This window comes from Loktanella salsilacus (genome assembly GCF_900114485.1).
Lineage (GTDB): Bacteria > Pseudomonadota > Alphaproteobacteria > Rhodobacterales > Rhodobacteraceae > Loktanella > Loktanella salsilacus.
Map to the genome: position 1 here is coordinate 115343 of NZ_FOTF01000009.1, position 57671 is coordinate 173013.

Genomic DNA, 57671 nt, shown 5'->3' on the forward strand with positions numbered 1-57671 from the left:
GGCCTGCATCAGATGACGCGCCTCTAGCCCCAGATCGCGGTCTAACATCCGCGCCGCAATGCGAAAAATGCCGAGCGAGTCGATGCCCAGATCAAACAGGCTGTCATCAATGCTAAGCTCGTCCAGCCCCAGTACGTCCTGCCAGATCGCGACAAGATCACGCTCTAGTTCTGTTTCGGGTGCTCGGACACGGCGGCCCGCGTCGGTTGGTGCCGCGGCAACCAGCGCAGGCAAGGCGCGGCGGTCCAGCTTGCCGTTACCAGTTTCGGGCAGCGCGTCGATGGCCTGCAGGCGCTGCGGCACCATATAGGCGGGCAGTTTCGCGGACAGGGCTTTGGTGATCTCAGCCGGCTGCGGGGCATCCGTATCGGCGACATAGAAACCAGCCAGCAACGAACCTGTCGGCCCTTCGCGCAAATCCACGGCGGCGGAGCGGATGCCGTCCACGCTGCGCATGGCCGCTTCAATCTCGCTCAGCTCTATACGGAAGCCGCGCAGCTTGATCTGACCGTCGCGCCGTCCCAGCAGGCGGATCGTGCCGTCCGGCAACCGCTGTGCCAGATCGCCGGTACGGTAAAGCCGTGTCGGCCCCGCGCCGGGGACATCGACGATACGGTAGGCGGCGTCCGTCAGATCAGGCCGGTGAAGATAACCAATGGCAAGGCCGGCTCCGCCGATGTTCAACTCTCCCGTCACGCCGGGCGGCACCAGGTTTCCGGCGTCGTCCATGACGTGCAACACTGTGTTCGCGATAGGATCGCCAATGGTGACATGGCCGTCCGTGACACGACCGCAAGACGACCAGATCGTTGTCTCTGTCGGGCCGTACATATTCCAGACCTCGCCGCCAAAGGACACCAGCCGTTCGGCAAGATCACGCGGAAGCGGCTCGCCTCCGGTTAGGATTTTAAGCGTCGGCATTGGTTTCAGCCCCGCCTCTAGCAGCATTTGCCACAAGGTCGGCGTGGCTTGCAGCACGGTGATGTCGCCCTGCGCCAAACGGTCGACCAGCGGGAATGCTTCGCGCACGTCCGAGTCCGTCGCGATCACTGTCTTTGCACCGACGGTCAGCGGCAGGAACAGCTCTAGCCCTGCAATGTCAAAGCTAACCGTGGTGACGGACAGGATCGCATCGCTTGCCGACAGTCCGGGGCGGTCGGCCATCGCGGTCAGGAAATTCAGCAGCGCGCCGTGCGACACCTCTACGCCCTTGGGAGTCCCGGTCGAGCCGGAGGTGAAGATCACATAGGCCGCGTCTTCGGCAGAGCCGCCGCGGTGCAGCTCGTCCAGTGTGGCATCAGGATAGCTGGCGCTGGCGCGGATCGCGGCAAGGTCCAATCCGCTGATCGCGTCAGTCACATCGCCGTCGTAGATCAACCCGGCGACACTTGCTGCCGTCAGCGTCGCGCGGTGGCGCGCGACGGGGTGATGCGGGTCAAGCGGCACGTAGGCATGTCCGGCCTTCAGCACAGCCAAAAGCGCCACCAGCATATCGGCAGAGCGTTCCACCATCACAGCAACCCTCTGGCCGTGCTGCGGAATCTGGCGGCGGATTTCAGCGGCCAAGCGGTCGCTTTGCCGGGCCAGCGTGGCATAGCTGCGCGGCCCGCCTGCGTCCTCAACAGCGATGGCATCGGGGGTTGCGGCGGTTTGCGCCGCGATCATCTGTTCCAAGCGCGCGTGCTTTGGCGGGACCTGGCCAGTATCGTTACCCATGGCGGCCAGTTCGGCGGCCTGCGCCGCACTTATCAGCGGCACCGCTTGCAAAGGGGTCTGCATATCGCGGGCTGCGGCTGCGAGTACGGATTGATAATGCTCGCACCAGCGGGCTACGGTATCCGCGTTCAACACGTCTGTTGCATAGGTCAGATCGATACGCAGGCCTTGGCGGCTTTCGGTGACGTTAAAGATCAGATCAAAGTTGGTATAGGCGCGCGGGTTCGACGAAAGTGTCGCCGCGATCCCGTCAAAGCCGAAATCAGCGGGCTGTTGGTCAAGGTTGAACTGAACTTCTGTCAGGGGCTAACGTGATACATCGCCGCGATCTGCCAACCCATGCACGATGGTGCCATAAGTCGTGTCGCCGTGGTCGAAACAGTCCAGCACGCGGGTGGATACGGCCTTCAGGTGGTCGGCCAATGTTGTGTCCGCGTCCGTCGCGACCTGCAGCCGCACCGGCAAAAGGTTGACGCAATGACCCACCAGACGGTCATCAGGCAAGAGCGTTTGCCCGGCAGTTGGCACCGCCAGCGTGATATCGTCCGACCCGCTGAGCCGGGACAGCAGCGCCGCCAGTGATCCGGCCAGCGCGCCGAACAGCGTCACCCCCTCGCGCCCGGCAGCACGCTTGAGCGTTTTGGCAAGATCCGCGTCAATCAGATGCACATGCGTCGCCCCGGCGAAACTGCGCTGACCATCGCGGCGGGTATCTAGCGGCAGCTCTGGCAGGTCGGGGGCCTTTGGAAAGGTCGCTTTCCAAAATGTATCGGTTGCAGCGCTGGGGGTGCGGTCACCATGACTACAAGCATAGGCCGCAAAGCTGGCAGGCGGCGGCAGATCGGCCTGCCCGCCCTGCACAGCGGCGTTATACAGCGCCGCCAGCTCTTCGATCACCAGATAGCTGGACCAACCATCACAGACGATGTGGTGCATCGTGAATAACAGAACATGATCGTCCGGTGCCAGCCGCGCAAGCGCCGCGCGAATAAGCGGGCCGTCCGTCAGATCAAACGGCATTGCAGCATCGGCCGCGATCAGGTTGTCCAGACCGTCTTGGTTCACGTCAATAGGGTCTAGCGTCAGGGACAGCGCTGGCATGACCCGCGCCGCCTGACCAGAGGCGTCAAAGGACAGGCGCAGCGCGTCGTGCCGTGCGATCACTTTATTCAGCGCGGTCTGTAGCGCCTTTGCATCCAGATCGCCCTGCAACCGCAGACTGGCGCTTTCGATGAACACGCCAGAGGCGGCCTTGCCCATTTGCGCGGACATCCAGACCTCTGTCTGCGGCGCGGTTAGTGGGATGGTGTCGGTGCCAGTTTTCGTTGTGGGCTTTGTACCCTTTGGGTCATCGTCCGTGCTGTCACCGGTCAAAATGCCCACGGACTGCAGTTGATCCAAAGCGTCCGCAAAAACCATTGCCACGTGTTTAAAATCATTTTGGGTATGGGCGGTCGTGAAAAACCAAGGATAGCCGTCGTGCACGTGCACCCCGCCCAGACGCATCATGGGGTGGAGCAGCGCGGCGCGCGGATCAAGAGATGACAGGTTGACGATCATCCAGCTGGAAAAGCCGATAATCGCAGGCGGCAGACCGCGCGCCTGCAATGCGGCATTCATCTGGTCGCGTAGCGCTTCAGTCTGCGGGGCGATGCGGTCATACAGCGCCGCACCCGGCCCTGCGACATGGTCAAGCACGGCAGAGACCGCCGCCAGCACCAAAGGATGCCGCACAAAGGTGCCAGCAAAAAAGGTCGGCGGCACCTCTGGTGCGCTATCATCGCCAAAGGACCAGAAGCCGCCATCAAGGGCGTCAAGGAACCGCTTCGATCCCGCCAGCACACCAACCGGCATGCCGCCGCCAACAACCTTGCCATAGGTCGCCATATCCGGGGTGATGTTCCACAACTGCTGCATCCCGCCCGGGGCCACGCGGAAACCGGTGACAATCTCGTCCATGATCATCGCGGCGCCGCAAGCGGCGGTAATACGGCGGATTTCCTCGCAAAACGCGCGGGGGCGGTGGTCCGGCCTGCGGCTTTGCACGGGTTCGACCAGTACCGCGGCGATGTCGTCCGCGTTATCTTGAATCCAGTTCAGCGTGTCCTGCGTGCCATAGGTTAGCACGACCATATTCGCGACCGAAGAGGACGGTACGCCCGACACAGCAGGCAGCGCCGTTGGGTCGCCCGACGCGCGGCCTTTGACCAGCACCTCGTCGAATTGGCCGTGGTAGTCACCTTTGAAGGTCACAATTGTCTCTCGCCCGGTGACCGCGCGGGCAAGGCGCATAGCGGCCATCACCGCCTCTGATCCGGTGTTGCAGAACGTAGCGCGGTCGTGACCGGTAATGGCAAGGAATTTTGCTGCAACTTCGTGGGCTAGCGGCGTTTGCGGGCCGATGGGAAATCCTTTGGCCATCTGGGCGCTGACAGCGTCGGTCACAAAGTCTGGCGAATGGCCAAATGCAGTCTGACCAAAGCCGTTGACCAGATCGATAAACTGGTTGCCATCCGTATCGGTCAGGTAAGCGCCTTTTGCCGTCTCGGCGATCACAGGAAACACCAGTTCTTTCCATTCGGGGCGAAAGCCAGCGGCGGTGCGGGGATCGGCAAGTTTACGGCGGTAATCCTGCGTCCGGGATTTTGATGTAGGAAACTTGGCGCTGTAGTCATCGCAAAGCGCGGCAATAAAAGCCGTCTGCGCCGGAGTAAAATCAGCAAGCTGGGCCGCACGGCGGTTCAAATCGTGGCGCGTATCAGGTGCATCTGCAGATGCGGCGACGGGCGGGCGGCCTTTTGGCGCAGCGGCAGGTGCCAGTGGCGCTGTTGTCATCGCGGCCGCTGCGGGGGATGCGCTGGCGAACGTGCGAAGCTGGGTGTCAAAAAGCGATAGCATCGCTTGCGTCTGCGCCTGCATCAACCCGGCCACATCGCCCGATACAGGCACGGCTGGCGGGACAGGTTGCGCCGTTGCAGCAGTGGATACCGGGGCCGGGGTTGGTGCTGTCGCGGCCGCGGGCGGCGGTGCCACTTCGGCCGGAAGAACATCGTCCAGATGTGCCACCAAAACCGCGACACTTGGGAAGGCCCCCATCAACTGGCGAAAGGTCAGTGTGACATCAAAGGTGCGGGCCAGCCGCTGGGTGACTTGCCCCAGCAGCAGCGAGTCGAAGCCAAGCTCTAGAAAGGTGCAATCGGCGTCGGCGGCGGTAAAGCTGTCGCCGGACAAATCCGACAGAATGGACAGGACTTGTTCAGTCAACGTGTCCGTGCGGGAAACGGTGGTCATGATCGGTTCCTCAGGCTTTGTATTCGAAATTTGCGGTGACATGATGGGCGCGGCGTACGCGGCCTGCTGGCGGGCCTGCGGCACAGGTGGGTCGATCCAGTGGCGCGATTTCTCAAACTGGTAACCGGGCAGGCTCGTCCGCCGTCCCGGCACTGTGCGGTTGGCCGCCCAGTCGACAGCGCCCCCAGCGGACCAAAGCGCACCGACAGCGCCCGCCATTTGCGCAGCGTCGCCCGCCGGATCGTCGTGATCGGGCAGCGACTGAATGATGGCAGCGCGGGCATCTTTTGCCACCGCCTGTGCCGCAAATGCGCTTAAGGTGCGGCCGGGGCCGACCTCTATCAATGCGGGCGGCTGGCTGCCGGCGCAAAGCGTGCGGATGCCAGCGTCGAAATCGACGGCAGCGCGGCAGTGCTGTGCCCAATACGCGGGATCTGTGGCTTGATCGTCGGTGATCCAGGTCCCCGTCACGCAAGAGACATAAGGGATGCGCGGCGGCGCAAAGCTGTGGCGCGCGGCCTCAGCCTGAAGCGCGGTGGCGACAGGATCCATCATGGCAGAGTGGAAGGCATGCGAGGTATGCAGCTCTCGGCAAGGGATATCCTGCGCGCTAAGCTGCGCCGCAAGGTCCGCAATCGCGTCCAATGGACCAGCAAGGACTGTCATCTGGGGCGCGTTGCGGGCGGCAATGTCGATGGTGTCCGGTAGCAGGCCAATCAGCGCATCAGTGCCCGCGCGCACGGACAACATGGCGCCCGGCGGCTGGTCCTGCATCAGTCGGCCCCGCGCGGCGATCAAGGACAGACCAGTGTCGAACGTCATAACACCGGCATGGGTCGCGGCGGCAAATTCGCCAACCGAATGGCCGATCATCGCACTTGGCCTAACGCCGCGGTCCAGCCACAACTGCGCGGTGGCGTATTCGATCAGATAAAGCGCGGGCTGCGTGATGGCGGTGTCGCGCAGAACACGGGCGGCGGCCTTGGGGTCGTCACTGCGATAGATCAGCTCTGCCAGATCAAGGCCAAGCGCGGGGCGCAGGGCCTCGCTGCCAGCGTCGATGATTTTGGCGAAGGCGGGTTCAGTGGCGTAAAGCCCCTGCCCCATGCCCGGATATTGCGCGCCCTGCCCGGGAAACATGAATGCGACGGGCGGCGCGTCCTTGGCCGCTTTCACTGCGCGCATTGGCGCGCGCAGGGCTGCTGCGGCCTCGCAGGCCGTGGCGGCAACAACATGGGTGCGCAGATCAAAGGCGCGGCGGCCCTCTTGCAAGGTCAAAGCAACGTCTGCCAAAGGCGGCGCATCCGGTGCATCAAGGGCATCCGCCAGCGCAAGGGCTTGGGCCGCCAGCGCCGTATCCGTGCGGGCGGATAAGGGCAGAATGTGAAGCCCGCCATCGGGGCTTGGCACTGGCACAGGCGCTTCCTCTAGCACCAAATGCGCATTGGTGCCGCCGACCCCCATAGAGGAAATGCCAGCGCGCAGCGGTCCGGCCTCTACCCAAGGGGTCGCGATTTGCGGAATGCGGAACGGGCTAGTCGCAAGATCAATCCGAGGGTTCGGCGAGGTATAGTTTGCAAGCGGCGGGATGACCCTGTCATGCAGCATCAGCGTCGTCTTGATCAGCCCCAACACCCCTGCAGCGGCATCGCAATGGCCGATATTCGCTTTGCTGGACCCCAGCGCGATACGGCCCTGATCGACGCCTGCAAAGGCCTGCTTGAGCCCTTCAAATTCAATCGGATCGCCTAGGGGCGTGCCGGTGCCGTGGCATTCAACATAACCGATGGACCCAGGGTCCACGTCGGCAATGCCCTGCGCCATCGCAATGACCATGGCCTGACCCGTCACGCTGGGCGCGGTAAAGGCGATCTTGTCATTGCCGTCATTGTTCAGCGCACTGCCGCGAATGACCGCATAGATCCGGTCGCCATCCGCCAGCGCGTCCTCATACCGGCGCAGGACCACAACGCCCGCGCCGTGGCCAAAGACCGTGCCCGTCGCAGACGCATCAAAGGGGCGGCAGTGACCGTCATGGGACACCATCCCGCCCTCTTGATAAAAATAGCCGCGTTCTTGTGGAAATGTAATCGACACGCCGCCCGCGATCGCCATGTCGCAGTGAAACGCATCAAGGCTTTGGCAGGCCTGCGTCACCGCCACGAGCGATGTCGAACAGGCCGTCGAGACGGTTAATGCAGGCCCGGTCAGACCCATGCGGAACGCGACACGGGTCGCCAAGGTGTCACCCATCGCCCCCATGAACTGCTGGTAATCGCCCAGCTGATAGGTGGATACGAAATCCTCTATCGTGGCGCGATCAGTCAGCACGTTGTTCAGAAAATAGGTCGGCATCGAAGCGCCGCCAAAGACGCCCACAGGCCCCGGTACACGGTCCGGGTCATAGCCCGCATCCTCCATCCCCTGCCAACAGGTTTCCAAAAAGACCCGGAATTGCGGGTCAAGCAGGGCGGCCTCGCGCGGAAGCATGTTGAAGAATGGCGCGTCAAACATCGCCGCATCGTCAAGCGACGGGCGCACCGGCACATAGTTTCCACGCGCCCGTTCTGCGTCGGAAAAGTTGTCGGCCAAGGCGTCAGTGTCGTGGCGGCGGATTAGGTCACGGCCATCGCAAATGGCCTTCCAGTAGGCGTCAATCGACTCTACCCCCGGCACACGCGCCGCCATACCGACAATCGCGATCGTTCCGGGCTCTGCCTGGGCAGGAATTGAATCTTTCATCATTGGTTCCTTTGCCTGTTACGGGCGCGGGCCATTTCGGCGCGCCGCGCGGCGAGCGGATCAACAGCATAGGCCAAAGTCTCGGCTGGGGACGGTGACGGCCCCTCTAGCAGGCGGACAAGCGCGCGAACCCGAGGGGCCTGAAACATCAGGGCGATATCGAACGACCGACCAATGCGGTCCTGCAAAAGCGCATGCGCCTCGATCAGTTGCAGTGACGTGCCTCCGTGATCAAAGAAGGTCAGGTCGTCGTCGTTGATCGTTGTGTCCAGAACACCGGCCCACACGCTGCGGATTGTACCGGCCAACGTGATTGGGACAGGATGGCCGAGTGGGGCCGGTGTCTGAACCTCTGATAGACCCTGCGCAAGTTGCTTGCGGTCCACCTTGCCCGACCGTGACAGCGGGAAGGCGGATTGCAGGATCAAACGGGATGGAATGGAGGCTGCAGGCAGGATTTCACGCAGACGGTGCAAGATTTCTTGCACCGCGACGTGCTGGCCTTTGGCCGGAATAGCGAAAGCGACAACTTTTTTGCCGCCCCCCAAGCGCGGGATTGCGACTGCGGCCGCATCATCAACCGCAGGGTCCTTGCGCAGGGCATGTTCTATTGTATCAAGCTCTATCCGTTGGCCGTTGATCTTGATCTGCCGGTCGGCGCGGCCATGGAATTCAAACACACCGTCACTGCGCTCGCGCACCAGATCGCCAGTCAGATAAACCCGTACGCCGTCCGCGTGATCCAAATTCACAAAAGCCGCGTCGGTCAGATCAGGCCGGCCAAGATAACCCAAGGCTACGCCCTGCCCGCCCACTGCCAACTGCCCCATCTCGCCTCGCGGTACGGGGCGCAGGTTGTCGTCCAGCACAAAGCGTATGTCGTGGTTCAGGCCGCGCCCGATTGGGATTGGACCGCCGTCCCATTCGTCCGGGATGGTGTGAAAGCAGGTAAAGACAGCGGCCTCTGTTGGGCCATATCCGTTGATGATGCGCACATGCGGCTGGGCGCGGCGCACCGTGGCCACATGCGCAGCCGAAAGCACGTCACCGCAGGGAATAACGGATTGCAGCGGGGCCAGCAGCGCGGCGTCCTGTTCTGCAATAATGTGAAACAACCCTGCCGTGATATAGGCCGTCGTGACACCGTTGCGGGCGATGATGCTGCCAATCCGGTCAAGCGAAGGAGCCGCCTCTGGGACGACAACCAGCACGCCGCCATTGAGCAGCGCACTGTAAATCTCGCCCAAGATCACGTCGAACCCGACGGAAGCCAGGTTCAGAACGACTTGTTCATGTCCAAGCGGCACATAATCCTGCCCCCGAACCAAGCGGCAAATGCCGCGATGCGGGACCATCACGCCCTTGGGATCCCCGGTCGAGCCGGAGGTATAGATAACATAGGCGCGGTCTTCTGCGCCGATCCGAGAATGCGGATCGTCCTGAAAGACGCGCAACGCAGGGGCATCTGGTGCCGGTTCCAATGGCAGGGTGATCGCCTGACCTGTCAGCGCTGCTGCCTTTTCCTGAAATGCGGCCTGGCAGACAATCGCCTTCGGCTGGACGGCAGATACGACCGTCTTGCGGTATTGATCTGGCGTTGCCGGATCAAGTGGTACAAACGCGGCACCCAAGGCCATAATAGCCAGCTGCGCCGCGACCGTTTCAATGCTGCGCCCCGCCAGAATACCCACAAGGTCGCCCTTACGGACGCCCGCGGACTGAAGCGTTTGCGCGATCGTGCCAGCCAGACGGGATAATCCGTCATAAGTCAGCTGGCGATCGTCTTGGATAATGGCGATCCTTTGACCTCGATTAGAAACCTGAGTAAAAAACAGGTCGCATATCGAGGCCAAAAGATCCGGGCTCTGTGTAATATCATTTACGTTCTTAAATTGCGCTCGAGTTGGCAAAGCTTCCCCCTTCGAACGGTTGAGCCGCTCGTCAAATCCATTAGTAAAAATTCCTTGTCGCCCAAAAAATATGGGCTGCACCTAACGATGCGGCGATCCAGATAAATCCCGAATCTAATACCATCAATAATCGGCAAGCAGAGTTCAGCCTATTTTCGTTAACCATTCCTTAACATTAGTTAATTTCTTACCAAATAATAAGTTTTAAAATTATTACGACATTAAAAAAAACTTATACCCATAGGTTGTAGGGAAAAATATGACCTTAAACTTGGCATACCGACCAGGTAAGACAGGAACAGTGACGCAAAAATGGTCACAAAACCGCCGAAAAAATCAAAATTTGCGGAAACCCGCTTATTTCTGCCATTCGATTCGGATCACCTGCCCTACCCCATTGACACGGTGTGTAAGTTTCAATTGCCATAACACCCAGAATCTGCGATGAGATTGTACATTAGTCTATTTTCGACTGCTGATTTTTTAAGCACCGATCCTTCAGATAGCCCTTAAATCACGGGCATATATTTTATTTTTTAATTCATAGAGGGAGCAGGATCATTCAGATCTATCCTCTGACACCAGTATTTTTTCTGCTGCTGGCTATTTTCGCCTTAGGCGGCATTCATCGTATCATGATCCTTGTGGCCGTGATGATGCCCTTTGGCATGTTGGCTATCGTAGGACTGCCAAAGTTGGGCGGCTTATCGCTGCTGGCGGTCAATGTCGCCTCTGCCGCGGCCGTGGGCGCGGGTATTTTGCTGCTGCTTGGACGGCTGATGCGCGGCGACCCGATCAGGCTAGAGCCGTCGGCCATCGCCATCCTTATTTTTGCCGCCTATACGATCTTTTCCGCAACGGTTCTTGTCCGCCTTTTCAGCGGCGAAATCATGGTGTTTTCCTTGTCGCGATCAGCGGGCGGCGTGCGCGTCAGCACGGCTTTCCTTTGGGGCAAGGTTTGGCTGTCTCCGGGCAGCTCTAACATCTCTCAGACCTTCTATATCGTCTTGGCTTCGGGTCTGTTTATCGTCGCGGTCAATCAGCTTAGCCGGCGCGGCGCAGCGTTTGGCGATCAGTGCATGGCTTGGGCGGCGGGCGTCAATCTGGGGCTGGGTGTGCTTGATATGGCCGCTTTGGACCCGGTGCTGGCCTTGATCCGAACCGCCAGCTATTCCTTGATGAACGAAGCCACCGTTGCAGGCATTCCCCGCGTCATTGGCGGGTTTTCCGAATCCGCAAGTTTCGGGGCCTTTAGCGCCGTGCTTTTCGCCTATTTCGCAACCCTCGCCTTGCGGACGGGCCGCAGGCGCGATGCGGTGCTGGCGCTTGGCAACGGGGTGTTTGCCTGCCTTGCGCTATCGGCGACCGGACTGCTGGCAGTGGCCGTCGTGACCTGCATTTTAATGTTACAGGTTCAGGTGCGGGTGCCAGAGCAAACATCGCGCGGGATGCTTTTGGGGTTTGCGGTCGTGTTGGCCGCAGGCGGGCTGGGGTTGGCTGCGGCGCTCACCATGACCGACGCACCTGCGATGGTCGCCTCTGTGATCAACGATCTGATCATCAACAAATCGCAAAGCTCTTCGGGCTTGGAACGTTCTGCCTGGATGATGGGCGGATTAGAGGCGCTGCAGCAAAGTATGGGGCTGGGCGTTGGGGCAGGTTCGCTGCGGTCAAACGGGCTGTTGTTTGTCCTACTGGGCAGCGTCGGAATTCCGGGCACGGCTGCTTTCTGCGCATTCCTTATCCTGGCCTTTGGCGGGCGAGCGATCGCTGGGCAAGAGGATACGCTGGCCGCCACCCGGCTAGGTGCGGTGGCCGCGCTGGTGTCTTTGATGTTGTCCGCCACGGTGCCCGACCCGGGCGTGCCGCTTATCTTTCTGGCGGCGCTTGCGGTTGCAACGCGGCGCAATCCGGCGACCGTCGATGCAGCCCCAATGCCCCGTATGCCCCATTTGCAAACAAGGAGCCTTGTCCAATGAGCATGTCAGCCCCGCACCATCCGCGCGCGGATACCTTGCGGATCACCCTTGCGATTGCGACCCTTGGCCGCCGCACGGATCTGGGTCAGGCCCTGAACGATCTGACGCGGCAAACCCGCCGGCCGGACCGGGTCATCGTCTCGGCGACGGGTCAGGGGGATATTGACGACACTGCAGTGCGCCAATGCTGCGTACCTGTGTCGGTCATGTTTGGAGCCAAGGGTCTAACGCGGCAGCGTAACCTTGTGCTGGATCACCTAGAAGACGCGGATGTCGTCCTGTTTCTTGACGATGATTTCGTCATGGCAAACGACTTTGTGCAAAAGCTAGAGGATCTGTTCATCCGCGTACCCAGCATTGTGGTCGCTACCGGACAGGTGCAGGCCGATGGGATCGGGACGGCAGGGCTGACGCACGACGCGGCCCATGCCATTTTGGAAGGGATGCAGTCGCCTGCCCCGGATGGGTTGGTAGAGGTGAACAACGGCTACGGCTGCAACATGGCGTTTCGCACCGCACCAATCCGCGACAATGCCCTGCGCTTTGACGAAAACTTACCGCTTTATGGCTGGCTAGAAGATGTCGATTTCTCGCGCAGGGTTGCGGCATTCGGGCGTTGCGTGAAATCGACGTCATTGCGCGGCGTTCACCTTGGCACCAAGGCTGGGCGCACCAGCGGGATCAAGCTGGGTTATTCGCAAGTGGCGAACCCGTTTTACCTTATGCGCGGCGCGATCATGCAGCCGGGTCATGCGCTGCGGTTGATCGGCGGCAACATGCTGGCCAACGCGGCCAAATCGCTACGGCCTGAGCCGTGGGTCGACCGGCGCGGGCGGCTGCGCGGCAACTTTGCTGCCGTGGCGGACCTGCTGCGCGGCACCGCCCACCCCCTGCGTGTGTTAGATATGAAAGGCCGCACCGATGACCCGACCTGACCGTATTGTGATCGTGAATGACTATTCCTCGCACCAAGGCGGCGCGGGCTATCTGGCCGGCGCGCTGGCTGGTGGCTTGGCTGCACGCGGCGAACGGGTGACTGCGATCGTGGGTGACGATGGCGGCGACAGCGCGCCAACCGGGGCCGAAAGGATCGCCTTTGGCGGGGCAAGGCTGCTAGAGCAATCCGCTGCAACGGCAGCAACGCGCGGGATTTATAGTCGCGACAGTGCGCAGCAGATGCGGTCGTGGATGGCGCAGAATGACACGCCGCGCACCCTGTATCACCTGCACAATTGGTCCAATATACTGTCGCCTTCGATCTTTGATGCCTTGGCTCCTGTCGCGCATCGCACCGTCATCCATGCCCATGATTACTTTCTGGCCTGCCCGAATGGGGCTTATCTGGACTATGGCCGCGCTGCAGTGTGCAACAGAACGCCGCTTTCGCTGTCCTGCATAACGACCCGTTGCGACAAGCGGGCCCATGTACACAAATTATGGCGCGCAGCCCGGCAGGCGGTGTTGGCTACTCGACTTGCGCCGCATCTGAAGGCCGCGACCTTTGTGGCAATCCATCCGGATATGCACCCTGCCTTGCGCAGGGCCATTGAGCCGGAAAACTTAGTCACGATCCGCAACCCCGTGTCGCCCTTTGGCCACGCCGTTCCCGCGCCAGAACAACAGCGCGGCATCGTGCACATCGGGCAGGTGCAGCGACTGAAAGGGGTCTATGAGCTTGCGCAAGCGGGCCACACCCTAGGTCTGCGCGTCGATTTTTACGGCACCGGAGAGGACTTGGCTGACCTGCAGTCGCGCTTTCCTTGCCACCGTTATCACGGTTGGACAGATCGCACCGCCCTTGCGCAGCATTTGCAGCAGGCCCGCGTTGTCGTCGTCGGCTCGCAAAGCCCAGAGCCGTTTTGCCTGGCAGCCTTTGAGGCGGCTGCCACTGGCGTGCCGCTTGTGGTGTCGGATGCGATTTTGGCAGCCCGAGAGTTGACGCAGGCTGGGGTGGCCCTGCCGTTTGCGTCGGGAAATGCGGATGATCTGACGCGCGTGCTTGGGCGGGTGATGCGCGACGATGATCAGGTGGCAGCATTGGGCCGTGCGGCGCGCACGGTCGGCGCTGCGCTGGGTCACGGCATGGATGGCTGGATCGACAGCCATCTTGCCCTGTATCGCCACGTGCTGCGCCCTGCCGCGCGGGAAACCGTTCCCATCGAAAATCTGGCCCCGGCCTAAGGCCACGTAATCCACAAAGGGTGACGATCATGATTTCCAGGCGACATCTGATCCGGGCGACGGGCATCGCTGGGCTGACCTTTGGGGGGGCCAGCGCCGCGCGGGGCAAAGTGCCTGATGTGCTGCGCGATCTTTCGGATTTAGCGCAACAGCCGCCCACGCCTCATCCGGTACATGTGCCCGGTCAGGGCTGGTTCGAGGCGGCGACCGATGATCGCCCCATCGATGGCATCCTGCGCGTTGCAGGCCCGGACGGCGTGCAGTGGCGACGCATCGGCGCACATGGAACGCTGCAGCCCGCATGGTTTGCGCAGGCGCAGGATGGCCCCGATGACGCGCTGCGCCTTGGCCGCGCCATTGCGCATGCCGAAGCCCATGGCCCGCTAGCCATCGACCTAGGCGCAGCGCGCTATGATTGCCGGTCGCGGCTGGTGATTGATCCCACGGCCATCATCTTGCGCGGCAACGGTGCGGTGCTGGATTTTGCCGAAATGCCAGAACCTCCGCGCCGCGACAGCCTTGCCACGCTGCAATATGTCAAAGCCGCGCCGGGTTGGCGCTGGCAGGACGATGCACTGCACAGCGACCCCGCAGGCAGCGATGCGCTGACCCTGCCCCTGTCATTGCCGCAAAGCGGGCGCGTCCGTGTTGCGGTGACGTTAGGGGCTTTGTCCGGCTGGCAGGATTACCCCGCAGTTTTCGTCACACTCAATACCGCTGATGGCACGCAGCTTGGCGGCACGACCCTGCTGGCCCCCGGGCAGTCGATGTTCGAGGTCGAGGACCACCCCGCAGCGGCGACTTTGACACTCCGCGCCGATGGCGCAGCGCGGATCGACGCGCTGACGGTCACACCGCAAGCCACGCGAGAGGCGATCCTGATCCGCGCGACCAAGACAAGCCGGCAATACGGTCACAAATGGCTAGAGGGCATAGAAATCGCTGGCCCCGGCGGCGGCACCGCCTTGCATGGCCTGCGGTTTCAGACCGAGGCAGACGCAATGTCGTCACGCCTGCAATTGCGCGATGTGACCGTGCGCGGCTTTCATACCGGGATGATCCTGTCCCACCGCGCCTATCTGATCCGCGCCGCGGGCCTACGGATCGCTTGCGGTGTTGGCCTGCACTTTTTAGGCGGCAGCCGCGATGCAGGAGAGATGATCACCCTGACGGACAGCGTTATTGATGGCGGCCGGATCGCCATCTTGAACAACGGCGCAGAGTTCGTGCTGTCTGGCACCTCGATCGACTTTGTCGATCAGGTTGTCGTCGGGTCTGGCCGGGTGCTGCTGCAGGGTTGCCACCTAGAGATGAACCGCCCCAAGGCCGCCGACGCGCCGCTGTTCGACGTCGGCCACGGGCATATCGATATCGCAGGCGGTACCTTTATGGTGACGGGTGCAGATTTCGACGCGGGCAACCAATGCGATTACATTTTCGCCCTTCAGTCCCGCGCTGCGACCGCCGCAATGAAAGAGGTCACCGTCTACAATCTGCGCAGCCAAAGCGGCGCGCTGGCAGGGGGGCCGGGACGGCTGGATGTGTCCTTTGTACGCGGGCGGCGGCCCCGGCATATGGCCCCCTTGGTGCAACACCGTGCGGACCGGAATTTGCTGGGCGCCGCGCCGTTTGATCTGCGCAGCAGCGACACGCCCTTAGGCGCTGCAGTGCCCTATCCTAATCCGGATGCAACCTTGATAATTGATGCAGGCACACGGCACCTTTGGGTTGTTGGGCAATGCCAGCCGGGGGCAGAGGTCGGCGCGTTTTTCCGCGTTAGATCAGACACTCCGGGCACGCTTTATGCGACAGTGCAGGCGCTGCGGGGCGACGCGCGCGTGGCTATCGGCGATAGCTGGCCCGTCACGGTCACGTCGGACTGGAGCACCTATCGCAATAATTCCGCCAACACCCACCCAGAGGCCGCGGGCGACGGGCGCATGCCTGCGGGCTTTACTGAAATCGCGCTTTGGCTGGATTTGTCCCAGATGACTGGCCCTGTGGAATGCGAGGCGTTTTTTCTATGCGCCGTTTGAAACGCATTCTAAAGCGCAGCGCGCCGCACAACGCGCACATCCTGACCCGCGCTGCGGACGGCAAGGGCGCCAGCGACGCCCGGCGCAACGCGGACATCTTGCAAGGTCCACGCCGCCGCATCGCCGCTGTCGCAAAACGTAAGCCGGGGTTCGTCCTGCGGGCCCAACGTAACGACAAAGGAATTCAGGTCCGTAAACAGCCCCGTGCCGCGCGCTTTCAGATAAGCCTCTTTCCGGGTCCAGCAGCGGTAAAAGGCGGGCACTCTGGCGTCCATAGGCAGCGCCAGCAGCGCGTTCATTTCACGTGGTGCAAAATGGGCCTGCGCGACATCAAGGTCGATGGGGCGGACCGCCTCGATATCCAGCCCAAGCTGGTGCGGGGTTTGCAAAACGGCAAGGCAGGCCAGATCGCCGGTGTGGCTCAGGTTGAATTGCAGGCCATTCACCCAAGGTCGGCCATAGGTGCCATAGCTGAACTTCAAATCAATGGGGGCCTGGTTCAGATAGGTGCCAAGGATGTGTCGCAACCGGCTGCGGCCTGCAATGTAGCTGTCCCTGTCGCGGTCGAATACAAAGCGCGCAGCGCGCGTGCGCTCTTCTTGCGACAGGACTGCTGGATCGGAATCGACCAACTGCCAAGTCCATATATCAATCACGATGGTCATTCTGCACATCCATCCCAAAGGCACCCGGCATGACCCCGCGCCGCATCATCGCTGGATGCCTTATCTGCGCCGCCGTAGCCGGACTCGGCCTGAGCCAGCTGGACCGCTTGCGTCAGATGAAGGGGCAATTGGCGTTTCAGGCGCGGCAACTGATCCTTGGGATCACCCTGGCCCCTGACATCATGATTCCGATGCCTGATGGCGTCACACTTGCGACCGACGTCTACCGGCCCAAGGGCGCGGCCGCTGATCTGCCCACAATTCTGATCCGCCTGCCCTACGGCAAATCCACCTACGGCGAAGCGCTGCGCTGGGTCCAAACTTGGGTGCCACGCGGCTATGCCGTCGCGGTGCAAGATATCCGCGGACGGTTCCGGTCGGGCGGGGTTTTCGCGCCTTATGCGGGCGCCGTGTCCGACGGCTCTGCCACGCTGGATTGGATTGCAGCGCAGGACTGGTCCAATGGCCGCGTGGCGATGGGCGGTTGCTCTGCCTTGGGCGAGGTGCAGTTGATGCAGGCCAAGGCAGGCGGCCCCCACCTGCGGGCGCTGATTGCCGAAGGCGCTGGCGGCGCGATTGGCAGCGGCAGCGCATCGCGCGCCTATTTCGCCTTCTTCGAAGGCGGCATTCCGAACCTTGCCGCTGCATATGGCTGGTTTTCCGCCAATGGCGGCAAAACTGGCGATCAGATGCACGGCGTCGCCATCGACGCGGCGCAAGTGATCGGGCAGCTGCCCACGGGCACGTTGGTATCGCGCAACCGCGCCGATCCTACAGATTACGAGGATTTTCTGAGCCATTTCGACGATCAAGCTTATTGGGACGCACTTGGCTATTTGCAGGCCACTGACAGTTTTGACACGCCCGCCCTGCATATGAACACCTGGCATGATATCGGCGTGCGCGGCACCTTCGAGGCGGCGGCCCTGATGCGCGCCCGCGCCACTACGATTGCGGCCCGCGATCACCAGCATGTCATCATTGGCCCCGGCCTGCATTGCGACCCAAATGCCGCCTTTGCAGCCGGAGGTGTCGGCGACCTTACCGTAGCGCCCGCCAGCGCGCCTGATTTGGATGCAATCTATGCCAGTTGGCTGGACCATTGGTTGCGCGATGCGCCCCTGCCCCAGATGCCGCAGTATACTTATTTCGTAAACGGTGCCGATCGGTGGGACACCTCTGATGTTTGGCCCCCGGCGAATGTTGCGGCGCAAACGTGGTATCTGCAGCCCGGTCAGTTGACGCAGAACGCGCCCGCTGCACCAAGCAGCGCCAGTTTTGCCTATGATCCGATGGATCCGACGCCATCGATTGGCGGGCCGATTTGTTGCACCGGCGGTCTGAACCTGCCTGCCGGGCCGCTGGACCAACGCCCGAATGCAGGGCGTAGCGATATTCTTGCCTTCACCTCGGGTCCGTTGCCGGAACCCTTGACGCTGGCAGGTGACATCACAGCGCGGATCGTGGTGTCCACGGATGCCCCGGATACCGATCTGGTCGCTGTGCTGATGGATATCGGCCCGGATGGCACCATGCTGGCGATCCAGCAAGGCGCGCTGCGGTTGCGATACCGGAACGGTTTTGACCGCCCTGCGCCGCTTTTGACGCCCGCGGATGTGGTCACCGCAAATGTGGATTTCCCCCCCATCGCTTACCGCATCGCCGCAGGGCATCGCATCGGGCTGCACATCAGTTCTGCCAGCTTTCCAAGGCTGGAGCGGCACATGAACGGCGCAGGGCTGAACGCACTTTCGGCCACACCGCGCATTGCACACAATACGCTGTGGTTTAGGCCAGACGGCGGCTCTGCCTTGGTGCTGCCAGTCCAGCCATCCCATTAGGCGACGGCAAACCGATCATGGTGACGCCGCCGCGCACCATCGATCTGTGCCTTTAAGGCAATCCGGAACCGTTCAGCGCCAAAGCCCTGCGCGTGGCGCGCAATGCGGGCAGGATCGAATGCATCGCGCCGCGCCTCGAAATCACCGATGGCGGCTTGCAGGGACGGGACTGTCTGCTCTGGAAAGAACAGACCGGTTTTGCCCTGCACGACGGAATCAAGCGCGCCGCCACGGCCATAGGCCAACACGGGCGTGCCGCAAGCCATGGCTTCGACCGGTACAATGCCAAAGTCCTCTTCTGCGGGGAAAATCAGGGCGCGGGCACCGCGATAAAGGTCCGGCATATCGGCATCCTCGACCCGGCCTAGCATCTGGACGTTGTCAGGCGCATTCTGTGACAAACGCTCAAACTCGGACCCTTGGCCCACGACCTTAAGCGGTAGATCAAGCCCGCGAAATGCATCGATAGCAAGGTCCGCCCGCTTGTAGGGCACGAGCTGGGACACATAAAGGTAATACCCCCGGTCTGCCTGCGGCACTGGTGCGCCGTCCGCGTCTGCTGGCCCATACAGATCAAGGTCGACCGGCGGATGGACGACCGCAGCATCACGCCGATAGGTGTGGTCGATCCGAGCCGCGACAAAGCGCGAATTGGCAATAAAATGATCTACCCGTGCGGCGGTGCTGGTGTCCCACTGACGCAGACGATGCGCGAGTTGAGAGAAGTATTTGCGCTGCAACCACCCCAGTTGGGCACTCGTGGCGGCGTAGTGATCCCAGATGTAACGCATGGGCGAATGGCAATAGCATATATGCGTCGCATCGGGCCGCGTGATGACCCCTTTTGCCGGTCCTGATTCCGATGAAAGGACTAGATCATAGGCGCTTAGGTCCAGTTCTTCGAGGGCGCGGGGCATCAGGCCAAGGTATTTTTGGTAGTGTTTCCGCGCGCCAGGCAGGCGGCCGACAAAGGTTTGCGTGATGGGGCGGGCAGCCAATGCAGGGCTAATTTTGTCCCGGTCAACGACGTGGGTAAAGATATCAGCGTCGGGATAAAGCTTTAGCATTTCCTCCAGCACGCGCTCTCCTCCGCGCATACCAACAAGCCAGTAATGGATCAGCGCGACGCGCGCTGGCGGTGCAAGGTCCGCCTCGGCAAGCGCAACTAGCGCAGAATCTTCAGGCATCGGTCAACCTTTCTACGAAAGCAGTCTGTTTCACTGTAGACGGCTGTGATGTTGTAAGCGGCAGGGTCTTTCGTCCAATTTCGACGTCGGTCAGAACCGTGCCGGCGACGGGCGCGCCAGAGGCCCCGATCAGTTGTATGGCTGACACGACAGCGTCGCCGCGTGTGCGGCCACTGCGGGCCACAACAATGACCGCGTCGGCCACGTCAGCCAGAATGGTGGTATCGGCGACGCCCATCGCAGGCGGCGCATCCAGAATGACGGTGTCGAACTGGGCGGACAGCCCCTCGATCAAGGTGCGGAAGCGGTCGCCGGACAACAAGTCGGCCGCATTGCCAGCGGTCTGGGCCGCTGTAACGATCCAGATGCGCTTTTCCACATGACGCGCAAAGACTTGGGCAAGATCGGCGTCACCGGTCAGATAGGAATTCAACGTCGTGTCGGTGTTTTCCACACCCCAGATCTCGGCTTGTTTTGGATGCCTGAAATTGGATTCGACGATCACTACGTCCTGACCAATCGCTGACAGCACCCCCGCCAGTCCCTGCGCCGTCACGGAACAACCGACGTTCCAGTCCGCCCCGGTCAGCATCACGACCTTTGGCGGCCTGCGCGATGCGGGGTTCGTCAAGGCATAGCGCAACATCCGCAGACCTTCGTCATAGATCAGCGCGTCTTGCTTTCGACGCTTGCGATGGAGCAGGTTCCGCAGCGGACCGGGGGCTGGTAGTTTTGGCAAAGAGGCCAACACCTTCACGCCCGTGATCCGTTCAAGCTGTTTTGGCTGGCGAATACTGCGATCCAGCGCCTCTTTTACAAAGCAGGTCGCAACCCCAAGGATCCCCCCTAGAAATAGCGCGACGACAATGATTAGTTTTTTGCGTGGACGTGCCGGGCTTAGCGGTGGCTGTGCCTCGGTGATGATGCGGGCGTCGGGACGCTGGAATTCCAGCTGCTGCGTGGTTTCCTGAAACCGGTTCAGAAAACTTTCGTAGACTTGCCGCGTTGCACTGGCAGAGCGTTCAAGCTGGCTAAGCCGGACAGAGGTTCGGGACAGGTCAAGCTGGCGTTGCAGGGTGCTTCTGATGTCGTCGGAAATGGCAGACTGGCGCGCTTTGGCCTGCGCAAGCGACGCATCAAGCTCTTTTATACCAGTATCAATAGCGGCAACGCGGTCGCGTCTTAGGTCATCAAGTGCCAGTTCCAGCGCTAGCATATCAGGATGTTGCGCGCCCATGCGCGTCGCAAGCTGTGCGCGGCGACGCTCTAGGTCTGCCATCTCTGTATCGAGGCTGGTCAACCGCGGCGTATTCAGCGCCGCGGCCGCGGCCTCTGGGCCGTTTTCGTTCAACAAACGCTGTGCCTGCGTCAGCCGGGCTTCGGCGGCGGCCCGTTCATTGCGGGCGTCCACGACGGCGGCGTTCAGCTGCGACAGCTGCTGCGCCACGCCCTGCACGTTGCCACCCTGATCGCGGATTTGAAGCGCGCGAAATTCGACGACTGCGTCTTCGGCTGTGCGCAGCGCGCCTTCAAGTTCCACAAGGCGGTTGTCCAGCCAGTCGATGGCCCGCTGAGTGGCCAGAAGTTTTCCGGCAAGCTGATCTTCGATATATTGATCGGCCACGGCATTGGCGATGCGGGCGGCCAGTTCGGGGTCATGCGCGCTCATTGACACGGTGATGACGTAGGAAATGCCACTTTGAAAAATGCTTAGGTTCCGGCGCAGCTGCCAGATCACCAGATTGCGCGCGTCTTGCGCGCTTAGCGAGCCTGCCGGGTCTGCCGCGGCGTCGGGCATCGGCTCTGGCACTTTTTCGAGCAAGCCAATCTGCGCAAGTTGAATCTTGGCCGCATCCACAAGACGCGCGATGGGGCCCGGCTCTTCGACCAAATAGGGGTCAAAAGCGGGGTTGGTCACAAGATCAAGCTGGTCAACAACGCGCCCCAGCAACAGATTCGATTGCAGCACGGCCACTTCGCCCGCCACGGTAGAGTTGGACACGTTCAAGTCGGACACAATTTGTTCGACGCCAACGATCCGTTCCTGCCGGGTATCAAGCAGAATTTCGACATTTGAAAAATAAACCGGCTTGCTGGTCCGTAGTACCTGCACCGCAATCAAACCCGATACGACGATGCACGCGACGATAAGCCAGCGGTTACGCCGCAGTGCGCCAATGATTGACGCAAGATCGATCACGTCCTGACTTGGCAATCCTGCATTGACACGCGGCGGGTCAGGCAAGGGCCGATGTTTGAAAGCCATCCGGTTCATAGCGTTCCCTCTGCCAAGATGTCAGCACTAGAAGTGTCCCGCAGCAAGCGCACGATCAGCACGTCGCCCGGCAGGATCGTGTCGGTTTCGGTCACTTCGAGGGTCACAAGACCCGACTGCGCCGCCCGGCGCCGCACCATCAATTCGATCCGCGTATCTTCTGCCGTGTCCGCAGAGCGGCGCGTCCAGTCTTCAAGCAGGGCCAGACGCTGCAAAAGCGAGGCGCGCGTCTCGCGCAGTTGCGCTTCTGCGACGCCGACATCTGCCATTTCTTGGCGCCAGTTTTGGGCACGCTGAAAATCAAGGCTAAGCAGCTCTCGCTTAAGCTGGTTCATTTCGCGCTGGGTCGAAACAAGCGTTGTGCGCAAACGCAGCAGGCTTGTTTCTTCGTCTGATACTTCGCGCAGTAGACGGTTGCGGGTTGGTAAGGCCACAAGGCCCTGATTTTGTAGCTTTGCGACGTTTGACAGCTCTTGGTCATAGCTAGAAATCTGCGCGACCTGCGCAGCGATCTGTTCTTCGATCAAAGAGGTTTGCACCCCGACATCAGCAATCGCCTGGGCAATCAGGTTGCGATCAGCCTCGAAATGCGCGCGCTCTGCTGCGATGATGTCTTCGTCCTGCGCGATCAAGGTGGCGATCAGCGCAGCATCGGGATGATCGATCCCTGCAAAGGTAATCTGCGCCGCATCAATACGGTCGCGCCCTGCAAACTGCATGCGGAGCCGCTCTGCTGCGACAGCCTCGCGGACAATGGCGGCCTGATTTGCCGCCAACTCTCCGCGCAGCGCGACCCGTTGCAACGACCGCGCTTCTTCACCGCCCAGTTCGCGCATCAAGCCACCGGCCAAGCCAATCGCCTGCTCTGACGTCATATCCGCATGGTAGTCGAAAAAGCCTGGCGTCTGCACATCGCCTAAGACCGAAATGGGCCGCACATTGACGACCGACAGATCGAGTTTCGGGGATAGGAAAATGGCACCATCAACGTAGGCATCGTTGATGATCCGATGCGCGTCAGACAGGGTGAGCCCCGCAATCGGAAGGCTGCCCAAAAACGGCAGCTGCACGTCGCCGCTATTACCAACGATCAGCGGATAAGGTGGCTCTGCGTCGTCGAGGATATCCAACTGCAGCGCGTCGCCACTAGATATGGCATAGCGTGCCAGCGCATTCTGCGCCGCAGCCGGTTGACCAAGACCGCTTATCAAGATTGCGCAGATATATATCGCGGACCGCAGCCAAAAAGCATCGGTCACCAGAATACGATAATGGGCGGCGAAAATCGCCGTTTTATTCGAAAAAAACATATTGCCCTCGCGACAATCATCTTGAGGTTAAAGAATTTGTTTCACCTAAAATAGAATCGGTGAGTACTAAATCGATAGGTCAGATCTTAGTGTGGTCCTAGTGAAATCTGGCGACCCTACCCTAAAGGATAACTAGATTCTAAAAACTCACCGACTGCATGAGTAAATAATACGCCAATTGATGCGCAAGGCAGACATACGGCCCGCCCAGCACTTAAGTAAATTCAGGTGTCAGTTCTAAGGGCCGCCAAAACAGCGAAACTAAAGCTGATTCAACGATGGCTCTATAAAGGTCAGAACTGCGGCCCGGTCACAAAGGCCCAGCTTTTGGCAAGCACGGGTTTTGTAGGTTTCAGCCGACTTGGCACTGATTCCCAGCCTGTGTCCAATAACCTTAAGAGTCATGCCGCGACCGTAAAGCCGAAGCGTTTCTCTTTCACGTAGGCTGAGCTTTGGCGGCTCTTGTAGCGAAGCCGCATCTGTTTTCACTTTGCGCAAAATCGTGGCCAAAACCTCTGGCCCCATATCCACATCAATCACGCGGCGGACCGCTGAACGGGTTGCCACCAACCCCGCAGGGGCACCAAAAAGCACAACGCACTTACGTCGATCATCCAGCAAATATGGTGCATCTTTGACCGGGTTGTCCAACAGCCGCGGGTCAAGGATATAAACGTCAGAGCGCGCACCGCCCTGCCGCACATCGGCTAAGCAGGCGAATTCATTGACGATCGATCCACCAAGGATAGTCACGGCTTGCCGCGCGCGTGTGATGACACGATCATCGCCCGACAAAACGGTTACCCTAAGTTCGGATAGTACGCGCGCAGACGGCGCAAACACTCCGGCTGTATCAGTATGAAATTGAAACATAAAATTGGCCTCAAGTTAGAAGAACACACGCATGGTCGATAAAATTTCGACCTTGCCTACCGGTGTCGCAAACGCTGCCGCTTCTAAAAAATCGCGGCCGCGTTAACAGTTTATTAACACTTCATCTTTTTAATATCGTTGGTGGTAGCACATTTCGTAGCCGTCTTGAAGACATTTCTTGAACGCACGATAAAACGCTTGTCGCGATCAGGTCTACTGCGCAAATCCCATTAAAATATTCAAATCGATCAACCGCTTGCGCGTCGTAAATACCTAAATCTAAACGTAGGCATTTACCCGACTTTACCCACGCCCCTGCCAGTGCAAGCCTTTCGGGTATTCCAAACGGCTCTGGGGGGAGCGGTGGAGCTAAAGAATCATGCAGCTTGCTGTTAGCTGATTCTATTGGATCCGATACACCGTATTGGTTTCTGTCTCATTCAACCTCGCCTCAATCGACTAACCGTTGGTTTTCAATATGTCGGGCAATTTAGCCCAACATACCGATGCCCGCACTCTATCCCTGGGGCGAATTGAATAACGGAGATTATTATGAATAAGTTTCTCGCAACAACAGCAATTGCATCCCTTCTTGCTATGCCAGCTATGGCCGAGCAGACGGATATTTCGCAAACCGTCAGTGCGCTGCAAGAGGCGCTAAATACAATCCGGATCGACGACGACGCGACAGATGTCTCTCAGGCAGCGGTCAATGCCGCGAACATCATTTCCATTGATTTTGAATCGCTGGACGATGTGACCCAGTCATCCGAAGACGGCATGATGCAGAACGCGATCAACGACTTTGATACGCGTGGCAACCGCCGGAATAACGCCGTGCTCACCAATATCGCTCAGGCGGGCACCAATGTGCTGAACAGCGTCGACCTGACGATGGACACCGGTCAAGGCTATGACATCAACCACCTATCTCAGGTCGTCGACAACGCCAGCCAAACCGCGTTCAACGATATCGACATCCGTGATGGCACCAGCGCCTCGGTTGATCAGGACGCGACCAATGTCATGAACATGGCGGCGATGGATGACTTGCAAGAGGACAATGTCACCCATGATCTATTGCAAGAGATCGACGACAGCAGCCAATTCGCCGGCAACGATCTTGATGTGGATCTGGGTGCGACTGACATCGCCCAAGACGCGGTGAACGTCATGAACCTGGCCGAAATCGAGGACGATCTGAAAGGCGATTCCTTCCAGAATATCTTTGGCGACACAAGCCAGGTCGCTGAAAACAATGCCTTTGACACCAATTCCCGCGCATCCATCACAAACCTGATGCAAAGCGCCGTGAACGTGGCCAACAGCCTTAGCGTAGGCGAAAACTCTCCGAACTCTGGCGGATCGTTTTATCAGGCAGGTATCACGCAGATCTATGATGGTTCAGACGGCAGCGGTCAGGTCGCATCCAACTTCGTGAAGTTTGCCAGCAATGGGTTAGCCGGCGCAGCCCCTGCACTTGCGGGCGATCCCGCGATCATCGATCAATCAGCGTTGAATGCAATCAACTTGGCCACGATCACGAATGTGGGCTGGACCGTGTCGCAAGACGCTTCGGATGTGAACCAGTCAGCATCGAACGTGGCCACGAACTTTGACTTTGCCTACACCGCCGATGTATCCAATTTCGATCAAAGCGCAACGAACGTGGCAAACATCCTGTCGGCAGGTTCTTTGCCTGACCTGAACGGCTACACCGAGGTAAGCCAGAACTTCTCGGGCTTGCAGAGTGCAACGAACAACGTGTTCGGTGCGGACGATCTGTTCGGCGTCTCGCAGGCGGCAACGAACGTCGCAAACTCGGTCAGCGGACTCTAATTTCCTGATCTGACATCTGGGGCGGCGGATAGACCGCCGTCCCAACTTGGCGTGGCACGCGCCCTTTCCAAACCTCTGAACTGGTCCTGTCCCATGCAGCGTATGCTTATGGTCATAGCCCTTGTTGGCACGACGACCACCGCCGCGGCGGAGGATGCCGCCCGTGGCCTGTCGGTTGATCAGATCTGGACCGGTGACCAAACGGGCATCAATCAGATCATCCCCCGCCGGACCCTGCTTTTGAACGGGACACATGCGGGCAATGCTCTGTCAGATTATACCCCGCGTGGTCACGACCTGAACGGTACATTGTCCGCCGATGATCCCACCACGATTGACCAGTCCATCCTGAACGCCGTGAACCTACTGATCGCGTCAGAGGCCGTCGTCGCGCGTGTCGATCAGACGATGCTGGGCAATCAGATCGCGCGCAACGTTATGACGGGACTGTCACCCCAGAACGTCACCACGACCACTCAAATCGGTGAAAATATCGCCAATATCGTCATTGCCGATCAGGTAGACTCCGTTCGGCAAGCCTTTGGTCCCGGTGCGAACCAGATCGTCTATAACGAAGTCTCTGGCACCGCTGCGGGTTTGCACGGTGTGACCCAAACCGGCCGCAATACAGCGAACGTGGTGTTGGCCACGGTGTCGATTGGGTCGGGAGAGCAGTTATTTCCATCCGACACAACACAGCAGATCGACAACGTGGTGGGCCTAGACCAAGGCGCACGCTTGGCTGACGGCATCACGCAACAGGGCACCAATATCGGCAATGTGCTGATCGCCGACGATGTGCGTGATGTTGCGCGGATATTTAACGGCAATCAGATTGTGCGCAATATCGTCACAACTCAGGACGGCCAAACCCCCGCGGGCGTTAGCCAAAGCGGTTTGAATATCGCGAATTTCGTGAGCGCCAAACGCGTGCAGGGCCTGACACAGGTGTCGAACGGCAGACAAATCGTCGAGAATGAAATCCAAGGTGTCACACTGGCGGATATGTCGGGGAAGCTTTCCGGCTACAGCCACTCCAGTACCAACATCGTCAATCTATTGGAAATTCAAAGCACGGACAGGCCAGCGTCTGGATCGACGGTCAGTGCGATCCAAACGGCCAATCAAACGCAGACCGTGCAAAGCAAGTTGGGCACGCACAGCCAAGTTGGCAACGCGGCCACGATCACCCGTTAAAAGGACAGCTCCGCGCAGGTGAGTGACGCACACCATGGCCCCGCGCTAATCCGCGGCGCTGCTGGCCAAGCGTCAGGTTTATTTTGCGTATAATCCCGCGCGCTTTGACCATAAATCGCCGCGCTTTGCACCAGCCTTTCCGCACAGATCGACGCCGCTTGTGCCCGGACCAGCTTTTTCGTCAGCCGCTGCAACTGCGTATCAATTGCACGCGGCTCTGCCATGCCTAGGGTCTGGAAGAAAATAGAAATTTCCTCTGAGTCCGCAAGCGGCGATCCCGGCAGCGTACCCTCGCAGGTTAGGGCAAGCCTGCGATAATTCACCATCGTTTCCAGAAAACGCGTTGGATCGTATGCGGGTGCCTGCGCGGCCGCCGCGCCGTCCGTCGTGGGCGGCGCGGCAACCTGCGCAGCCACCATGCTGCCGCAAACGGCCGCCACCACGGCCAGCGTGACCGCGCGGATCACTGCGTCACCGCAGCGGCCACTTGAACAGGCTGCAACCGGTTTTGCGGCAAAAAGCTGTCGCAACTGCCATCATGTTTTACGGTCGTCGAAACAATGTCATAGGCTGCTTCGGCCAGCATCCAGCGAATGCCCGCATGCAGCCCCTCTTGGCTTTTGGAGCCTATCTGAACATCGAAAAGTTCGCTGTCAAAGAAACGGAAGACAGAGCCAGAAACCTCGCGTCCAACCGCCTGTTTTGAATAGGCCTCCGCCATCAGCAACTCGCTGGAACGTGTGTCGGTCACGCGCAGGTCCGCAGCTACGGTCAGGGCGAAATTACGTTGCCCGCCGCGAAGCCCAAAAAACGAACCCTCATAGCCGCCGGAATAGGTATTGAAATCCAACTGCGTAATCGCCCCGTCAATCACGACGTCGGATCCGCGCAGCGATCCCCTTTCCAGCGGGCGATAAGGCAGCGTTTCACCCTCGACGACAGTAGATCGTCCATCACCAAGGATTTGCTCGCGCGCACGGGAAATCTCGAACTCGGTTACCGTCGTATTGATCCGGTTGACTTGGTTTACCCCAGCACGAGACAAAGACGTGACCAGCATTCCAGCCGTATCGCGCGGAATATATGCACCTGCAGCATCGATCTCAATTTTCTGAGTTAAGTCAGAGATTAAATGAACCGAAAAAACGCGATTGCTGTTACGTACTTCTGGGGTGAAAGAAAGGCATTCCAACGCCGCGTCAGCGGGTGTCGCGACAACAATTGGAATCGGACCATTATAAGCTGGGCGCGACGTACTAAGCTGTGGCGGCAAGCTTGCGCAGCCAGTCAATGCAGCGACAGCCAATACTTGGGTGGATGCCTTACAAATAATTGATTTTATTATCATTTTAATCTCTCCAGCCTGGCAGCAGCATCCGCGATTGCCGCATCCGGGTCAGAGGTTATCGTATTAACCGCAGCGCCACTGGCCTCTTGGATTGTTTGGCCACCACTGTTGTCTTGGCCAGTATCAATAACATTATCCCCACTGCCAGTAATAACGATCGACAAAGAGTTTCCGGTCTGTCCGCTTGCAGCGGCTCCCGCCGCGACACTCTCGCGGTCGTAGGCCAAGAAATTAAGACGCGTTTGCTCTCCGAGTAGTAATATCTGCTGCTCTGATGGCGTGCGAAAGTCCCACGGCCTGCCCTCTCCCAACCCATTTGCAAAAACTGAACTCGGTAATGTACCAAACGCCATAAACGCGGCGATTAAAAACTTGGACATAGCCATGCTCCAACCCCAAATTAGAAAAAATTGTCGTTTAAATATTGCAATCCGGATCAGAGCATTCTTCACGAAGTATTAATACAAATCTGGTCCAAATCGGGTCAAACCGGACCTATTTTTGCCTAATGCTGGCAAAAATGTGGCCTATCCGCAACATTCAGCACAGCGCCGCGCCTGCCAACACCTAGTTTTCGACCCTGCTGGTCCTAAATTTGACGTCAGCCCAATCGGACATATCTGAGGATTTAGACAAGGGAAGGCTTCGGGGTCGTTTTTTCAAGCAGACGATCGGGATGATGAAGAAGAGACTAACATCGATAGATGTCCACCACCAATCCCACCGCAAGACACGGCAGGCTGGTTCAGCAGAAGAGATGATCCGTATTGCTTTAGCAGGACTGAGCGAGCCGCGCTAAGAACCAACTTGAGCAGACAATCTGCGCGAGTGTGATCAAGATTGACGGCCCAAGCATGAGCAATTGCAAAATTAATATGGGTCTACAGCGACTTTTGAAACGCGCCATAAAAAGGCCTTCGTGCGGGGATCCTGAGGGTTTTCTAGAAGCTGTTCGGGCGGTCCCTGTTCCACAATCTGACCATCGGACATGAAGATAATTCGGTCTGCAATTTCCCGCGCGAATTGCATCTCGTGTGTCACGATCAACATCGTCTGGTGTTTTTCAGCAACGCGGCGCATCAGGTCCAGCACTTCGCCAACCCATTCGGGATCAAGCGCCGACGTCGGTTCATCGAACAACATCAGGTCAGCATCAAGAGCCATCGCGCGACCAATTCCAACCCGCTGTTGCTGACCACCTGAAAGCGCCGCCGGATAAGAGTCCGCTTTATCAATCAGTCCGGTTTCACGCAGTATTTCATCAGCACGCGTGGCAGCACCCTGTTTTGATTGGCCTTTGACAGTGATGAGTGCCTGAGTGATGTTCTCTCGTGCCGTTTTATTGGCGAACAGCGCATAGTTCTGAAACACAAACGACGTCCTGCGGCGCAGCGCTAAGATATCAGACCGCGACGCCTTGGCGGATTCAACAGTCAAATCGCCGACCCGAATTGTTCCACTGTCAGGACGGTCCAGATAATTCAGACACCTTAGCAAAGTAGACTTGCCGGTACCGGAAGGGCCGATAACGACCACGCGTTCACCCGGCGCGATATCTAATGAAATGTCTTTCAGAACAGATGTATCGCCAAAGGACTTGTTTAATCCCTTGATAGAAATGGCGGCTTTCGATGTCATCTTGCATAAGCCTTGTTCAAATAGGTCTCCAAGTGCCGTTGTGCAAAGGACAATGCCTCGACCATGATCCAGTAGATTGCCGCAACGACCAAAAATGCCTCAAAGTAAAGAAAGCTGCCAGCAGCTTCTTTTTGCGTCGCGCCCATCAGTTCAGTGACCCCCAAAGTAAATGCCAGTGAAGTCCCTTTAATCATATCGATGAAATAGTTGACCAATGTTGGCGCCGCTACGCGGGTGGCTTGCGGTAGAATGATGTGGCCCATCATCTGCGTTTGGGTCATGCCAACCGCCTGAGAAGCCTCCCACTGGCTGCGGTCAACACCAAGGATCGCTGCCCGAATACTTTCAGCCATATAAGCCGAAAAATGCAAAGTCAGACCCATTATTGTGGCGGTGACGCCGTTAATCGTCGTCAAAAATGCCAAAACCTGCGGCAGTCCGTAGTAGAACAAGAATAGTTGCACCAGCAGCGGGGTCCCCCGAAAAAAGCTGATGAAAAGACGCACAAAAATATCGAGCACTGGTACGCGAAATACTCGTTCAACGGCCATGAGCGAGGCGAGTATCAGAGCGAAAAACATCCCAATCAACGCCATGAAAAGCGTGAGCGGAACATATCCCAAAAGAACGGGGACTAAGTCCCACATGTATTCGACGTCCAGTGCGCGCATGAGATTACTCCGCGACCGAGATATCGGTGCCGAACCATTTATCGGAAATTTCCGCCAAGGTGCCGTTCTCTTTCAACGTGGTGATGGCGGCATCAATCCGGTTGCGCAACTCAGTCCCTTTTTCGTCATTGCGGAACGGCAACGCATTGCGAATTTCACTGAATGGTTTGCCAGCAAACGCCAGCGGTAGCGGGCTTTCTGCGATCAGTTGGGCAGAAGACACGCGGTCCATGACAAAGGCATCTACGCGGCCAAGCGCGGTATCTTGGGCTATGTTGCTTTCATATGTGCGAATATCGATGTCAGCAGCGTTTGGCAGCTCATTCAACAACTGCTCGAAATTCGAACCAAGGTTAACTGCGACGGTCTTGCCACTTAGGTCATCAACGCTCGTGATCGTTTCTTCGTTGCCCTTTTTGACCACGACTTGCGCACCGTCAAAAACATAGGGCTGCGAGAAGGCAAATTTTGCCTCACGCTCTGGCGTAATGGTTATCTGGTTGGCAATGGTGTCGATCCGGCCCGTTTCCAGTGCACCGACGAGCCCGGAAAACGACATCGTCACAAAGTTTACGTCGTCACCAGTTTCTTCTGCGATGGCATTTATGAAATCCACCTCAAATCCTTGCAATTCGTCAAGCTTTACGAAGGTAAAGGGAAAGTAGCCGCCGGACATACCGACATTGAGTGTCTCTGAGTGCGCCGCGCTGACGGTGACAGACAGGGCGAGTGCTGCAATGACCAAAGTTTTTTTCATAATTGTCTCCATTCACTTGTGCAGCAGTTAACCTGTGTGGCGCAGGCTTCAATGGTAGCATCAAAGAGAGGTTCATCGTAACAGCTGTGTCCGGCATATCGGAACATTGTTCTTCAACGCGGGCGTTTCAAAGAACGAATTTGGTTCTGTAGGCCAAGAGTTCCCCAAAAGACCAACGCGTGCCGACGTGGCGATTCCAGCCAAGGTTTTTGGGTGTCGGGTTCCATGCGCAAGCAACCGCCAAGGGGGCCAGCATCCTTTGCGGCGCTTAGAATTTCAGCTAGGATGGCCATCAAATCACCAACAGGCGGAACAGCAATATGCTGACAACACGGCGCGTATTTTCGACGGGGGCGATGATGGCCCTGCTTTCAGCTTGTGGTGGACGTCCGCGTGGCGGGACCGTGGTTGCGGCGCGCGCGCCGGATCCGGTGATGCAGGCCGTGTCCAACCCCGCGTTTGACGCTTGGGTTGCGGGTTTCAAAGGGCGGGCCGCAAGCAAGGGTATCTCAACCAGAACCATCTCGACCTCTTTTGCTCAGGCCGGCTATCTGCCTGACGTGATCGACCGTGACCGCAATCAGACCGAGTTTTCTCGCACGCTCGAAGAATATCTGGCGATCGCAGCGTCGGATGAACGTGTCGCTAAGGGCCGGGCAAATTATGCGCGATATCGCGATGTTTTGGGCCAGATCGAATCCCGATACGGAGTTGAAGCGCATGTCGTGACGGCGATCTGGGGCTTGGAAAGCATGTTTGGCGAACGCCGTGGCAATGTGCCAGTGGTGTCGGCCTTATCAACGCTGGCCTTTGACGGGCGGCGGGGCGCATTCTTTGAAAGCCAACTTATCGCCGCGCTGCAAATCCTTGATAACGGCGATACGACCGCCGCCCGGATGACCGGCAGCTGGGCTGGCGCGATGGGCCACACCCAGTTCATCCCGACGTCCTACTTGGCCTACGCAGTCGATTTTACGGGCGACGGCCGCCGGGATATTTGGGAGGAAGATCCGACCGATGCGCTGGCCAGCACGGCCTCATACCTTGCGCGATCAGGTTGGCAGCGCGGGCAGGCATGGGGCGGCGAAGAAGGATCGCCCGGATTTGCATCTGGCACACGCCGCATTCAACCACAGGTGGGTGGCCCGGTGTTTGCCGTTGGACCCAATTTCAACGCGATCAAACGATACAATAACTCTGACAGCTACGCGATTGGTGTCGGTCATCTTGCAGACCGGATCGCCGGCGCAGGTCCTATCCGGGGCGGGTTTCCACCTGACCGCTATGGATTCACGGCAGATCAACGCAAGCAACTGCAAGCGCGTTTGACCGCAGCCGGGTACGATACAGGCGGAACTGACGGGGTTCTTGGATCTAAGTCACGCGCGGCGATCTCTGCTTATCAACAAAGAAACGGCCTTGCCGTCACTGGTGAACCATCGCTGGAACTGCTGCGCAGGCTTATGTGAAACACAATACAATTTTGACGCGCCCGTTCATTTGTCGTTCAGCAAATCGTTCTGCGGGGGGCTGATGACGCTTTGACAAAGCGTATTGCTCTCTCACAGTGCTAAAGCGCTGTGAGAGAGCAGAATTCATCCGAATACTGCGCCTTTTCGTCATTTTTATATTCTGCCGTCATCGCTGATACGACTTGACTGCTTGTCCAATTTTTTCTGGACCAAGTCACCTTCTTATTTCCAACCGCAAAAACGACATTTGTGGCCTCAAAATTGCCCTTGTTGTCTTTGCATAGTGACGAGGTAAGAGTTTAAGGGCGGCAGGCGTACTGCTGAACGAGGTCACGATGGAACATTCGCCAATCCTTCAGGCATTTAAATATGTCGGCGTTCCTGTGTTCACGATCGCATCTGACGGCAGTGTGTCCCATAGCAATACGGCCGCTGACAATCTGTTCGGATATACGAACGACAGCATGACCGGACAAAAAATATCGCACCTCCTGCCCGTCGAATCCGTCGCGGAACTACATAGTTTTATCCATCCACCCGCAATTGACGCAAATATTCGAATGGTGATGGCGAAAAGCAAAGATGGTTCGCCCCTACCCCTTGCTGTCTATCTGACATCGTGGACGGATGACAAAGGGCTGCAACATGCTGTCATTGTGCGTGATATCTCGGAAGAGATGAAGTTGCAAAAAGTAACGACGAACGAATTAAAACGCGCAAATACCGCCATTCTTGCTGCCAAGATTGGGGTATTCGAACATTTTCCCAAAGAAAACCGGACAGTGGTCAGCCAATCGTGGCGTCATCTGATTGGTCTGGCCGACGACGATACGGCTGACGTGCAAGAGGAATGGCGATCCAGAGTGCATCCTGACGATCTGGGCCCTGCAGATAAAATCATTCAGGTTTGCCTTGATGGTGACACCGATATTGCAAAGCTAGAATATCGGTTCCGCTCAAAGGACGATACCCACTGGTTCTGGCTATGCGCCGAGATTTCCGTTTCCCAACGCGACGAAGAGGGCCGTATCACGTCAGTTATCGGCGTCGTCAAAGATGTCACCGAGCGACGAAAAACAGAAGACTCTCTGCGCTTGAATACTGAATACTTCAGGTCCGCATTTGAAAACACCTCGATCGGGCACGCCATCATTGCTCTCGATGGCCGCTGGCTAAGGGTCAACAACGCTTTCTGCGAGTTAATCGGCTTTCCACGCGAGGAACTTGTCAAAACAAACCTCCGGGACCTTACGCATCCCGACGACCTAGAGGATTCCTGCAAGCATATTGCACTTTTGACCGCGGGCGAGATTGAGACCTATTCGCGTGAACGCCGCTATATTCGTGCAAATGGTCAGACATTGTGGGGCAAACTGACGGTCAGTCTTGTGCGGGATGAAAACGGCGTGCCGGATCACATTATTGTCCAGCTTATGGATATTACCGAACAGCGGCAACTGGCGCAGATGAAGGGCGAATTTGTCGCGACGATCAGTCACGAACTTCGAACGCCCCTCACCTCGGTTATTGGATCATTGGCACTTTTGACTGTGATGGACGACGAAGCCTTTTCCGACAAAGCAAAGCGACTGCTTCATGTTGCGCAGCAAAACGGCAAACGTTTGAATGTTCTGATTGACGATATTCTGGACTTTGAAAAGTTCTCGGCAAAACAGGTGACCTTCAATTTATCCAGCGAGAATATTGCAGAGCTTGTTGAAGACACCCTGTTCACGAATTCGGAGTTTGCGAACAAGTTTGGTGTACGGTTCGAGTTGAAATGCGACGATGCATCACTGCACGGCTCAGTTGATGTTAAGAGATTTCAACAGGTTATGGCCAACCTGCTATCGAATGCTGCCAAATTCGCACATGACGATACGGCGATCATTGCCGAGGTCAAAGATGTTGCGGGATGTATTGAAATTGCAATCACGAACAAGGGCGATGGTATCCCGAACGAATTCCGCGATCGCATTTTCATCCCCTTCGCGCAGGCGGCGGAATCTGACAATCGCAATCGTGGCGGCACCGGGCTCGGCCTGACGATCACGAAACAGATTGTCGAACAAACCGGGGGCCAGATCGGTTATGAAAGCATGCCAGACGGCATGACCACATTTTGGTTTACCGTTCCCTATGCTGAACCGGCAGAGGTGATTGTTCTGTCGGCCTAACGAACGCGGCGCGCACTTTCAAATCTCAAAAGATCCACCATATGGATGAAGAGTAATTGAGAGGGCACGGCATGGGATACACCAAAACCGCAATATTGATGGCCGCAATGACCGCGCTTTTTGTGGGGATCGGGTATCTTTTGGGCGGCAGCGGCGGCATCGTTGTCGCATTTGTCATCGCTTTAGGCATGAATGCGTTCACGTGGTGGAACTCGGACAAGATGGTCCTGCGTATGGACAATGCGCAGCCCGTTGCGCCGAATGACCGCGCGGGTCTGCACGCGATGGTCGCAGACTTGGCGCATAATGCGAACCTGCCGATGCCTGCGGTGTATCTGATCGACACAGCGCAGCCCAATGCCTTTGCCACCGGACGCAATCCGGCCAATGCGGCCGTGGCAGTGACCGCTGGACTACTGCAGACCTTAACCCGCGATCAGATCGCCGCCGTCATCGCGCACGAGCTTGCACATATCAAAAACCACGACACCGCGATCATGACCGTCACCGCGACTTTTGCGGGTGCGATCTCAATGCTCGCGAACTTCGCGCTTTTCTTTGGCGGCTCGCGCGAGCGTTTGGGGATTGTGGGAACGATTGCCATGATGATCCTAGCCCCGATGGCCGCGGCGTTGGTGCAGATGGCCATTAGCCGGTCACGTGAATTCGAAGCGGACCGGATTGGAGCTGAGATTTGCGGCAACCCCATGTGGCTGGCCTCTGCGCTGGAACGAATTCAACAAGGTGCCACCCAGATCGACAATCCGGCAGCAGAGCGTAATCCAGCAATGGCGCATATGTTCATCATCAATCCGCTGCATGCCCACCGGCGGGACAAACTGTTCTCGACCCATCCGGCGACCGAAAACCGCGTCGCTGCTTTGCGCGCGATGGTCGGGACGCCCGCCGCGCGCCCCGCACCCGTCAGCAGTGTTCCATTGGTCCGCAAAAAACGCCAAAGCGGGCCGTGGACGTGACGATCTAAGTCTTGGGGCTCTGCCCTTTGATCCGCAGCCAGACCACACCGACGATCGCGGCGAGGAACATGATCGCCATGGCATACCAAGTGATCGCATAGACCATATGGGTATTGCGGAACTCTAACCGCGTCAGGCCGCCCCGCGGCCAGACGTCCGGACCGCCATTCGCGGCATCGTCGATAAAGTAGCCCGTCTGCGCGTCGCTGATCCCGGCGGCGCTGCTCATTAATGCAAGATCGGCAGAGACCCAGCGCTGATCGCCCGGCGCATTGCTTTCCAGAAGTGTCCCGCCGGGCTGGTCAGCGCGCACGAGTCCCGTGATCTGGACCTGGCCCGCCGGCTGTGTCCAATCGTTTGCATCCAGACCGGTCGGCACAAAACCGCGATTGATCCAAAGCGTTTGATCAGCCGTCTGCAGCGGTGTCATGATCCAGAAACCGGCACCAACTTCTGTGACAGCTTTGATGCGCAGTGTCGCCGCGTGATCATAGGTGCCGCTCGCCCGCACGCGCAGATACTCTGGCGTATCCGGCGCAAGCGGCGCTGGCACCGGATCACCAAAAGCGCGGGTCTGGACCTGTTCGATCAGGTCCAGTTTCCACGCCAGCCGGCGCATCTGCCAATTGCCCAGCCCGATCATTGTAACGAACAAAACGCCCGCCAAAGTCAGGATCAAAGCATCGACCCAAAAGGGGCGGCGCGTATCGGTCATCCGGCGTTGCGCATCATTTCCATCTGCTCGTGCTGGGGCATCATATTGGTATTCAGATGCGTCATCACCCAGATGGAACCGACAAGCACGATTAGCAGCAGCACGCCTGTAAAGACGAGCGACATGACCTGCCATCCAGCCTCGGCCTTAACCGTGACATGCAGGAAATAGAACACGTGCACCATGATCTGGATCGCCCCCAGACCAAAGATGATCGACAGCGCCAGCCAGAGGTGGATTTCCACTTCTGCCAGAACGATCCAAAACGGGATCGCCGTTAGGACAACCGACAGGACAAAGCCGATCATGTAGGACCGGTATGACCCGTGCGCCTCGTGTGTATCGTGGTGTTCAGCGCTCATAGCAGGACCCCGGTCAGATAAACGAAGGAAAAGACCCCGATCCAGATCAGATCAAGGAAGTGCCAGAATAGGCTTAGGCACAGGATGCGGCGTTTGTTAGCGGGTGTCAGGCCGTGCTTTTGCACTTGGATCAGCAATACCACCAGCCAAACCACGCCGGATGCAACGTGCAAGCCGTGTGTGCCGACAAGAAACCAAAAGGACGACAGGAAGGCGCTGACGCCCGGCACCGCGCCCAAGTGGGCAAGGTGCATGAATTCCATCACCTCCATTGCCAGAAAGCCTAGGCCAAAGACGCCTGTGACGATCAGCCAAAGCATCATCGCCTTTTGCTTGCCTTCTTGCATGGTGATGACGGCAAAGCCGTAGGTGATGGACGATAGCAGCAGAAAAGCCGTCGCCAGCAGGATTTTTTCAATCTCGAACAGGTCCGACGGCGCCGGGCCTGCCGCGTAATTGGCGCCCAGCACGGCATAGACCGCGAACAGGATACCAAAGATCAAGCTGTCGCTCATCAGATACATCCAGAAGCCAAGCATCGTGCCCGGTTCGTGATGCTCGTCCTCGGCGACGTAAAAGTCGAAGCCGTCGACAGGTTCAGCGGGGTGGGTTGGGTTTGCCATAATGTCTACTCCGCCAGCACGGCCACAGGGCGGCCGGTTTCGATGGCTGTCACCTCGTCCAAAGGGACGTGGTAATCGCGATCGTAGTTAAAGGTATGGGCAATGCCCCAAGCCACCGAGGCGATAAAGCCAAGCGCTGCTAGCCACCAGATGTGCCAGATCATCGCAAAGCCCATCACAGTCATGAAGCCAGAGATCACTAGCCCGCTCGCCGTGGGTTTCGGCATGTGGATCGGCACGAAGCCAGATGTTGGTGCCTTTGCGCCATTTTCCTTCATGTGCTGCCATGCATCGAGCGCATAGACCCGCGGGGTCAGTGCAAAGTTATAATACGGTGGCGGCGAAGTTGTGGACCATTCCAGCGTGCGGCCTTCCCAAGGGTCGTTGCCACAAGCCAGCGCCTCGCGGTTTTTGATCGACACGGCAATTTGCACGACGAACGCCACCACACCCAAAGCGATCATAAAGACACCCACCGCAGCGATTGCGAATAGCGGCGCATAAGACGTGTCCTCGAACTGGCTCAGGCGACGGGTCACGCCCATCAGGCCAAGGATATACAGCGGCATGAAGGCCACCCAAAATCCACCAACCCAGCCGTAAAAGCTGACCTTGCCCCAGAATGTATCAAGGTAGAACCCAAAGGCCTTGGGCCACCAGTAGTTGATGCCGGCAAAGATGCCGAAGATCACGCCGCCGATGATCACGTTGTGGAAGTGCGCGACCAGAAACAGCGAATTGTGCAGCACATAGTCGGCCGGCGGCACCGCCAGCAGCACACCCGTCATGCCCCCGATGGTAAAGGTGATCATGAAGGCAATGACCCACATCATAGGCAGCTCGAAGTGGATGCGGCCTTTGTACATGGTGAACAGCCAGTTAAACAGCTTGGCACCCGTCGGGATCGAGATGATCATCGTCGTGATCCCAAAGAACGAATTCACGTCCGCGCCCGCGCCCATGGTAAAGAAGTGGTGCAGCCAGACGAGGTAGCTAAGGATTGTGATCACGCACAGCGCGTAGACCATCGAGGTGTAGCCAAACAGCCGCTTGCGCGTGAAGGTCGGCACGATTTCCGAAAAGATACCAAAGACTGGCAGGATCAGGATGTAGACCTCTGGGTGGCCCCAGATCCAGATCAGGTTGATATACATCATCGCGTTTCCACCACTGTCGTTGGTGAAAAAGTGGGTGCCCAGATAGCGGTCAGCTGTCAACAAAGCCAGCGTGGCCGTAAGGACCGGGAAGGATGCGACGATCAGCACGTTGGTCACCAGCGTCGACCAGGTAAAGATCGGCATCTTCATCCAGGTCATGCCGGGTGCACGCATTTTCACAATCGTCACGATCAGGTTGATGCCCGATAGCGTCGTGCCGATGCCCGCGATGTTCAGCGACCACAGGTAGTAATCGACACCAACCCCCGGACTAAACTCCAACCCCGATAGCGGCGGAAAGGCCAGCCAGCCCGTCGCAGCAAATTCACCGACGAACAGCGACAACATGATCAGAACCACACCAGAGAACGTCAGCCAAAAGCTGAAGTTGTTCAGGAATGGAAAGGCCACGTCGCGCGCACCGATTTGCAGCGGCATGATGTAGTTCATGAAACCGGTAATGAACGGCATCGCGACAAAGAAGATCATGATCACGCCGTGGGCGGTAAAGACCTGATCGTAGTGGTAAGCAGGTAAAAACTCTAGGATCCCGGCTGAGGCTAATGCTTGGTGAATCCGCATGAGGATTGCGTCCGAAAAACCCCGGATCAGCATGACGGTCGCAAGGATCATATACATGATCCCGATTTTCTTATGATCGACCGAGGTGAACCATTCGGTCCACAGATAGCCCCAAAGCCGCTTGTAGGTCACAAAACCCACAACGCTCACGCCCAGTAAAATCGTGACGATAAAGGTGCCTAGGATCAGTGGGTCGTAAAATGGGAAGATATCCCAGCTTAGCTTGCCCCAGAACCAATGCACCTGATTGGTAATTTCGGCGGAATGCCCCGCCACAGCGTTTGTCACATCAGCCATCGTTCAGTGTCCTGTCATCGCAGCGTTATCGCCGTGGTCCATGCCAGCATCTGGCATCCCCTCCAGTCCGCCGCCGCCCATTGCGTCAATCATCATCATTTCGTCCATGCACATGGTGTCCTCACCGACGCACATGTTCACAATCCGCCGCCACAACCCGTCCTCGACGGAGGCGTAATAGGCGACGTCGTCATCGATGCTAGGCTGTTCAAGCTGTTCAAACGTGGCGCGGGTCAAGTCCTGCGGCACCGATTGGGCGTCTGCCACCCATGCTGCAAAACCCGCCTCGTCCAACGCTTGCACGTCGAACCGCATCTTGGAAAAGCCCGCGCCGTTGTAATGAGACGCAAAACCTTCATAGGTGCCTTCGCTATTCAGCACGCCGTTCAGCTCTGTCTCCATCCCGGCCATGGCATAGATCATGCCAACCATATCAGGCACATAGAAGGCGTTCATGACCGTGGTTGCGGTCAGCTTCAGCTCGACCGGGCGATCCACAATTGTCGCCATCTCGTTCACAGTGGCGATGTTGTATTCGGGATAGATAAACAGCCATTTCCAGTCCATCGCGACCACCTGCACCTGCAGCGGGGTCACGTTTTCGTCTATCGGCTGGGTCGCTGAAATCCGCGTTAGATCCGCATAGGGGTCAAGCCGGTGCGTCGCGACCCATGTCAGGCCCGCCAACATGATGATGATTGCCAAGGGCACAGACCAAATCACGATCTCTAGGCTGACCGAATGGTCCCACTCAGGCTCGTACGTTCGTTCTTTTTCAGAGGCGCGGTAGCGCATCGCAAAAAACACCGTCAGCGCGATCACAGGCACAATTACGATCAACATCAGCACCGTGGCATAGATGATCAAATCAGCTTGCTGCGACGCAACATCCCCCACAGGGTTCATCACGGTTAGCTTGCAACCTGCCAACGCTGGAAAAGAAAAAACAAGAAGCGCAGCCCGCCACAAACGTGACTTCAAACGGCGATCTGGATAGGACATCGTGAACCCCACAGTCGGAACTTTCTGGTCAGTCATTTAGCATTTTGATCGGAACTTAACACCGAAGGCGGGTGTGACATCTTGGCCTAGCCGCTGGAAAAGGTGGCACTTTGCGTTTTGATCGCTAATTTACGTTCAAGATATTAAGGGGATCAAAGTTATGGCGATGGCAGAGGCTGAAATCAAACAAGACGTCCGCCTGGACGATGTTATCACCACTGTGGTGATGGCGCGGGTGACGGATTACTTTGGCTTTTTCGTGTTTGCGATTGCCTCTGCGCTGGTCTTCCCGACGGTGTTTTTCCCGTTCCTTGATCCCGTACCGGGTACCTTGGCATCCTTTGCGGTGTTTTCACTGGCCTTTCTTGCACGCCCCGTCGCCAGCCTGATCGGGCGGCGGTTGCAGCGGCGTATTGGGCGCGCGGGCAAGATCACCGTGGCCCTGATGCTGCTTGGCAGCTCTACCGTCGCGATTGGCTTGCTGCCCGGTTATGACAAGATCGGCCTACTGGCCCCTGTGCTTTTGGCCGTTTTACGCATCATCCAAGGCCTTGGCCTTGGTGGGTCGTGGGACGGGCTGACGCTGCAGCTAAAGTCCGCCGCCCCCAAAGACCGCGCTGGACGCTATGGCATGGTGCCGCAACTTGGTGGACCCATCGGCTTTTGCGTCGCAGCGGCCATGTTCTACGTTCTGACCGGATTTCTGACACCAGAAGAGTTCATCACCCACGGCTGGCGCTTCGCCTTCTTTGCGGTGATGGCTGTGAACGTCGTGTCCCTTTTTGCGCGGCTACGCCTGCTGACGACGGACTTCGGCTCTGACGATGAAACCTTGATGAAAACGAGCCCAATGCGTCATTTGATCGCTGTGGAATGGCGCTCGATTTTGCTGTCGGCGCTGCTGCCACTGTCCAGCTACGCCTTGCTGCACATGCTGACCGTCTTTCCGATCAGCTACACGCTGCTTTACACCGATCACGCGATATCGACCATCATCCTGTGGCAACTGGTTGGCGGCACCTTGGCGATTGGTACCGTCATTGCATCCGGCTTGCTGGCAGACCGCTATTCGTCGCGCGCGGTGCTACTTGTCGCCAGCATCCTGACGCTGGCGTTGTGCTTTACCATTGGCACACTGGACACGATGCCATCGGTCTACATCATCCTCGGTTTCCTCGTATTTGGCCTATCCTACGGGCAGTCCAGTTCTATCGTACCGAACCGTTTTTCACCTGAAACGCGCTATTCCGGCTCTGCGTTGGCGACGAACCTGTCGTGGATCATTGGCGCCGCCTTCGCGCCCTTTGTCGGGTTGTTTCTGGTCAGCACCTTCGGCCTTTGGGCCGCGGCGCTGTACCTTGTGTCGGGCGTCATCGTGACGCTTGCTTCGCTGGTACTTTTGCAGCGCAGCAAGTCCATTAAGCCGCCCTTGGCGTAAACCGCGCTGTGGCTGTGTCGACGTTATAAAGCGAAGTAAACGCAATCGGGTCACGCGCGATCCGGTCCACAGCCGCAATGATCGCGTCGGCTTTGCGGTCATCCATCAGCACGGAAAAGGCAAGCCGGGTCCAGCCCGGTTTGTCGACCTCTCGTCCACCCAAAATTGACGCCCGCAAGCTGTCTGACACACGCCGGTCCAGCCCAAGCAGACGGTGCGCATAAGGACCAGCGCAGGCACAACCGCCCCGCGCTTGAATCCCGAAATGATCTGATAATATTCGGCATACCAACTGCGGGTGCACCGCGCCGCCCGCGGCGTCAAACACTTGAAACGAAAAGATCGGCAGGACAGATCGCGCCTGATCATTGCCCAAGATGCGCAGGCCCGGCGTACGCGACCAGACTGCAAGAGCCCTTTGCCGCAGCGCTTCTAGCCGTTGGTTTATGACGTCTTGGCCAATGACGTCTTTGACGATGAAACACAGCGCGGCGCGAATATCGCCGATGACGTTGGGCGTGCCTGCTTCTTCTCTGGCAACAACGTCTTGTGCATAATCATGCCCCCACGGCGATACAAAACGCACGGTGCCACCCCCCGGCGCGGTGGGGCGCGTGCGCGTGACCGCATCCTTGCGCACAATCAAAATACCAGAGGCACCGGGCCCGCCGATAAACTTGTGCGGGGACAGAGCAACCGCGTCCATGCCAAGCCCCATATCAATCACCTCATAGGGGCCGGCCCCCGCGTAGTCCCAGACGCTGATCGCGCCATGTGCCTTCAAAAGGCGGGTGATAGAGGCGACATCGCTGACGATACCCGTCACGTTCGACGCCGCTGAAAAGGCACCGATAACGGGACGGTCTTTCGCGTTTATCAATGCGGCCTTTAATGCGTCCAGATCGGGGCCTCCACTCGCGCCCTCTGGAACCTCAATCACCTCTGCACCGCTTTCACGCCACGGCAGGATGTTCGAATGATGCTCGTAAGGACCGATCAGGACGCAGGGCTTGCGCCCCGCTGCCACCATGTCATCGATGCCCAGCAATCCAACGAGCCGCGTCAATCCAGCCGTCGCCCCTGCCCCAGCAAAGATCACAGCATGGGCGCCCCCGGCGCCGCATTGCGCCGCCACAATCTGCCGTGCCCGCGCACGCAACTGGTTCATCATGCGTCCGCAAAACGACGCCTCTGTATGCGCGTTGGAATAATAGGGCAGGACATTCTCAGTGATGGCATCCTCGATCTGGCGCAGCGACCGTCCCGATGCAACGTAATCAGCATAGATCAGCGGCAACGGACCATGCGGCCCGGGGATCGCAATCCCTTCACCAATCAGGCCCGCCCTTAAGCGGTCCAAATGGTCATCGCCCGCAATCGCGTGAGCAAATGTGGTGAAAAAATCGGTGCCGTCGCCTGTCGTCTGCATCTTTTGCCTCAAATAGTGCCGTTGCATGGACATTTGCACAGGTGATATCGATAAACTGCACCAGACATTGCACCATTTGCGGAAATTTTCGATCATATGACCCAACCAAGCCCCACCAACCTAGATCATATCGATGTTGCGATCCTGCGCGTGTTGCAACGCGATGCGTCGCTGTCCCAAAGAGAGGTCGCAGACCGTGTTGGGCTGTCTCAAAACGCGTGTTGGCGGCGCATGACCCGGCTGAAAGAGGCTGGCGTGATTGAGTGTCAGACTGTGCGCCTGAACCTTAAGGCCATCGGGCTTGATCTGACGGTATTCGTCATGGTGCGTACCCGCGATCATTCTCACGCCTGGCTCGATCATTTCCGCAAAACAGTGCTAGGGATCGAGAACGTGATCGATTTTTACCGCATCGCGGGGGATTACGATTACATGCTTAAGATCGCAGCGCGGGACATGAACCATTTCGACCTGATTTATCAACGCCTGACCAAAGGCGCGGCGCTGGAAACCGTCACATCCTACATCGCGATGGAAGCGATTGCCGATCGCCGCGATCTGCCAGCGTAATGCATAAGGCTTATGCCGTCAGACTGTCCGCATAGGCCAGCCGTGCGGCACGCACAGCGCCAAACACGCCTGCGCGATTACCAAGCTGGCTGATGCGGCAGTCCGGCATGGGATGCCCGTCAGGCAAAGCCTGCGCCAATGCGGCCGTTATCCGCGCCAGTAGTGCGGGTTGCGACCCAATCCCGCCGCCAAAAGCAAAGACAGCTGGATTGACGATGGCGTCGATGGATAACACGGCCAGTGCCGTGCGCTGCGCCAAGCGCTCCATCACGGCGTCCAGTGCAGGGTCGATTTGCGCGTCTTTTGTAATTTCCCGCAATGTTTGCCCGGCGTGCGTGCCACCACTGGCGCGGTAGTCTTTCACAAGGGCCGCGCCTGATACGACACTTTCCAGCGCGCCGCAGCCGCGGGTTGCTGGATCGAAAGGATTGCCGCCAATTGGCAAGGCTGCGACCTCTCCTGCGGCACCAAGCGCCCCGCGCAAAATACGGTCGCCCCACGCTAGGCCCATGCCGATCCCCGTGCCCAAGGCCACAAAAGCCAGCCCGCCAAATGCGGCCGCCGGCAGGGTGCCGTGACCCAGCCAGACCTCGCCCAAGGCGGCAAAGTTCACGTCGTTTTCAACAGCTGTTGGCACGCCGAGGCGATCTGAAAGCAGCGCACGCATGTTGCGCCCATCAAAGCCGCGCAGGTTTGGGGCCCGGTCCAAGTGACCCGTCACCGGATGCACTGTTCCGGGCAATCCGACACCAGCAGCGAGCAGCGGCGCACCGGTTTGCAGCATCATCTGCGATAGATGAGAGGTCACAAGGTCCAGGACGGCGTCGCCCCCTTCGGGCGGCGTTGTAGACCGGACTTCTGCAATCAGCGTGCCATTTAAATCAGTCAGGACCGATTGCACCTTTGTGCCGCCGATGTCTGCACCAAACAGGCACCCGGCCGTGGCGGTAAAGCGCCCGGTCCCGTCCAGCCAACCCGCATCCATCAGCAGCGCGTCTGGCACATCTTGCGCAAAGCGCAATTGTCGCGGCAACCATTCCTTTACCGCAGGCGTCAGCGCTGCGGCGGGTGTGCGCAGTTCCTTATTCATCATGCCCGGCCCATCGCCTTTTCGGTCGCGGCATCGAACAGATGCACCTGGCCGCGCGGTGCCTTGGCCGTGACGGTTGACCCAATAGCGACCGTGCCATGGGCAGGAGCCGTCGAGATGATCGACCGGCCCGCCACGGTAAAGTGCACCAGCGTTTCTGGGCCAAGCGGTTCGACAGCGGTCACGGTGCCGGTCAGGGTCAGCCCCGGATCTGCAATCTGACTGCCGACCAGCAAATCATGCGGGCGCACACCTGCCAGCAAGGTCGGCGCGCCTTCGGCAAGGGTCACGACACCGCCGGTTTGCGTGGCGGGGACGATATTCATCGAAGGCGTACCGATAAACTGGGCGGTAAAGACGTCAACGGGGTTATCGTAAACCTCCATCGGGGGGGCGGCCTGCAGGATGTGACCGTCTTTCATCACGACGATCCGGTCGGCCATCGTCATCGCCTCGACTTGATCGTGGGTGACATAGGCAATGGTGGTGCCAAGGCGTCGGTGTAGGTCCTTAATCTCGATCCGCATCTGGGCGCGCAGTTGGGCGTCAAGGTTGGACAGCGGCTCGTCGAACAGGAACCCTGCCGGATCACGCACCATCGCCCGCCCAATCGCGACGCGCTGCCGCTGGCCGCCAGACAAATCCGAAGGGCGGCGATCCAGCAACGGCGTCAGGCCCAGTAGCGCGCCCGCCTCTTCAACCTTTTTAGCCTTTTCGTCCTTGGACAACTTAGAAGTATAAAGCCCGAAGGCGATGTTTTGGCGCACGGTCATATGGGGGTAGATCGCGTAGTTCTGGAACACCATCGCCAGATTACGCTCTTTGGGGTCAACCTCGTTCACGACGCGGTCGCCAATCCTGATCTCGCCGCCCGACACTTCCTCTAGCCCCGCAATCATCCGCAGCGTGGTGGATTTGCCGCAGCCAGAAGGACCAACGAAGACAACGAATTCGCCATCGGGGATCACCAGATTGATGCCGTGGATCACTTTGGTTTTGCCGTAGGCCTTGACCAGACCGCGCAGTTCAAATTTGGCCATTAGCGGGTCTCCATCAAAGCAGTGAATGCGGTGTCGAGCGCTTGCTGTGCGGCGTGTTCTTGGGCGGTTTGCTCAAAGTTGTTTAGGGCTGTGCGGTAAGCGGCGATTGCCTCGCGCATTGGTGCGGCTGCGGGGCCGCCAAAGCGGTCGCGAACTTGTACGAAGTAGGCCGGGGAAACGGCCTCGGCAAAACCGGCAAGCTGCATCTGCGTGTCCCGGCCGACAACATCGCGAAAGGCAGTTCGGAATGGCTTATAGCCGCCCGCCGCCAGACTTTGCTGCGCAGCCACTACGGCCTTTGCGGTTTGAGCTGCAATTTCGTGGGCTTGGCGAAAGGAAATACCTTCCTGCCGCACCAGCGTATCCGCCAATTCGGTGATCGTGATGCAGGCCCGGTCAATGTTTTGCGCGACGCGGTCATCGTTGATCCGCAATGCTGGCACAAAGGCCGCAAGCAGACGCAGTACGCGGTTTCCCACTTCGAACGCGCTATAGCCTGCGGCCTGCGTCTCGCCTTCGCTGTCGTTCATGTCGGTAAAGGGAGTGTTGTGCATGATGTCTTTCATCATGCGGGCGCGCCCGACGGTCTGGGACGCAAGATGGCGCATATGCTCGATCGGGACCGGATTGCGTTTTTGCGGCATGATCGAGGAGATCTGCACGAAAGCATTCGGGACATAAATCTGACCAACCTCGAAGCTGGACCAGACCTGAAAATCCTGCACCAGCCGCCCCAGATGCAGAAACAGCAGCTCTACCGCGCTGTAGGATGCGGTGATGTAATCCACGGCGGCGATACAGCTGTATGAATTGCGCTGCGGGGCCGCGAACCCCAGCAGATCCGCCATCAGCTGCCGGTCGATGGGAAAGCCGGATGTGGTGATCGCTGCGGCACCCATAGAGGATAGATCAACGGCGCAACGCGCCTCTTGCAACCGTTCAATGTCGCGGATCAGCACTTCGATCGCGGCGGATAGGTAATGACCAAAGGTTGTCGGTTGTGCTGGCTGGCCGTGGGTATAAGCCACAATAAGTGTGCCGCTTTCTCGCTCTGCAGTGTCAATCAAGGCGGACAGCAAAGCACGCGCTTCGGCAAGCATGGCGTCCAGCCGTGACTTCAGCGACATTTTGAACAGGGTATGATCAATGTCATTGCGCGACCGCGCTGTATGTAGGCGCCCGCCCGTATCGGCCCCAACCCGTGCCTTTAGTTCCGCCTCTCGCAAAAAGAAGTAGTCTTCAACCTCGCCGGTATAGGTCAAGGCGTTCGGATCAATCTGGCGGTCAATCTCTACCAAGGCGGCCGCGATTTGCGCTGCGGCATCCGTAGGAAGGATGCCCGTATGGTGCAGCACCACCAGATGGGCGCGGTCGATCCGGCGAAAACCTTCGGCGTGATCATGGCGTGCATGATCAAACAGGGGGCCAAGTACCGTGTCTTTGTAGACGGGATCGGGAAAGGTGGTGGTATCAGTCATGGTCATCCTTTGAGGCCCGCAAGCATGACGCCGCGCACGATGTAGCGTTGCAGGACCAGAAACACGACCAGCGTTGGGATCGTCGCAATGGCGGCCCCGGTCATGATCATTTCCCACTGAATCGCCTGTTCGACAGCAAAGCTGGTTAGGCCGACAGGCAGCGTGTAAAGTTCTTTGGACGTGGTCGAAATCAGCGGCCAAAAGAACGCGGTCCAGTTGCCCAGAAAGGTAAAGATCGCCAGCGCCGACAGCGCTGGTGTCACCAGCGGCATCGCGATTTTCCACCAGATCGTGAATTCATTCAGGCCGTCCATGCGTGCGGCTTCGATGAAATCATCCGGCACAGTTTCAAAGAACTGCTTCATCAAAAAGGTACCGAAGGCCGTCATCATCCCCGGAAACATGATGCCCCAGTAGCTGTCGAGCCACCCAAAGTTGGCCGACATCAGATACCAAGGGATCACCAGCATTTCGGTGGGGATCATTAGGGTCGACAGGATCGCGATAAAGACGAACTGCCGCCCACGAAACCGGAACTTCGCCAGCGTGTAACCGACAAGGCTGTCAAAAAAGATATTGGACGCCGTCACGCAAATCGCAACAAAGGACGAGTTCAAGAACCAGCGCGGAAACTGCCCCTCTGTCAGGACCTCGATGTAGTTGGCCAGTGTCGGGCTTTGCGGGATCAGGCGCAAATCGTAAATCTGGCTCGAGGTTTTGAGCGAGGTCGAGAACATGAACAAGATCGGCGTGATCATCAGCAGGCCGCCAATGAACAATACCGTCCACATCACGATCCGCCCAGGCTTAATCCGCGACATCGGCAGCGGCGGCGATAGGGTTGTGTCTATTGCGGCCATCAGCGTGTCCTTAGGATCCAAAGTTGCAGCAAAGAAATGAACAGCAGGATCGTAAACAGCACGACCGTTTGCGCCGCAGCGGCGCCCATCTGGTACGAATTAAAGGCGGTCTGATAGATCATCAGCACCAGCGGTTTGGTGGTTCCAAGCGGGCCGCCCGGATCATTCGTGGTCATGTTGTAGACTTGGTCGAAAATGCGCAGGAACCCGATGGACGAGAACACGACAAGGAACACGGTCGTTGGTTTCAAAAGCGGCAGTGTAATCTTGCGCAGGATGGCGAAGTCACCAACGCCGTCAATCTTGGCTGCCTCGTAATAGGTTTGCGGGATCGACCGCAGACCCGCCATAAAGATGATGATCTGAAACCCCAGACCCGCCCAAATCGCCGTTACCATGATGGACGGCAGCGCCCAAGTGGTAGACCGCAGAAAATCAAGCTGCCCCATACCCACACTGCCCAGCACCGAATTGATCACGCCGGTTGGGGCCGGCTGATAAAACCAGCGCCAGACCCAACCCATCGCCGAGGCGGTGGTGATAAACGGCAGGAAATACAGCGCCCGCAGAAACGTATGCCCAAACCGGATCCGGTCGAGGAAGTAGGCGATCAAAAAGGACAATAGCAGACTGATCGGCGTGCCAATAATCAGATACGCAAAGGTGTTGCGAAACACCTTCCAGAACTCGGCCGAGGCAAACATGTCGCGGTAATTTTGCAGCCCGATATAGGCGGGCTTTGACATCAGGTTCCAATCAGTGAACGACAGCCGGAAGGCATCGATCGTCGGATAGAACCGGATGACACTATAGAAAAGGACGGGTAGGGCCAAAAAGGCCCAAACCCAGATTGCGCGCCGCGTGCGCATCGACAGGCGCGGCGCGGATTGCGGTGATGTCGTGTCCATCGCCATGTCAGCGTCGCTCCTCTCGCTGCCGCTTAACGCGCGCGGTCGATGATGGCTTGTTCGGCAGCAGCGGCTTCGGCCACGCTTTCCTCAACCGATTGCCCTTGCAGGAACACACGGTTCGCCATGTCCATCGCGACCTGACGTTGCGCCTGTTCTTCGACAAATGTCGTCGTGTGAGCGTATTCTAGGCCCTTAAGGAATGGCGCATAGATTGGATCAGCCAAGTTCGCCTCGGTCAGGGCAACCTCTGGGCGGGCGGGCAATTCGCCAACAACTTCAAGCCAAAGCTGCATCGCCTCTGGCGAGGACAGATACGCCAAGAACTTGGCGGCTGCTTCCAGCTCTTCGCCTTCCGACTTAGCCCCGATGCCGTTCGCAAAATAGGACGCGTAGTTTGACCGCAAACCGTCGGCATTCGCCGGCAGTTCTGCAACGGCCCATTCAAAATCAGTGATGTCGCGGAACGAGCCCAGACGGAAAGTGCCGTCGATTGTCATGGCCGCACGGCCCGCGCGGAACGCCGCCTGCCCTTCGTCCATAAAGCCAGTGTAGCCGACTTCGTGTTTTGTCGTCAGGTCCGTATACCACTGCGTCGCGGCGACACCCGCCGCATCGTTGTAGGTCACTGTGGAATAGTCGTCGCTATAAGGCGCGCCGCCGAACTGGCGAACCAGCACTTCACGCCACCACTGGTGATCCTGCCCGCCCATCTCGACCGTCAGGCCGACGGTGGTGTAGTTGCCACCACTGTCCTTCACCGCCATCTGGGACGCGTAATCAACCAGCTGGTCCAGCGTTTCTGGCGGGCCTTCGATACCGGCCTCTGCAAACAGCGCCTTGTTATAGAACAGCGCCAGCGAACGTACGGCAGTGGGCAGGCCATAGTAATCATCGCCCCGCTTCATGGCGGTCACGATCGGAAAGAAGTCAGCTTCGATCTGTTCTGCTGGGAACATATCCTTTGGCAAAGGCTGCAACACGCCGCCATTCACAAAACTATCGGTCCAGCCATAGAACATCTGCAGCACGTCAGGTCCGTTGCCCGCCATGTTCGCGGCGACAACGCGTGTCTGATAATCCGCGTAAGGAAAAGTGACCTGCTTGACGTTAATGTCGGGGTTGGCCTCTTCGAACTTCGCAATCAACTGGTCCACAGCCTCGACGCGGGTGTCGTAGATATACTGCCAATATTCGATATCCACTGCGCTGGCAGCTGTGGCCGAAGCCATGATTGTTCCGGCAAGCAGTGCTGTCTTGGTAAAGCGTTTCATGTCGTCCTCCGTTGGGTGGGTTGAACCCGGTGTGTTGGTGCAACGTGACGGCTCCGGCGAATCTGCTCCGCTCTTGTAACCGTTCCCCAAACGCTGCTGCGGGACTTCGGGTCAGGCTGGACCAAACGCATGCCGTGCGTCAATAAGATAATTTACTTGAGTTAATTAAGTGCCCGTGCGAGCCTTGTTTTGGGTCCTGCTACGGCATGTCCCTTGAAAACGTGGCCGCTAGGCGGTCATGCATTTGCGACGGAACGATGAAAAAACCCAAGGATACGGACATGACATTTCCAAAATCATCCGCCGCACTGGAATCTAAGCCGCCTCCCCGCCCATCGCGGACTGCAAAAGGTAAAAATCCTGGCCGCAGCCGCGAACATAACCGGCGCGTGGTGCTTGAACTTTTGCGGCGGGGTGGCGCGCTTGGCCGCAAGGAGCTTGCCGATCTGGCGCATATTTCGACCCAAGCTGTGACCAACATTATTGATGAGCTGATGGCCGAAAATCTGCTGATCGATATGGGCCGCAAGCGCACCGAACGTGGCCTGCCGCCGATTCAATATGCGATCAACCCCGAAGGCGCGATTACCATCGGGCTGGAAATTGCTGTCGGCGCGCTGACCGCCGTGGTGCTTGATCTTGGCGGCAATCTGCGCGCCAAGCAGCAGATTCCCCTACCCGATATGAAATCAGATATCGTGTTGGACGTGATCTGCGAAACAGTCACCCGCCTGCGCGCCACCTACCAAGCCCAGCTCATGGGGATCGGCGTCGTCATGCCCGGCCCGTTCGAGATTGAGGGCCTGTCTGGCGTCGGCCCCACCACCCTGCCCGACTGGTCCGGTGTCGACGTCGCCCGCCTGCTAAACCAGCGTTGCGGCGTTCCCGTCACCGTCGACAATGACGCCAATGCCGCCGCCGTCGGAGAGATGCTCTTTGGTCTTGGCCAGAACGTATCGCATTTCTGTCTGCTCTATTTCGGGGCCGGCGTCGGGATGGGCGGCATCGTCGCGGACCAGCCGCTACGCGGTGCCTTTGGCAACGCCGGAGAGATTGGCCATATCGTCGTGGCCCCCGGCGGCTTGCCCTGCCAATGCGGTCAAGCCGGATGTCTGGAACGCTATGTCTCGCTTCATGCGCTGACAGAATGGATGACCCGCGACGGTGTGGCGCCGGACACTGACGCATTGCATGACCTGCATGCAGCAGGCGATCCCGCGCTGATGGCATGGTTGGATCAGGCCGCGCCGCATCTGTCCCTTATGATTGGCCTGCTGGAAAACATCTTTGACCCGCAGACTGTAATTCTGGGCGGCAAAATGCCCCGCGCCATTCTGGACGATCTGATCGGCCGCCTAGCGATCCCCACCAGCGTCGCCAATCGCCGCAACCGCGCCCTGCCACGTGTGCAGCGTGGTCAGACCGGTCAGGAATCGGCGGCTATTGGTGCTGCCGCCCTGCCCTTTTTCAACGCCATCACCCCGCAACTTCACCAGACCGAGGATCAGTCCATACGCTGACCCCGAGCCAAGGATTGCCATGACTGCCCACGATCGCCTTGCCCGCCGCGAAGCCGCGCCAGCCTTAATGCGCCTGTCCCGCGCCCTGTCGCGACTGGATAGCGTCCTAACCGTGATGAACACAGGCGCGCACCCTGACGATGAACACAGCGGCCTGATGGCATGGCTGCGATTTGGCTGTGGCATGCGGGTGGTGATTGCCTGCTCGACCCGCGGTGAGGGCGGCCAAAATGCACTCGGTCCGGAACGTGGCGAACTGCTGGGCATGGTGCGTACCCGCGAAATGGAAGAAGCCGCGCGCGTTCTTGACTGTGACGTCGCATGGGTCGGCTTTGGACCCAACGATCCCGTACATGATTTCGGCTTTTCCAAAGACGGCGACGATACTTTTGCACGCTGGGGCGAGGCATTGGTGGTCGAGCGTATGGCCCGTGCCTATCGCAGCTATCGCCCAGATATCGTGCTGCCGACCTTCCTTGACGTGCCAGGCCAGCACGGCCACCACCGCGCCATGACGCGGGCGGCAGAACAGGCGATAGCCTTGGCCGCCGACCCCGCCGCCCTAACCGACCACCCGAACGGGCCTTGGACTGTCACGCATCACTACCTGCCGGCGTGGTCAGGCGGCGGTGCGACCTATGACGACGCGCTTCCCCCGCCGCCTGCCACACTGCAAGTCACCGCTGACCTGCAAGACCCCGTGACGGGCGCCGCATATCAGGAAATCGGGCAATGGTCCCGCGCCCGCCACGCGTCGCAGGGCATGGGGCACTGGTCTGACACGCCGCAGACTACATGGCAACTGCACCGTGTCGGCGGCGCGGCAGAAGATACAATCGCCCAGTCGCTTCCCCAGACGCTAGATGATCTGGCCGCGCTGGCGGGTCCGGCGGCAGACGCGATTCAAGTCGCCGCCAAGGCCATCGCACAGGCGCAGGACGCCTTTCCCAAAACCGCGCAAATTCGCGACGCGCTGGCCAAGGCAGACGCCGCGTTGGAAGCCGCGCAAGTGGTAGCCTTACCAGATTTTCAGGCGGCCCACGGCCATCGCCTGACCCGCAAACGCCGGGAACTCGATGCCGCGCTGGCCGAAGCGGCAGGCCTGTCCCTGATCGTCACCGTTGAACCTGCCGCCCTTATACCCGGCGGCACGTCAACGCTGCGCGTGGTTCAGACAACACCCATCACCGCCCTTGACGTCACGCTGTCCCCGCATCTGCCCGAAGGGGCCACCGGCCCTGCCACAAAACTGGAAAAAGGCACCGCCGCGCTGCAAATCAAGGTGGCAAAAGATGCGCCATTCACCGCCCCCTTTGGCGCCAATTTCGACCCTTTGGGGGGGAATGGATCCGGCTGGCTCAACATGTCTGCCACCATCGCTGGCCGGACAATTCAGACCCGCGTTGATACAGAAGAGCCTTTGACTGTCGGCCCCGCCCACCGCTTTGCCGTGCGGCCCTTTCAATTCATTCGGCAAATTGGCGATACCGCGCCTCTGATCGCGTCAATCGGCGCTGGCCCAATTCCCGACTTTCATTGCCCGGACGGTTGGGATGTGCAGTACGCGGGGAGCACTTTGATGATCACGCCGCCGGACGGTAAAGGCTCTGGCCTTGCGACCATACCGGCGCAGATTGACGGGCGTAGGGCGCAGTCCGTGACGCAGGCGCAGTTCCCCCACATCGGCACCGTATCGTACCCCGAAGGTGCGAGCCTGCAGGTCCTGACGCTGGACCTAGCTTTGCCGCAAACCGCACGGATCGCCTATATCGGCTCCGGCGATTCCGTCGGAAGCTGGTTGTTGCGACTTGGCCTTGATGTCACCATGCTAGATGACATCGCCCCGGACGAAGACTTTGCCGCCTATACAACCGTTCTGGTTGGCGTGGTCAGCTTCGGCAACCGGCCTGACCTTGTTGCTGCCACCCAAAGGCTGCACCAATTTGTGCATGCCGGCGGGCATCTGGTGACACTTTATCAACGCCCGGATCAGGGCTGGAACGCCGACACCACGCCGCCGCGCCCCTTGAAAATCGGCACCCCGTCGCTGCGCTGGCGCGTGACAGATCCTGCGGCGCAGGTCACGATCCTGACCCCCGATCACCCCCTGCTGACGGGGCCAAATCCCATCACGGCCGCCGACTTTGGCGGCTGGGACAAGGAACGCGGGCTCTATTTCGCAGCGGCTTGGGATGACGCTTACACCCCCCTGTTGTCTATGTCTGACGCATCAGAGGAGCCCCTAATCGGTGCGCTTGTATCCGGCCAGATCGGTGCGGGCCGTCATACGCACACCAGCCTTGTGCTACACCACCAGATGGACCGGTTGGTGCCTGGCGCATTCCGGCTGATGTGTAACCTCGTGCAGCCCGCCTAAACGCCAAGATGCTGGAAAGAGTTTCGGGAACCTATCCAGACGTGCTGCGGCCTTTGCGGGCATGGCACGCGCCACCTTGCTTTGGGGCCATTGCCCTCCGCTCGCATGCCGTCAGGCGACAAAAGAGGTCTAAATGAAGATACTGATTTTCCCCGACGCTGCCACCGCCAGTGCGGAAACTGCGCGCAGGATTTTGGCAACTCTGGCCGCCCAACCCTGTGCGGTACTAGGCCTAGCCACGGGCGGCACCATGAAGCCGGTATATGAGGCGCTGCGCACCGCGCTTGGTCAAAGCCCTGCTACATTCACCAGCTTTAACCTAGACGAATACGTCGGGCTGCCATCCACACACCCGCAAAGCTATGCCTATTAAATGAAAACTCAATTGTTCGACGCAGTTGCCCTGCCCAGTGCACAGGCACATTTACCCCGCGGTGACGCGCCGGACCCCGCAGAAGAGGCTACGCGCTATGAAGCCGCCATCGCTGCCGCTGGCGGGATCGACTTGCAGCTTCTTGGACTAGGGGCGAACGGACATATTGGGTTCAATGAACCGACGTCGTCTCTTGCGTCTCGTACGCGTATCAAGACGTTGACGCACAAGACGGTGACCGACAACGCCCGATATTTCGGCCCAGACGAAGTCGTTCCACGGCTGGCAATCACAATGGGCATCGGCACCATTTTGGACTCTCGTGCCATCCTTTTGCTTGCCACAGGAGCCGGCAAGAGGGACGCGGTGGCCCGCATGATCGAAGGGTCTATCTCTGCCGCCTGCCCGGCCACTGCGCTACAATTGCACGCCAATGTAACCGTCCTGATTGACGAAGCGGCAGCCGCGAACCTGAAGCTACGGGACTACTATGAGACCGTTCATCCAGGCGGAGCCGATGAAATATACACCTAAAACTGGCACCAAGGCCCGGAACCTTACCATTTGCCTGACCTCGATAAGGATGCGCATCGTCCACATTTTGACGCGAAGGCCATAGAATGGGTCCGCATTCAATGAATGGTAGCATTTCAGTTCTTAGCCCAATCAATGAAGGCCCTAAGACGTTCTAGCATGTGCCGCTTGGTGAGGTCGTTGATGGTGTCGCGATGCAATGACGGGACTCGCCCGTCAAACAGGCGCTTCTCTGCGATCTGGTGACTTGCGGCATAGCTATACGTATAAGTCAGCCCCAATCCATCTCGCGCAGTGCGACTTTCGCGCCGATCTCTCGTGTGACGCCGGTGCCCAGTTCTGGGTAGCGCGCGACCATCGCAGCGATCAATTCCTCTTATGTTGCGGCCCGGTCTAACTCCTCCTCAAAGGCCTCGAGGTAGGACTTTGTGAACGTATTCGCAGCGACGCCCATCGGCGCATCGACGCTCATGTGACCGGGCACAACAACGTCCGGCGCACGTGCGATAAGTGCGTCAAGGTTCGCGACCCAAGCCGCCCGCAGTTCTTTAGTCTCTGTGTCAGCCGTCCACACATGAGTGCCCGAGAAAAATCAGCGCGCCGCCAATGACCGCCTGAAGGTCAGGGACCCAAAGGTAACGGCGATTGATCATGTCCTCGGCTACGACGATCTTGATTGTGCGTCCGTCGACCGTCAACGACGGGCCATCAAACGCGGTTGGGATCACCACCTCGTCCACAGACTTCGGCCCATTGTCGCCCAGTTGCGGGCTCCATGTTTCGATCTTTTTCGCGACATTGCCGTTGATTGCCGCAATTGTGTCAGACGCCGCGATGACGCGCGCATGCGGCAAAGCGGCGACGACGTCCGGCGATGTCACGTCTTTTCCGCCCGCGTAGCGGGCCTCTTGGATCGCCTTAAGCACCTCAATTTCGCGCTCTGGTGTGTCTTGTGCCACGGCGGTCAGGGCAAGGGTGGCCACACTGGAATCCAGGATGGCACCCTTCGCTGCTGTTGTGGAAACAGGATCGTTCACCCAAGCGGCTACACGGCTTAGCATCACCAAGGCAGTTGTTAGCCAGCAAGTCACCAATCTAGAACAAGAGGTGAAGGCAACGCTTTTGATCCGCTCCACCCGGAGCGTGACCCCGACCGAAGCGGGCCGAGAATTTTACCTGCGCTGTCGTCACATCATCAAAGAGGCCGAAGACGCATTCAATTTGCTGTCACAATCCACAGAGAACCCAACGGGCACTTTGCGCATGGCCGCGCCTTTGGATTACGGCGCGACAATTCTAACGCCAGTTGTGACCGCGTTTCGACGTGCCTACCCAAGTTGCCGCCTCGCGTTGAAACTCGGCGATCATATCAACGATGTGTTCACGGAAGACCTGGATTTGGCGATCCGCGTTGGGTGGCTAAGTGACTCCAGCTTGCAGGCCCGAAAGATCGGCAATTTTCAACAACTCGTCGTGGTAAGCACGGCATATGTCGACAGCCTCGGGCTGCTCAATCGTCCTGACGATGTATTGGAAAAAGCCGAATTTTTCGCCAACCTCGCTCTGACTGATCCCATTACTTGGACCTTTACCCGCGCCAGTAACGAAACCGAAAAGGTAAGGTTTGAAAGCGGCCTAATGCTCGATACCTCGGCCGCATTAATCAAGGCCCTCAAAGCTGATGCAGGGCTTTCCGTTTTGCCAGATTATTCCGTTTACGATGCGCTAAAATCAGGTGAGTTTAGAGTCGTATTGCTTGATTGGACGTTGCGGGCAGGCGGTATCTATGTGGTCTATCCGCCAGCGAGGTTACGCCCCGCAAAAGTTAGAAAATTTGTTGAAATGCTCGTCGAAACCGAAAAGCGGCGTAGGATTTGATGATTTATAAAAGCTGGGGCACCCTTTGCGCTAGGGCTGAAGCTGGGCAGACAAGCATGCATACGCCCCTGCTTTACTGCCG

Annotated in this window: 44 protein-coding genes and 1 pseudogene (1 of these 45 cut by a window edge); 17 read left to right on the forward strand and 28 right to left on the reverse strand. The window is 58.5% G+C overall.

Features of this window, described 5'->3' with window-relative positions:
- From BM131_RS20415 to BM131_RS09990, 3 genes and pseudogenes are all read right to left on the reverse strand, one after another.
- On the reverse strand, positions 1–1716 hold the 5' portion of the coding sequence (locus BM131_RS20415) for a non-ribosomal peptide synthetase (RefSeq protein WP_342713963.1). 114 nt of this gene lie to the left of the window's left edge; 1716 of the gene's 1830 nt are visible here — the first part of the coding sequence; it begins with the start codon at positions 1714–1716; its stop codon lies beyond the left edge, outside the window.
- 18 nt (positions 1717–1734) lie between these two features.
- Positions 1735–7752, reverse strand: a pseudogene (locus BM131_RS09985) (aminotransferase class III-fold pyridoxal phosphate-dependent enzyme); the annotation flags it as partial.
- Entirely contained in the window at positions 7749–9740 is a 1992-nt protein-coding gene (locus tag BM131_RS09990; protein ID WP_090189030.1) for a non-ribosomal peptide synthetase, read from the reverse strand. The gene BM131_RS09990 and the pseudogene BM131_RS09985, both read right to left, overlap by 4 nt.
- Before the next feature lie 554 nt (positions 9741–10294).
- Between BM131_RS09990 and BM131_RS09995 the strand changes: the two genes are divergently transcribed.
- The 4 genes from BM131_RS09995 to BM131_RS10010 are packed head-to-tail and all read left to right on the forward strand — an operon-like array spanning position 10295 to position 15855.
- Positions 10295–11638, forward strand: a complete 1344-nt coding sequence (locus BM131_RS09995) for a hypothetical protein (RefSeq protein ID WP_090189032.1) — start codon at positions 10295–10297, stop codon at positions 11636–11638.
- Positions 11635–12573, forward strand: coding sequence for a glycosyltransferase family 2 protein (locus BM131_RS10000; protein WP_217646855.1), 939 nt, complete (start codon positions 11635–11637; stop codon positions 12571–12573). Before BM131_RS09995 ends, BM131_RS10000 begins: the two co-directional genes overlap by 4 nt.
- The gene (locus BM131_RS10005) at positions 12560–13819 is read left to right on the forward strand and encodes a glycosyltransferase family 4 protein (RefSeq protein WP_090189033.1); all 1260 of its coding nucleotides are present in this window, start codon (positions 12560–12562) and stop codon (positions 13817–13819) included. Before BM131_RS10000 ends, BM131_RS10005 begins: the two co-directional genes overlap by 14 nt.
- A gap of 29 nt (positions 13820–13848) precedes the next feature.
- Entirely contained in the window at positions 13849–15855 is a 2007-nt protein-coding gene (locus BM131_RS10010; RefSeq protein WP_090189035.1) for a hypothetical protein, read from the forward strand.
- 8 nt (positions 15856–15863) lie between these two features.
- On the opposite strand, the gene BM131_RS10015 is transcribed toward BM131_RS10010, so the two are convergent.
- Positions 15864–16520, reverse strand: coding sequence for a 4'-phosphopantetheinyl transferase family protein (locus BM131_RS10015; RefSeq protein WP_175499274.1), 657 nt, complete (start codon positions 16518–16520; stop codon positions 15864–15866).
- 29 nt (positions 16521–16549) lie between these two features.
- On the opposite strand from BM131_RS10015, the gene BM131_RS10020 reads away from it, so the two are divergent.
- A complete protein-coding gene (locus tag BM131_RS10020; RefSeq protein ID WP_090189039.1) occupies positions 16550–18361 on the forward strand; it encodes a CocE/NonD family hydrolase in 1812 nt (603 codons plus the stop codon).
- Here BM131_RS10020 and BM131_RS10025 read toward each other — a convergent pair.
- From BM131_RS10025 to BM131_RS10040, 4 genes are all read right to left on the reverse strand, one after another.
- On the reverse strand, positions 18358–19548 hold the full coding sequence (locus BM131_RS10025) for a glycosyltransferase (RefSeq protein ID WP_090189041.1): 1191 nt from the start codon (positions 19546–19548) through the stop codon (positions 18358–18360). The genes BM131_RS10020 and BM131_RS10025 overlap by 4 nt on opposite strands.
- Positions 19541–21823 carry a GumC family protein gene (locus tag BM131_RS10030; RefSeq protein ID WP_090189043.1) on the reverse strand — a complete coding sequence of 761 codons (2283 nt, stop codon included), beginning with the start codon at positions 21821–21823 and terminating at the stop codon, positions 19541–19543. The genes BM131_RS10025 and BM131_RS10030 overlap by 8 nt, the downstream gene beginning before the upstream one ends.
- A complete protein-coding gene (locus tag BM131_RS10035; RefSeq protein WP_090189044.1) occupies positions 21820–23133 on the reverse strand; it encodes a polysaccharide biosynthesis/export family protein in 1314 nt (437 codons plus the stop codon). Before BM131_RS10035 ends, BM131_RS10030 begins: the two co-directional genes overlap by 4 nt.
- 261 nt (positions 23134–23394) lie before the next feature.
- The gene (locus BM131_RS10040; protein ID WP_175499276.1) at positions 23395–23928 is read right to left on the reverse strand and encodes a response regulator transcription factor; all 534 of its coding nucleotides are present in this window, start codon (positions 23926–23928) and stop codon (positions 23395–23397) included.
- Between the two features lie 630 nt (positions 23929–24558).
- On the opposite strand from BM131_RS10040, the gene BM131_RS10045 reads away from it, so the two are divergent.
- Positions 24559–25845 (forward strand): hypothetical protein, encoded by a 1287-nt coding sequence (locus BM131_RS10045; protein ID WP_139222612.1) that lies wholly within the window; start codon positions 24559–24561, stop codon positions 25843–25845.
- A 93-nt stretch (positions 25846–25938) separates the two neighbouring features.
- Positions 25939–27042, forward strand: a complete 1104-nt coding sequence (locus tag BM131_RS10050; protein WP_090189050.1) for a hypothetical protein — start codon at positions 25939–25941, stop codon at positions 27040–27042.
- Here the strand turns inward: BM131_RS10050 and BM131_RS10055 are convergent.
- The 6 genes from BM131_RS10055 to BM131_RS10080 form a co-directional block, all read right to left on the reverse strand.
- Positions 27039–27509, reverse strand: a complete 471-nt coding sequence (locus BM131_RS10055; protein WP_090189052.1) for a hypothetical protein — start codon at positions 27507–27509, stop codon at positions 27039–27041. The two genes, BM131_RS10050 and BM131_RS10055, sit on opposite strands and share 4 nt — an antisense overlap.
- Entirely contained in the window at positions 27506–28390 is an 885-nt protein-coding gene (locus BM131_RS10060) for a CsgG/HfaB family protein (protein WP_090189053.1), read from the reverse strand. The genes BM131_RS10055 and BM131_RS10060 overlap by 4 nt, the downstream gene beginning before the upstream one ends.
- Positions 28387–28770, reverse strand: a complete 384-nt coding sequence (locus tag BM131_RS10065) for a hypothetical protein (protein ID WP_139222613.1) — start codon at positions 28768–28770, stop codon at positions 28387–28389. Before BM131_RS10065 ends, BM131_RS10060 begins: the two co-directional genes overlap by 4 nt.
- Before the next feature lie 490 nt (positions 28771–29260).
- Complete coding sequence (locus BM131_RS10070; RefSeq protein ID WP_090189056.1) at positions 29261–30028, reverse strand: amino acid ABC transporter ATP-binding protein; 768 nt, start codon at positions 30026–30028, stop codon at positions 29261–29263.
- On the reverse strand, positions 30025–30699 hold the full coding sequence (locus BM131_RS10075) for an amino acid ABC transporter permease (RefSeq protein ID WP_090189058.1): 675 nt from the start codon (positions 30697–30699) through the stop codon (positions 30025–30027). The genes BM131_RS10070 and BM131_RS10075 overlap by 4 nt, the downstream gene beginning before the upstream one ends.
- A 4-nt stretch (positions 30700–30703) precedes the next feature.
- Entirely contained in the window at positions 30704–31456 is a 753-nt protein-coding gene (locus BM131_RS10080) for an amino acid ABC transporter substrate-binding protein (RefSeq protein WP_090189060.1), read from the reverse strand.
- Between the two features lie 320 nt (positions 31457–31776).
- Between BM131_RS10080 and BM131_RS10085 the strand changes: the two genes are divergently transcribed.
- The 3 genes from BM131_RS10085 (at position 31777) to htpX (ending at position 36082) form a co-directional block, all read left to right on the forward strand.
- Complete coding sequence (locus tag BM131_RS10085) at positions 31777–32925, forward strand: lytic murein transglycosylase (protein ID WP_090189062.1); 1149 nt, start codon at positions 31777–31779, stop codon at positions 32923–32925.
- A 338-nt stretch (positions 32926–33263) separates the two neighbouring features.
- Positions 33264–35105 carry a PAS domain S-box protein gene (locus BM131_RS10090; RefSeq protein WP_090189064.1) on the forward strand — a complete coding sequence of 614 codons (1842 nt, stop codon included), beginning with the start codon at positions 33264–33266 and terminating at the stop codon, positions 35103–35105.
- A 71-nt stretch (positions 35106–35176) separates the two neighbouring features.
- Entirely contained in the window at positions 35177–36082 is a 906-nt protein-coding gene (gene htpX, locus BM131_RS10095; RefSeq protein ID WP_090189066.1) for a zinc metalloprotease HtpX, read from the forward strand.
- A 4-nt stretch (positions 36083–36086) separates the two neighbouring features.
- On the opposite strand, the gene BM131_RS10100 is transcribed toward htpX, so the two are convergent.
- Genes BM131_RS10100 through cyoA form a run of 5 tightly spaced genes read right to left on the reverse strand, consistent with a single transcriptional unit; the run spans position 36087 to position 40820 of the window.
- Positions 36087–36797, reverse strand: a complete 711-nt coding sequence (locus tag BM131_RS10100; RefSeq protein WP_090189067.1) for an SURF1 family protein — start codon at positions 36795–36797, stop codon at positions 36087–36089.
- The gene (gene cyoD, locus BM131_RS10105; RefSeq protein ID WP_090189069.1) at positions 36794–37159 is read right to left on the reverse strand and encodes a cytochrome o ubiquinol oxidase subunit IV; all 366 of its coding nucleotides are present in this window, start codon (positions 37157–37159) and stop codon (positions 36794–36796) included. The genes BM131_RS10100 and cyoD overlap by 4 nt, the downstream gene beginning before the upstream one ends.
- A complete protein-coding gene (gene cyoC, locus BM131_RS10110; protein WP_090189070.1) occupies positions 37156–37782 on the reverse strand; it encodes a cytochrome o ubiquinol oxidase subunit III in 627 nt (208 codons plus the stop codon). Before cyoC ends, cyoD begins: the two co-directional genes overlap by 4 nt.
- 5 nt (positions 37783–37787) lie before the next feature.
- A complete protein-coding gene (gene cyoB, locus BM131_RS10115; RefSeq protein ID WP_090189071.1) occupies positions 37788–39818 on the reverse strand; it encodes a cytochrome o ubiquinol oxidase subunit I in 2031 nt (676 codons plus the stop codon).
- A gap of 3 nt (positions 39819–39821) precedes the next feature.
- The gene (cyoA, locus tag BM131_RS10120) at positions 39822–40820 is read right to left on the reverse strand and encodes a ubiquinol oxidase subunit II (RefSeq protein WP_090189073.1); all 999 of its coding nucleotides are present in this window, start codon (positions 40818–40820) and stop codon (positions 39822–39824) included.
- A 160-nt stretch (positions 40821–40980) separates the two neighbouring features.
- On the opposite strand from cyoA, the gene BM131_RS10125 reads away from it, so the two are divergent.
- Entirely contained in the window at positions 40981–42258 is a 1278-nt protein-coding gene (locus BM131_RS10125) for an MFS transporter (protein WP_090189075.1), read from the forward strand.
- Here BM131_RS10125 and BM131_RS10130 read toward each other — a convergent pair.
- Positions 42239–43687 carry an aminotransferase class V-fold PLP-dependent enzyme gene (locus BM131_RS10130; RefSeq protein ID WP_090189119.1) on the reverse strand — a complete coding sequence of 483 codons (1449 nt, stop codon included), beginning with the start codon at positions 43685–43687 and terminating at the stop codon, positions 42239–42241. The two genes, BM131_RS10125 and BM131_RS10130, sit on opposite strands and share 20 nt — an antisense overlap.
- A gap of 96 nt (positions 43688–43783) precedes the next feature.
- Here BM131_RS10130 and BM131_RS10135 point away from each other — a divergent pair, with 96 nt between their 5' ends.
- Positions 43784–44257 (forward strand): Lrp/AsnC family transcriptional regulator, encoded by a 474-nt coding sequence (locus BM131_RS10135; RefSeq protein WP_090189077.1) that lies wholly within the window; start codon positions 43784–43786, stop codon positions 44255–44257.
- Positions 44258–44267: 10 nt separating this feature from the next.
- Here the strand turns inward: BM131_RS10135 and BM131_RS10140 are convergent, their stop codons facing one another.
- From BM131_RS10140 to BM131_RS10165, 6 genes are read right to left on the reverse strand one after another with little or no spacing between them, the layout of a single operon-like run.
- Positions 44268–45350 carry an ROK family protein gene (locus BM131_RS10140; RefSeq protein ID WP_090189078.1) on the reverse strand — a complete coding sequence of 361 codons (1083 nt, stop codon included), beginning with the start codon at positions 45348–45350 and terminating at the stop codon, positions 44268–44270.
- Entirely contained in the window at positions 45347–46387 is a 1041-nt protein-coding gene (locus BM131_RS10145; protein ID WP_090189080.1) for an ABC transporter ATP-binding protein, read from the reverse strand. The genes BM131_RS10140 and BM131_RS10145 overlap by 4 nt, the downstream gene beginning before the upstream one ends.
- A complete protein-coding gene (argH, locus tag BM131_RS10150) occupies positions 46387–47865 on the reverse strand; it encodes an argininosuccinate lyase (RefSeq protein ID WP_342713962.1) in 1479 nt (492 codons plus the stop codon). The genes BM131_RS10145 and argH overlap by 1 nt, the downstream gene beginning before the upstream one ends.
- 2 nt (positions 47866–47867) lie before the next feature.
- Positions 47868–48725, reverse strand: coding sequence for a carbohydrate ABC transporter permease (locus BM131_RS10155; RefSeq protein WP_090189083.1), 858 nt, complete (start codon positions 48723–48725; stop codon positions 47868–47870).
- Complete coding sequence (locus BM131_RS10160) at positions 48725–49633, reverse strand: carbohydrate ABC transporter permease (RefSeq protein ID WP_335642715.1); 909 nt, start codon at positions 49631–49633, stop codon at positions 48725–48727. The genes BM131_RS10155 and BM131_RS10160 overlap by 1 nt, the downstream gene beginning before the upstream one ends.
- Before the next feature lie 32 nt (positions 49634–49665).
- The gene (locus BM131_RS10165; protein ID WP_090189084.1) at positions 49666–50907 is read right to left on the reverse strand and encodes a sugar ABC transporter substrate-binding protein; all 1242 of its coding nucleotides are present in this window, start codon (positions 50905–50907) and stop codon (positions 49666–49668) included.
- Between the two features lie 281 nt (positions 50908–51188).
- Between BM131_RS10165 and BM131_RS10170 the strand changes: the two genes are divergently transcribed.
- The 4 genes from BM131_RS10170 to BM131_RS10180 all read left to right on the forward strand — a co-directional run bounded on the left by BM131_RS10170 (position 51189) and on the right by BM131_RS10180 (position 55711).
- On the forward strand, positions 51189–52427 hold the full coding sequence (locus BM131_RS10170; protein ID WP_090189086.1) for an ROK family transcriptional regulator: 1239 nt from the start codon (positions 51189–51191) through the stop codon (positions 52425–52427).
- A gap of 19 nt (positions 52428–52446) precedes the next feature.
- The gene (locus BM131_RS10175) at positions 52447–54804 is read left to right on the forward strand and encodes a PIG-L family deacetylase (RefSeq protein WP_090189088.1); all 2358 of its coding nucleotides are present in this window, start codon (positions 52447–52449) and stop codon (positions 54802–54804) included.
- A gap of 133 nt (positions 54805–54937) precedes the next feature.
- Positions 54938–55177, forward strand: a complete 240-nt coding sequence (locus BM131_RS20520) for a 6-phosphogluconolactonase (protein ID WP_245754205.1) — start codon at positions 54938–54940, stop codon at positions 55175–55177.
- Between the two features lie 12 nt (positions 55178–55189).
- Positions 55190–55711: a glucosamine-6-phosphate deaminase gene (locus BM131_RS10180; RefSeq protein ID WP_245754206.1), complete on the forward strand. Its 522-nt coding sequence runs from the start codon at positions 55190–55192 to the stop codon at positions 55709–55711.
- A 376-nt stretch (positions 55712–56087) separates the two neighbouring features.
- On the opposite strand, the gene BM131_RS10185 is transcribed toward BM131_RS10180, so the two are convergent.
- Positions 56088–56285, reverse strand: a complete 198-nt coding sequence (locus BM131_RS10185) for an MBL fold metallo-hydrolase (protein ID WP_090189090.1) — start codon at positions 56283–56285, stop codon at positions 56088–56090.
- Entirely contained in the window at positions 56272–56694 is a 423-nt protein-coding gene (locus BM131_RS20260; RefSeq protein ID WP_175499278.1) for a hypothetical protein, read from the reverse strand. Before BM131_RS20260 ends, BM131_RS10185 begins: the two co-directional genes overlap by 14 nt.
- Before the next feature lie 13 nt (positions 56695–56707).
- On the opposite strand from BM131_RS20260, the gene BM131_RS10195 reads away from it, so the two are divergent.
- On the forward strand, positions 56708–57589 hold the full coding sequence (locus BM131_RS10195; RefSeq protein WP_090189091.1) for a LysR family transcriptional regulator: 882 nt from the start codon (positions 56708–56710) through the stop codon (positions 57587–57589).
- Positions 57590–57671 lie beyond the last annotated feature (82 nt).

Excerpts from the sequence above, each read along its gene's own strand:
- BM131_RS09995 (WP_090189032.1), top strand. The coding sequence starts at position 10,295 with ATGATCCTTGTGGCCGTGATGATGCCCTTTGGCATGTTGGCTATCGTA.
- BM131_RS10000 (WP_217646855.1), top strand. The coding sequence starts at position 11,635 with ATGAGCATGTCAGCCCCGCACCATCCGCGCGCGGATACCTTGCGGATC.
- BM131_RS10005 (WP_090189033.1), top strand. The coding sequence starts at position 12,560 with ATGACCCGACCTGACCGTATTGTGATCGTGAATGACTATTCCTCGCAC.
- BM131_RS10010 (WP_090189035.1), top strand. The coding sequence starts at position 13,849 with ATGATTTCCAGGCGACATCTGATCCGGGCGACGGGCATCGCTGGGCTG.
- BM131_RS10015 (WP_175499274.1), bottom strand. The coding sequence starts at position 16,520 with ATGACCATCGTGATTGATATATGGACTTGGCAGTTGGTCGATTCCGAT.
- BM131_RS10020 (WP_090189039.1), top strand. The coding sequence starts at position 16,550 with ATGACCCCGCGCCGCATCATCGCTGGATGCCTTATCTGCGCCGCCGTA.
- BM131_RS10025 (WP_090189041.1), bottom strand. The coding sequence starts at position 19,548 with ATGCCTGAAGATTCTGCGCTAGTTGCGCTTGCCGAGGCGGACCTTGCA.
- BM131_RS10030 (WP_090189043.1), bottom strand. The coding sequence starts at position 21,823 with ATGAACCGGATGGCTTTCAAACATCGGCCCTTGCCTGACCCGCCGCGT.
- BM131_RS10035 (WP_090189044.1), bottom strand. The coding sequence starts at position 23,133 with ATGTTTTTTTCGAATAAAACGGCGATTTTCGCCGCCCATTATCGTATT.
- BM131_RS10045 (WP_139222612.1), top strand. The coding sequence starts at position 24,559 with ATGAATAAGTTTCTCGCAACAACAGCAATTGCATCCCTTCTTGCTATG.
- BM131_RS10050 (WP_090189050.1), top strand. The coding sequence starts at position 25,939 with ATGCAGCGTATGCTTATGGTCATAGCCCTTGTTGGCACGACGACCACC.
- BM131_RS10060 (WP_090189053.1), bottom strand. The coding sequence starts at position 28,390 with ATGATAATAAAATCAATTATTTGTAAGGCATCCACCCAAGTATTGGCT.
- BM131_RS10065 (WP_139222613.1), bottom strand. The coding sequence starts at position 28,770 with ATGTCCAAGTTTTTAATCGCCGCGTTTATGGCGTTTGGTACATTACCG.
- BM131_RS10070 (WP_090189056.1), bottom strand. The coding sequence starts at position 30,028 with ATGACATCGAAAGCCGCCATTTCTATCAAGGGATTAAACAAGTCCTTT.
- BM131_RS10075 (WP_090189058.1), bottom strand. The coding sequence starts at position 30,699 with ATGCGCGCACTGGACGTCGAATACATGTGGGACTTAGTCCCCGTTCTT.
- BM131_RS10080 (WP_090189060.1), bottom strand. The coding sequence starts at position 31,456 with ATGAAAAAAACTTTGGTCATTGCAGCACTCGCCCTGTCTGTCACCGTC.
- BM131_RS10085 (WP_090189062.1), top strand. The coding sequence starts at position 31,777 with ATGCTGACAACACGGCGCGTATTTTCGACGGGGGCGATGATGGCCCTG.
- BM131_RS10090 (WP_090189064.1), top strand. The coding sequence starts at position 33,264 with ATGGAACATTCGCCAATCCTTCAGGCATTTAAATATGTCGGCGTTCCT.
- htpX (WP_090189066.1), top strand. The coding sequence starts at position 35,177 with ATGGGATACACCAAAACCGCAATATTGATGGCCGCAATGACCGCGCTT.
- BM131_RS10100 (WP_090189067.1), bottom strand. The coding sequence starts at position 36,797 with ATGACCGATACGCGCCGCCCCTTTTGGGTCGATGCTTTGATCCTGACT.
- cyoD (WP_090189069.1), bottom strand. The coding sequence starts at position 37,159 with ATGAGCGCTGAACACCACGATACACACGAGGCGCACGGGTCATACCGG.
- cyoC (WP_090189070.1), bottom strand. The coding sequence starts at position 37,782 with ATGGCAAACCCAACCCACCCCGCTGAACCTGTCGACGGCTTCGACTTT.
- cyoB (WP_090189071.1), bottom strand. The coding sequence starts at position 39,818 with ATGGCTGATGTGACAAACGCTGTGGCGGGGCATTCCGCCGAAATTACC.
- cyoA (WP_090189073.1), bottom strand. The coding sequence starts at position 40,820 with ATGTCCTATCCAGATCGCCGTTTGAAGTCACGTTTGTGGCGGGCTGCG.
- BM131_RS10125 (WP_090189075.1), top strand. The coding sequence starts at position 40,981 with ATGGCGATGGCAGAGGCTGAAATCAAACAAGACGTCCGCCTGGACGAT.
- BM131_RS10130 (WP_090189119.1), bottom strand. The coding sequence starts at position 43,687 with ATGCAGACGACAGGCGACGGCACCGATTTTTTCACCACATTTGCTCAC.
- BM131_RS10135 (WP_090189077.1), top strand. The coding sequence starts at position 43,784 with ATGACCCAACCAAGCCCCACCAACCTAGATCATATCGATGTTGCGATC.
- BM131_RS10140 (WP_090189078.1), bottom strand. The coding sequence starts at position 45,350 with ATGATGAATAAGGAACTGCGCACACCCGCCGCAGCGCTGACGCCTGCG.
- BM131_RS10145 (WP_090189080.1), bottom strand. The coding sequence starts at position 46,387 with ATGGCCAAATTTGAACTGCGCGGTCTGGTCAAGGCCTACGGCAAAACC.
- argH (WP_342713962.1), bottom strand. The coding sequence starts at position 47,865 with ATGACTGATACCACCACCTTTCCCGATCCCGTCTACAAAGACACGGTA.
- BM131_RS10155 (WP_090189083.1), bottom strand. The coding sequence starts at position 48,725 with ATGGCCGCAATAGACACAACCCTATCGCCGCCGCTGCCGATGTCGCGG.
- BM131_RS10160 (WP_335642715.1), bottom strand. The coding sequence starts at position 49,633 with ATGGACACGACATCACCGCAATCCGCGCCGCGCCTGTCGATGCGCACG.
- BM131_RS10165 (WP_090189084.1), bottom strand. The coding sequence starts at position 50,907 with ATGAAACGCTTTACCAAGACAGCACTGCTTGCCGGAACAATCATGGCT.
- BM131_RS10170 (WP_090189086.1), top strand. The coding sequence starts at position 51,189 with ATGACATTTCCAAAATCATCCGCCGCACTGGAATCTAAGCCGCCTCCC.
- BM131_RS10175 (WP_090189088.1), top strand. The coding sequence starts at position 52,447 with ATGACTGCCCACGATCGCCTTGCCCGCCGCGAAGCCGCGCCAGCCTTA.
- BM131_RS20520 (WP_245754205.1), top strand. The coding sequence starts at position 54,938 with ATGAAGATACTGATTTTCCCCGACGCTGCCACCGCCAGTGCGGAAACT.
- BM131_RS10195 (WP_090189091.1), top strand. The coding sequence starts at position 56,708 with ATGGCACCCTTCGCTGCTGTTGTGGAAACAGGATCGTTCACCCAAGCG.